This window comes from Methanosphaera cuniculi (genome assembly GCF_003149675.1).
In the GTDB taxonomy this organism is placed as follows: Archaea; Methanobacteriota; Methanobacteria; order Methanobacteriales; family Methanobacteriaceae; genus Methanosphaera; species Methanosphaera cuniculi.
The window spans coordinates 1-57,671 of sequence record NZ_LWMS01000042.1 but is presented as its reverse complement, the minus strand read 5'-3'; the positions used below and the strand labels follow the sequence as shown (position 1 = coordinate 57,671).

Annotated in this window: 50 protein-coding genes and 2 tRNA genes (1 of these 52 running past the window's edge); 31 read left to right on the top strand and 21 right to left on the bottom strand. The window is 28.2% G+C overall.

Annotation, left to right across the window (positions count from 1 at the left end; all coding sequences use genetic code 11):
• From MSCUN_RS05835 to MSCUN_RS05745, 19 genes are all read left to right on the top strand, one after another.
• A protein-coding gene (locus MSCUN_RS05835; RefSeq protein WP_170104088.1) for a heavy metal translocating P-type ATPase crosses the window boundary here: on the top strand, positions 1-1,036 show its end. It extends 1,376 nt beyond the left edge of the window; 1,036 of the gene's 2,412 nt are visible here — the last part of the coding sequence; the start codon falls outside the window, past its left edge; the stop codon is at positions 1,034-1,036.
• 236 nt (positions 1,037-1,272) lie between these two features.
• Entirely contained in the window at positions 1,273-1,479 is a 207-nt protein-coding gene (locus MSCUN_RS05830; RefSeq protein WP_095608714.1) for a histone family protein, read from the top strand.
• 324 nt (positions 1,480-1,803) lie between these two features.
• Positions 1,804-1,874: transfer RNA gene (locus tag MSCUN_RS05825), tRNA-Cys, on the top strand.
• Between the two features lie 236 nt (positions 1,875-2,110).
• On the top strand, positions 2,111-3,481 hold the full coding sequence (cysS, locus tag MSCUN_RS05820) for a cysteine--tRNA ligase (RefSeq protein WP_180738348.1): 1,371 nt from the start codon (positions 2,111-2,113) through the stop codon (positions 3,479-3,481).
• A 725-nt stretch (positions 3,482-4,206) separates the two neighbouring features.
• Positions 4,207-4,395, top strand: coding sequence for a hypothetical protein (locus tag MSCUN_RS05815; RefSeq protein ID WP_095608712.1), 189 nt, complete (start codon positions 4,207-4,209; stop codon positions 4,393-4,395).
• The gene (locus MSCUN_RS05810) at positions 4,396-4,680 is read left to right on the top strand and encodes a hypothetical protein (protein ID WP_095608711.1); all 285 of its coding nucleotides are present in this window, start codon (positions 4,396-4,398) and stop codon (positions 4,678-4,680) included.
• Positions 4,677-5,255, top strand: coding sequence for a hypothetical protein (locus MSCUN_RS05805; protein ID WP_095608710.1), 579 nt, complete (start codon positions 4,677-4,679; stop codon positions 5,253-5,255). Before MSCUN_RS05810 ends, MSCUN_RS05805 begins: the two co-directional genes overlap by 4 nt.
• 89 nt (positions 5,256-5,344) lie before the next feature.
• Positions 5,345-5,965, top strand: coding sequence for a hypothetical protein (locus tag MSCUN_RS05800; protein ID WP_095608709.1), 621 nt, complete (start codon positions 5,345-5,347; stop codon positions 5,963-5,965).
• A 276-nt stretch (positions 5,966-6,241) separates the two neighbouring features.
• The gene (locus MSCUN_RS05795) at positions 6,242-6,868 is read left to right on the top strand and encodes a 4Fe-4S dicluster domain-containing protein (protein WP_245837645.1); all 627 of its coding nucleotides are present in this window, start codon (positions 6,242-6,244) and stop codon (positions 6,866-6,868) included.
• A gap of 2 nt (positions 6,869-6,870) precedes the next feature.
• Positions 6,871-7,857: a ferredoxin:CoB-CoM heterodisulfide reductase subunit HdrB gene (gene hdrB / locus MSCUN_RS05790; RefSeq protein WP_095608708.1), complete on the top strand. Its 987-nt coding sequence runs from the start codon at positions 6,871-6,873 to the stop codon at positions 7,855-7,857.
• Positions 7,844-10,174, top strand: coding sequence for an FAD-dependent oxidoreductase (locus MSCUN_RS05785; RefSeq protein WP_095608707.1), 2,331 nt, complete (start codon positions 7,844-7,846; stop codon positions 10,172-10,174). The genes hdrB and MSCUN_RS05785 overlap by 14 nt, the downstream gene beginning before the upstream one ends.
• A 61-nt stretch (positions 10,175-10,235) precedes the next feature.
• The gene (locus MSCUN_RS05780; RefSeq protein WP_095608706.1) at positions 10,236-12,428 is read left to right on the top strand and encodes a DEAD/DEAH box helicase; all 2,193 of its coding nucleotides are present in this window, start codon (positions 10,236-10,238) and stop codon (positions 12,426-12,428) included.
• A 727-nt stretch (positions 12,429-13,155) separates the two neighbouring features.
• A complete protein-coding gene (locus MSCUN_RS05775) occupies positions 13,156-14,529 on the top strand; it encodes a P-loop NTPase family protein (protein ID WP_095608705.1) in 1,374 nt (457 codons plus the stop codon).
• Positions 14,530-15,053: 524 nt separating this feature from the next.
• Positions 15,054-16,661, top strand: a complete 1,608-nt coding sequence (thsA, locus tag MSCUN_RS05770) for a thermosome subunit alpha (protein WP_095608704.1) — start codon at positions 15,054-15,056, stop codon at positions 16,659-16,661.
• A gap of 324 nt (positions 16,662-16,985) precedes the next feature.
• Positions 16,986-18,272, top strand: a complete 1,287-nt coding sequence (gene hisD, locus MSCUN_RS05765; protein ID WP_170104086.1) for a histidinol dehydrogenase — start codon at positions 16,986-16,988, stop codon at positions 18,270-18,272.
• A 195-nt stretch (positions 18,273-18,467) separates the two neighbouring features.
• The gene (gene aspS, locus MSCUN_RS05760) at positions 18,468-19,787 is read left to right on the top strand and encodes an aspartate--tRNA(Asn) ligase (RefSeq protein WP_095608703.1); all 1,320 of its coding nucleotides are present in this window, start codon (positions 18,468-18,470) and stop codon (positions 19,785-19,787) included.
• 127 nt (positions 19,788-19,914) lie between these two features.
• Positions 19,915-20,919: a helix-turn-helix domain-containing protein gene (locus MSCUN_RS05755; protein ID WP_095608702.1), complete on the top strand. Its 1,005-nt coding sequence runs from the start codon at positions 19,915-19,917 to the stop codon at positions 20,917-20,919.
• 288 nt (positions 20,920-21,207) lie between these two features.
• Complete coding sequence (locus tag MSCUN_RS05750) at positions 21,208-22,287, top strand: hypothetical protein (protein ID WP_095608701.1); 1,080 nt, start codon at positions 21,208-21,210, stop codon at positions 22,285-22,287.
• A gap of 183 nt (positions 22,288-22,470) precedes the next feature.
• A complete protein-coding gene (locus tag MSCUN_RS05745; protein WP_095608700.1) occupies positions 22,471-22,644 on the top strand; it encodes a 4Fe-4S binding protein in 174 nt (57 codons plus the stop codon).
• A gap of 312 nt (positions 22,645-22,956) precedes the next feature.
• Here the strand turns inward: MSCUN_RS05745 and dmpI are convergent, their stop codons facing one another.
• The 9 genes from dmpI to cfbB form a co-directional block, all read right to left on the bottom strand.
• Positions 22,957-23,145, bottom strand: coding sequence for a 4-oxalocrotonate tautomerase DmpI (gene dmpI, locus MSCUN_RS05740; protein WP_095608699.1), 189 nt, complete (start codon positions 23,143-23,145; stop codon positions 22,957-22,959).
• A 125-nt stretch (positions 23,146-23,270) separates the two neighbouring features.
• Positions 23,271-23,384 carry a symporter small accessory protein gene (locus MSCUN_RS08465; protein ID WP_338041731.1) on the bottom strand — a complete coding sequence of 38 codons (114 nt, stop codon included), beginning with the start codon at positions 23,382-23,384 and terminating at the stop codon, positions 23,271-23,273.
• 2 nt (positions 23,385-23,386) lie between these two features.
• A complete protein-coding gene (locus MSCUN_RS05735) occupies positions 23,387-24,991 on the bottom strand; it encodes a sodium:solute symporter family protein (protein WP_095608698.1) in 1,605 nt (534 codons plus the stop codon).
• A 270-nt stretch (positions 24,992-25,261) separates the two neighbouring features.
• Positions 25,262-26,005: an SDR family NAD(P)-dependent oxidoreductase gene (locus MSCUN_RS05730; RefSeq protein WP_095608697.1), complete on the bottom strand. Its 744-nt coding sequence runs from the start codon at positions 26,003-26,005 to the stop codon at positions 25,262-25,264.
• A 220-nt stretch (positions 26,006-26,225) separates the two neighbouring features.
• Positions 26,226-27,635 (bottom strand): MATE family efflux transporter, encoded by a 1,410-nt coding sequence (locus MSCUN_RS05725; protein WP_095608696.1) that lies wholly within the window; start codon positions 27,633-27,635, stop codon positions 26,226-26,228.
• 1 nt (position 27,636) lies between these two features.
• The gene (locus MSCUN_RS05720) at positions 27,637-28,095 is read right to left on the bottom strand and encodes a MarR family winged helix-turn-helix transcriptional regulator (RefSeq protein ID WP_095608695.1); all 459 of its coding nucleotides are present in this window, start codon (positions 28,093-28,095) and stop codon (positions 27,637-27,639) included.
• A gap of 243 nt (positions 28,096-28,338) precedes the next feature.
• Positions 28,339-29,742, bottom strand: a complete 1,404-nt coding sequence (locus MSCUN_RS05715; RefSeq protein ID WP_095608694.1) for an MATE family efflux transporter — start codon at positions 29,740-29,742, stop codon at positions 28,339-28,341.
• 296 nt (positions 29,743-30,038) lie between these two features.
• Positions 30,039-30,860, bottom strand: a complete 822-nt coding sequence (locus MSCUN_RS05710) for a F420-dependent methylenetetrahydromethanopterin dehydrogenase (RefSeq protein WP_095608693.1) — start codon at positions 30,858-30,860, stop codon at positions 30,039-30,041.
• Positions 30,861-30,908: 48 nt separating this feature from the next.
• On the bottom strand, positions 30,909-32,270 hold the full coding sequence (gene cfbB / locus MSCUN_RS05705; protein WP_095608692.1) for a Ni-sirohydrochlorin a,c-diamide synthase: 1,362 nt from the start codon (positions 32,268-32,270) through the stop codon (positions 30,909-30,911).
• Between the two features lie 386 nt (positions 32,271-32,656).
• On the opposite strand from cfbB, the gene MSCUN_RS05700 reads away from it, so the two are divergent.
• On the top strand, positions 32,657-33,526 hold the full coding sequence (locus tag MSCUN_RS05700) for a HEAT repeat domain-containing protein (RefSeq protein ID WP_095608691.1): 870 nt from the start codon (positions 32,657-32,659) through the stop codon (positions 33,524-33,526).
• Positions 33,527-33,578: 52 nt separating this feature from the next.
• Here MSCUN_RS05700 and MSCUN_RS05695 read toward each other — a convergent pair whose 3' ends face one another.
• Positions 33,579-34,406, bottom strand: a complete 828-nt coding sequence (locus MSCUN_RS05695) for a carbon-nitrogen hydrolase family protein (RefSeq protein ID WP_095608690.1) — start codon at positions 34,404-34,406, stop codon at positions 33,579-33,581.
• 144 nt (positions 34,407-34,550) lie between these two features.
• Here MSCUN_RS05695 and MSCUN_RS05690 point away from each other — a divergent pair, with 144 nt between their 5' ends.
• Together MSCUN_RS05690 and MSCUN_RS05685 are read left to right on the top strand one after the other, a co-directional pair.
• Positions 34,551-34,805 (top strand): ferredoxin, encoded by a 255-nt coding sequence (locus MSCUN_RS05690; RefSeq protein WP_095608689.1) that lies wholly within the window; start codon positions 34,551-34,553, stop codon positions 34,803-34,805.
• Between the two features lie 96 nt (positions 34,806-34,901).
• Positions 34,902-35,312, top strand: a complete 411-nt coding sequence (locus MSCUN_RS05685; RefSeq protein WP_095608688.1) for a hypothetical protein — start codon at positions 34,902-34,904, stop codon at positions 35,310-35,312.
• A gap of 78 nt (positions 35,313-35,390) precedes the next feature.
• On the opposite strand, the gene nucS is transcribed toward MSCUN_RS05685, so the two are convergent.
• Positions 35,391-36,131, bottom strand: coding sequence for an endonuclease NucS (gene nucS, locus MSCUN_RS05680; protein ID WP_095608687.1), 741 nt, complete (start codon positions 36,129-36,131; stop codon positions 35,391-35,393).
• Positions 36,132-36,403: 272 nt separating this feature from the next.
• Between nucS and MSCUN_RS05675 the strand changes: the two genes are divergently transcribed.
• Positions 36,404-37,030, top strand: coding sequence for a hypothetical protein (locus MSCUN_RS05675; RefSeq protein ID WP_146192117.1), 627 nt, complete (start codon positions 36,404-36,406; stop codon positions 37,028-37,030).
• A gap of 3 nt (positions 37,031-37,033) precedes the next feature.
• Positions 37,034-38,248 (top strand): GMC family oxidoreductase N-terminal domain-containing protein, encoded by a 1,215-nt coding sequence (locus MSCUN_RS05670; RefSeq protein WP_095608685.1) that lies wholly within the window; start codon positions 37,034-37,036, stop codon positions 38,246-38,248.
• A 1,214-nt stretch (positions 38,249-39,462) separates the two neighbouring features.
• Here MSCUN_RS05670 and MSCUN_RS05665 read toward each other — a convergent pair.
• Together MSCUN_RS05665 and MSCUN_RS05660 are read right to left on the bottom strand one after the other, a co-directional pair.
• A complete protein-coding gene (locus tag MSCUN_RS05665) occupies positions 39,463-39,804 on the bottom strand; it encodes a hypothetical protein (RefSeq protein ID WP_095608684.1) in 342 nt (113 codons plus the stop codon).
• A 35-nt stretch (positions 39,805-39,839) separates the two neighbouring features.
• Positions 39,840-40,163: a hypothetical protein gene (locus tag MSCUN_RS05660; protein ID WP_143744863.1), complete on the bottom strand. Its 324-nt coding sequence runs from the start codon at positions 40,161-40,163 to the stop codon at positions 39,840-39,842.
• A 301-nt stretch (positions 40,164-40,464) separates the two neighbouring features.
• Between MSCUN_RS05660 and MSCUN_RS05655 the strand changes: the two genes are divergently transcribed.
• Entirely contained in the window at positions 40,465-40,770 is a 306-nt protein-coding gene (locus MSCUN_RS05655; RefSeq protein WP_095608682.1) for a hypothetical protein, read from the top strand.
• 141 nt (positions 40,771-40,911) lie between these two features.
• Here the strand turns inward: MSCUN_RS05655 and MSCUN_RS05650 are convergent, their stop codons facing one another.
• Complete coding sequence (locus MSCUN_RS05650; RefSeq protein ID WP_095608681.1) at positions 40,912-41,598, bottom strand: hypothetical protein; 687 nt, start codon at positions 41,596-41,598, stop codon at positions 40,912-40,914.
• A gap of 225 nt (positions 41,599-41,823) precedes the next feature.
• Between MSCUN_RS05650 and MSCUN_RS05645 the strand changes: the two genes are divergently transcribed.
• Both MSCUN_RS05645 and thiI read left to right on the top strand, forming a co-directional pair.
• A complete protein-coding gene (locus MSCUN_RS05645) occupies positions 41,824-42,972 on the top strand; it encodes a VWA domain-containing protein (RefSeq protein ID WP_095608680.1) in 1,149 nt (382 codons plus the stop codon).
• A gap of 47 nt (positions 42,973-43,019) precedes the next feature.
• Complete coding sequence (gene thiI / locus MSCUN_RS05640; RefSeq protein ID WP_095608679.1) at positions 43,020-44,171, top strand: tRNA uracil 4-sulfurtransferase ThiI; 1,152 nt, start codon at positions 43,020-43,022, stop codon at positions 44,169-44,171.
• A 62-nt stretch (positions 44,172-44,233) separates the two neighbouring features.
• Here thiI and MSCUN_RS05635 read toward each other — a convergent pair whose 3' ends face one another.
• Complete coding sequence (locus MSCUN_RS05635; RefSeq protein WP_245837644.1) at positions 44,234-45,313, bottom strand: glycosyltransferase family protein; 1,080 nt, start codon at positions 45,311-45,313, stop codon at positions 44,234-44,236.
• Positions 45,314-45,337: 24 nt separating this feature from the next.
• Positions 45,338-46,432: an oligosaccharide repeat unit polymerase family protein gene (locus MSCUN_RS05630; protein WP_095608677.1), complete on the bottom strand. Its 1,095-nt coding sequence runs from the start codon at positions 46,430-46,432 to the stop codon at positions 45,338-45,340.
• 265 nt (positions 46,433-46,697) lie between these two features.
• Here MSCUN_RS05630 and MSCUN_RS05625 point away from each other — a divergent pair, with 265 nt between their 5' ends.
• The gene (locus MSCUN_RS05625; protein ID WP_095608676.1) at positions 46,698-48,248 is read left to right on the top strand and encodes a flippase; all 1,551 of its coding nucleotides are present in this window, start codon (positions 46,698-46,700) and stop codon (positions 48,246-48,248) included.
• Between the two features lie 31 nt (positions 48,249-48,279).
• Positions 48,280-48,861, top strand: coding sequence for an imidazoleglycerol-phosphate dehydratase HisB (gene hisB, locus MSCUN_RS05620; RefSeq protein ID WP_095608675.1), 582 nt, complete (start codon positions 48,280-48,282; stop codon positions 48,859-48,861).
• 189 nt (positions 48,862-49,050) lie between these two features.
• On the opposite strand, the gene MSCUN_RS05615 is transcribed toward hisB, so the two are convergent.
• The 3 genes from MSCUN_RS05615 to MSCUN_RS05605 form a co-directional block, all read right to left on the bottom strand.
• Positions 49,051-49,122: transfer RNA gene (locus MSCUN_RS05615), tRNA-Arg, on the bottom strand.
• Between the two features lie 175 nt (positions 49,123-49,297).
• Positions 49,298-52,159, bottom strand: coding sequence for a leucine--tRNA ligase (leuS, locus tag MSCUN_RS05610; protein WP_095608674.1), 2,862 nt, complete (start codon positions 52,157-52,159; stop codon positions 49,298-49,300).
• Positions 52,160-52,423: 264 nt separating this feature from the next.
• Complete coding sequence (locus MSCUN_RS05605; RefSeq protein WP_095608673.1) at positions 52,424-53,236, bottom strand: NAD+ synthase; 813 nt, start codon at positions 53,234-53,236, stop codon at positions 52,424-52,426.
• A 232-nt stretch (positions 53,237-53,468) separates the two neighbouring features.
• On the opposite strand from MSCUN_RS05605, the gene MSCUN_RS05600 reads away from it, so the two are divergent.
• On the top strand, positions 53,469-54,455 hold the full coding sequence (locus tag MSCUN_RS05600) for an ArsA family ATPase (protein WP_095608672.1): 987 nt from the start codon (positions 53,469-53,471) through the stop codon (positions 54,453-54,455).
• A gap of 194 nt (positions 54,456-54,649) precedes the next feature.
• A complete protein-coding gene (locus tag MSCUN_RS05595) occupies positions 54,650-56,152 on the top strand; it encodes an AAA family ATPase (RefSeq protein ID WP_095608671.1) in 1,503 nt (500 codons plus the stop codon).
• A 295-nt stretch (positions 56,153-56,447) separates the two neighbouring features.
• Here the strand turns inward: MSCUN_RS05595 and MSCUN_RS08345 are convergent, their stop codons facing one another.
• Positions 56,448-56,864, bottom strand: coding sequence for a hypothetical protein (locus MSCUN_RS08345; protein ID WP_095608670.1), 417 nt, complete (start codon positions 56,862-56,864; stop codon positions 56,448-56,450).
• Positions 56,865-57,187: 323 nt separating this feature from the next.
• Positions 57,188-57,586, bottom strand: a complete 399-nt coding sequence (locus MSCUN_RS05590) for a DUF120 domain-containing protein (protein ID WP_095608669.1) — start codon at positions 57,584-57,586, stop codon at positions 57,188-57,190.
• Positions 57,587-57,671: the final 85 nt, after the last annotated feature.

Below are 57,671 nucleotides of genomic sequence, written 5' to 3'. Positions count from 1 at the left end.
ACCAATTGGAATGGTATCAGCAATTACATCAGCAACACGTAAAGGTGTACTAATAAAAGGAAGTAGTTATGTTGAAGAAATGAGACATATAAAAGCTATTATCTTTGATAAAACAGGAACACTAACAGAAGGAAAACTAGAAGTAGTGGATATAGATTTACTTTCTGATAAATACACACATGAAGATATGCTTAAAATAGCAGCATCTCTTGAAACTAAATCATCACATCCTATAGCAAATGCAATAATAAAAGAAGCAAAAAATAGAAATCTTGACATACTAGAAATTGAAAACTTTAAAAACGTAGCAGGAAAAGGAATAGTAGGATATATTGATGATATACAATACTACAGTGCAAATGAATCACTAATTGAAGGTGGAAATTTTAATATAACAGATAAAAATGTACTAAAACACACTAAAGAAGGAAAAACTGTAGTATATGTTGGAAATAAAGATGAAGTAATTGGAATAATCACAGTAATAGATAAAATCCGTGATGAAACACATGATGTAATAGCAAACCTTAAAAAACAAGGAATAGAAACTATTATGTTAACTGGTGATAATAAAATAGCAGCACAAAGTGTGGCAAATAAAATAGGAATAGACTATGTGTACTCACACTTATTACCTGAAGATAAAATTAACATACTTGATACAATAAGAAACAAGTTTGGTGATGTGGCAATGGTTGGTGATGGTGTGAATGATGCACCAGCATTAGCTCGTGCAAATGTGGGAATTGCAATGGGAGCTGTAGGTTCTGATGTTGCAATTGAAACAGCTGACGTTGCATTAATGCAGGATGATTTATCAAAACTTCCATATCTTTTCACATTATCAAATAAGACAATAAGTATTATTAAAGAAAATATTATAACAGCATTATCTGTAAAATTCCTATTTGTAATTCTTGCAATATTAGGACTTATTACTCTTATGATGGCTGTTGGATTTGGAGATCTTGGATTAACATTACTTGTAATATTTAATTCATTTAGAATTGGTATTGTTAAAGATCCAATATTTTAGATTATTCAATAATAATGTTTTAAACATTTTTTTTCTTTTTTATATCTTTTTTAAAACATTTTCATATAGTTTATTTCATGTGTATAATTGGCTGTATTTTAAGGTAGCCTTAAAATTTAACTTTAATTGTTTTTAAATTATATGTTTATTGTTATTTTAGCTTTTAATTTATGTAATTAATTACAATAGGTTTAAATACTATTATACTAAATTTATATATTATAGGAGGTGAAAGAATGGGTGAATTACCAATAGCACCAGTAGGAAGATTACTAAAAAATGTAGGTGCAAACAGAATCAGTGATGATGCTAAAATTGAATTAGCTGAAGTATTAGAAAGTATTGGGACAGAAATCTCTGAAGATGCTGTAAAACTTGCAAAACACGCTGGACGTAAAACTGTTAAAGCATCAGATATTATATTAGCTTGCAGAGATTTATAAATACAATAATTTTATTGTATTAGTCTTAACTTTTTATTTTTTTTTAATGAATTTCCTTTTTAAACTTATTTTTAACTATTTTTTTATATTTTTAAACATTGTGTAATTAAACGAATTTATATTAGAATAGTATTACTTTTTTATTAATGAATGATATATAAAAATAATATATTTTATTTAATTATAATGATAAGATGATGTCTTATATTTTTTTTAATAAAACTTCGTTTATACCAAAACCTTTATATATTAATAAATTAAAATATAATTAATAGTGTTAAAACACTTATTATTAAAAACTAATTTTTAATTAAATTATAAGATGCCAAGGTGACCGAGCGGCTAGGTGTGTGGCTGCAGACCATAATACTAGGGTTCAAATCCCTACCTTGGCTTTATTAAACTATATTAACTAATTTTTAAATAGAGAGTTAATTCTACTTTTTTTTACTAACATATTAATTTTAACTAAATTTTATAATTCTTAATAAATAAACATATATATTATAATAAAAAAACAATTTTATTTCAGGAAATATTATAAGATTAATAAATTTTTTTTCTAGTAATTTAAATTATTTTTATAACAAAAAAAAATCATTCAGTAAATGGGAGAATATAAGATATAATGATAAACGTATATAGTACAATGACTCGACAAAAAGAGCCACTAAAAGTAACAGATAATAAAATAAAACTATTTGTATGTGGACCTACAGTATATGACTACTCACACATAGGACATGCAAGAACTTACATATCATTTGATGTAATTGTAAGATATCTAAAACATGAAGGATACTCAGTATTCTACTTACAAAACATCACAGATATTGATGATAAAATAATAAAAAGAGCACAAGAAAAAGGTGTAGATCCACTAGAATTATCACACAAATTCGAAAAAGAATACTTAGATGATATGAAAACATTAAATGTTGAAAATGTAAACTTCTATGCAAGAGCAACAGAACATATGAGAGAAATCATCGCACAAATTGAAGATCTAATAGAAAAAGGATATGCATATGACACACCAACAGGCGTATACTTTGATGTCTCAAAATTTGAAGGATTTGGAAAACTATCAAACCGTAACTTAGATGATCTACAAAATACTCGTATTGAAGTAGATACAACTAAAAAAGACCCAAAAGACTTTGCATTATGGAAAAAACAAGATGAACAACCATACTGGGACTCACCATGGGGAAAAGGAAGACCTGGATGGCACATAGAAGATACAGCAATAACAGAATCATACTTTGGACCACAATATGACATACACGGTGGAGGACTAGATCTTATATTCCCACACCATGATGCAGAAATTGCACAAATGGAAGCTGCATCAGGAAAAGAACCACTAGTACAATACTGGATGCACACAGGATTTCTAAATGTACGGGGAGAAAAAATGAGTAAATCCCTTGGAAACTTCATAACAATAAAAGAATTATTAAAAGATTATGATCCTGATGTATACAGATTCTTTGTACTATCAACACACTATAGAAGTCCAATAGACTTTAGTGATGATATACTAAAACAAGCAGAAAACAGTCTTAAAAGATTACAAAACACAGTAAAACTAACACAAGAACAACAACAAAAACAAACACTACCAACAGAAGATGCATGTAAAATACAAGAAAACTTAGAAGTTTTCAAAACAGAATTCTTTGATGCAATGAATAATGATTTTAACACACCAATAGCACTCTCAAGTTTATTTGATTTTACACATGAATTAAATAAAGCACTTGCTGATAATCTTATATCACAACAAACACTTGATGATATTATGGATATGTTTGCTGAAGTTGAAAGTATATTTGGTTTTACACTAATTGCACAAGATTCAGATAATGCAGATACAGATGAGCTACTTAGTATAATAACAGAAGTACGCCAACAATTACGTGCTGATAAAAACTGGGATTTAGCTGATAAAATACGTGATGATCTTGCAGAACTTGATATAAATCTGGAAGATAAATAAAAAAAAGGATAAAGATTTATTTTTCACCTCCACCATTTTTCTTTTTTTTTAAAAATACTTTAAAATATTTTCCATATCTTATTAGATAATTTACGTAATTAAATTATTTTTTTATAAAATTTTTACTTAAAATTATATAATTTTATACAAACTTTTAAACTTCTCATAGACTAAAATGTGGAAATAGAAAAAAATAAGAAAATGGAAACATTTTTTTTTTATTTCATAAATAAAATTAAAAAAATAAAAAAAAGGAGTTATCTAAAATAAAAAAAAATTCCCAGGTTTTTAGCTCCTAAAAAAAAGGGGGATATATTATATTGTTGTTAATTTAAAAATAAAATTTTATGTTTTTTATTTTTATTTTTACCTAAATTTTGAGTTTATTTAGTTTAAGTTAAATTTAATACATTTTATTATCATTTCTAAAAAAGGGTAACTAACTTTTTTTTCATATTATTACTCAAAAAAAAACTTGTTTATGAAATTATAAAAAAAAGATGATGTTTTATTTTTTTATTATCTCTTTTTTCCAAAAATTTAAAAAAATTAAGAGTTAAAGGATGTGATTTGATATTCAGCTTTTTAAAAGAAACAAAAATACTTCTGAAGATGAAGAACAATGGCAAGACATTCAACCCAAATTCTGGCATCCAATAGAAGGTGACCAAATAGAGGGAACTCTTATTGCAATAGAAAAATGTGTTGGAAAATACCAGCAAAATATGTACATTCTTGAAAATAACAATGAAAAAATAATAGTATGGGGAAAATCTCAGCTTGATGATTTAATGATGCAAGTTAAACTTGATGATTATATTAGAATTACATATTTAGGGGTTGTAAAAACACAAAATAACAGACAAATGAAAATGTATAATTTACAAAAAAAATTACTAAAGGAGAATTTATAAATGAATGAAACACATGATAATTTCTGGAATCCACAAGAAGGAGAATACTTAAAAGGTGTATATGTAGATAAACTTGAAAATGTTGGAAAGTTTGAAAATACACTATATAAAATACAAGATAAAGACATAACTTATTGTATATGGGGAAAAGTACAACTAGATAGTATTATGGAAGTAGCAAAGATTGGAGATTTAATCCAGATACAATATGTTGGTTGTGAAACTATAAATGGTAGATTTCAAATGAAACGATATGAACTTGAAATATTAGATAATGAAGAATGAATGCGAAGATATTACAACAATTACCAAAAAATAATCATATTTTACTTTATCAACAAGATTTACAAGCTATATATAAAAATCATAAAACACAAACAGCTTCTGTATATCTTATATCACCTAAAGAGGGAAAAAGTGGACTTTTGAAGATTCTACAATCAATTGGGATGCAAGATAGTTATAAGAGTTTTACAATAAATCAAATTTTAAATGAAATACGTATACAAAATAAGGAAATTCACATCTTCATTGATAACTTTGAAGAGTTAACAAAGCGTGAATTAAGATATTATAAACAATTATTTGAAATAGGGCATGTTTCATTGATTGTAAATATAGTATCTGATAATGCTGTGTTTGTTGATAATGATTTTATAAGACAATTTGTTATTCTTAATGAGGATTTTTATGAAAATCGAACTGAAAGTATAAATGTTAAATATACTATTCTTATTGTTCTTTGTGTTTTTATTTTTCTCATATTTCTTAAGATGCAACTTGGAATATTAAATATTATAGTAAGTACTTTATGGTTTACATTTTTAATGTATAGATCATTTTATTATATTATGCATTAAAAGAAAAGTATAATTTCTTTGTTGTATTTAGGTGTTAATTATTTTAAAGGTAATACTTTTTTTTTATTAAAAAATAGGATTTTATATGTATGAGTAATTTAAATGAGTTACTTGCAGCTGTAGTGTTATATTCATTGTTTTCATATTTACTTAATCTTCCAGATTACTTTATAGGACTATTAACTGCTATTGTCGGATCACAAATTAGTACAATATTACCACATAACTTTAAAACATCATTTCTAGTTTATATTCCATTAATTATTCTAAGTTTTAGATGTCTTAATATTACAGTAGGTTTAATAATTGGATATAGTGCATCTATTTTTATTTGTTTATTATCAAAACGTGGATGTAAATTACTTTATCCAATAAAAAGTACAACATTTATAGGACCACGTAATTATCTTGAAAATGATACAAAAGGTGATTATGCTGCAACTACATTTCTTATTGTTATGGCGTTAGTTTCGGTTATATTTTCATTATTTGGAAATACAATAGTAGATACTTTAAATGAAACATCTGATCCTTCTTATTATGTTAATAAGATGTATGAAGATACTAATAATAACTATAGTGGTTATGATAATGGTTTTATTCAGTATATTAATATTGATGCATCTGATGATTTAAATCGTAATGTGACAACAACTAGGACTAATAATACTACAACTACAGTTGTATCTGAATATTCACCACCAAAATAAGATGTTGGATAAAAAGATTTTTTTAGCAAAATTATCCTTTCTTTTTTCTTATTCTTTTTTTAATTTTTTTAATCATAATTTTAATATATACGAAATTAATAATTATTTTTATATATATTTATAAAGAAAAATATAACATAGAATACTAACTTAACAATAGTTAATTTTTTTGATAAATCATGAAAAATAATATCATAATAATATCATAATAATCGAAAAATAAAATAAAGACATTTTGTATAATAAAACTAAAAAAAAATGAATAGGTGATTTAAAGTGACTAAAATAAGAAGACGAGAACTAGGAGAAAGCAGTCACAAAGACGACCTAGCCCACAGAATAAAAAATGACATAAAAGCCTCACCTGACCTTGGACTACTAAGATGTGTACAATGCGGAATGTGTGCATCAACATGTCCAGCATCAAGACACTCAAACTATGATTCTAGAGTTGTAATAAAAAGAGTACTAGATAATGATGAAACAATACTAGATGATGAAGACATATGGAACTGTTTCTACTGCTATAACTGTCAAAGCATATGTCCTGTTGGAAACAGTGTATGTGAAGTAAACCAAATCCTAAGACAAATGGCAATAGATAAAAAAGAAGGAAAAGAAAAAATCGAATCATTCATAAGCTTTGCAGATAGCTACATAGACCGAGGACTTGGAGTAATACCACAAGAATATAGAGGACAACTATCAATAGACTATGGAAAACACTGGGACAATCTACAAGAACACCTAGATGAAATAAGAGATGAACTAAAACTTGAGAGCATGTACCTATATCCTGAAGCTGAAGATGAAATAGATCAAACACTAAAAGCAATAGGATTTAAAAAACGAGTAGATGAAGTAAAAAAAGTACGAAAACAAAAACAACTAGGAGATGAATAATAATGGCTGAAAAACTAAAAAAATTCATACCAACAAAAGACATCACACTATTTAGAAGCTGTCTTGTATCAGCAGAATATCCAGGAATAGAATCATCAACTATGTATGTATTTGACAAACTAGGAATAGAATATGAAATAAACAGAAATCAATCATGCTGCACAGGACTAGGACACTACTATGACATATTCGATGAACTATCAACAACCGCACTAGGAGCAAGAAACTTCCACCATGCAATAGCATCAGGACACAAACACCACGTACCAATGTGTGCAACATGCTATGCAATATTAAAAAATGCAGCAAAAACACTAAATGAAAAAGACGAAGTACGCGAAGAAATAAACAAATCATTCAGAGAAAATGGACTAGAACACCTAGAATATCATAAAGGCGACATAGACCCAGTAGATGACATAACACACGTTGTAGACATACTATACTACTTTAAAGATAAACTACCAAAATACAAAAAAGTAGATCTATCAAACATCAAAATTGCAGCACACCATGGCTGTCACTACTGTAAAGTACACTACAACGATACAATAGGAGGCGTACGTGATCCTGAAATAATTGATGAAATATGTGAAGCTATGGGAATATCAACAATCGGATGGTACAACCACAAAACACTAACATGTGGATGTGGATTCAGACAAAGATATGCAAACCGAGACTTATCACTAGAAGTATCAGAAGATAAATTTGAAAGCCTATATGAAGAGGGAGTAGATGTACTTGTTGTAATGTGTCCAAATTGCCATCTTCAATTTGACAGATATGAAAATGTAATACAAAAACAAACAGGACACAAACATCATATGGCAGTACTAAACATAGCACAACTTGTAGCACTATACATGGGAGCAGATCCATATAAAATACTTGGAATACAAACACACACAACAAATGTAGAACCAATACTAGATAAACTAAAAATACCATACAATCCAGAGGAGGATTACCTACATGTCAAAGAATGAAAACTCAAGAATAGGAGTATTTCTCTGTCACTGCGGAGGAAACATATCAGACACAATAGATCTTGAAGAAGTTGAAAAAAGACTACTTGATAATCCTGATGTAATATCAGTAAAACACCATGAAAACCTATGCTCACAGGAAGGAAACCAGATAATAAAAGAAGAAATACTAAGAAGCCACCTAGATCGAGTAGTAATAGCAGCATGTTCTAGAGTAACACATGAAAACACATTCCAAAACTACATTAAACCATTAAACCCATACCTATTTGAAATGCCAAACATACGAGAACAATGCTCATGGGTATCAGAAAATCCAGATAAAGCAACAGATAAAGCAACATCACTCATAAACTCTGCAATAGAAACAGTAACATACAATGAACCACTTGCTAAAATACCAACACAAGTAAAAAACAAGGTACTTGTAATAGGAGCAGGAATATCAGGAATAACAGCAGCAGTATCCCTAGCAAACCAGGGAATGGAAGTAACACTAATTGAAGAAAAACCAGTAGTTGGAGGATCAATGGTAAAGGTAGGAAAAGTATTTTCACCTGAAAAATTAACTGAAGATTGTGCAGCTTGTTTACTTAATCCTGTAATAAATGAGATGATTCACCATAAAAACATAAAACTACTAACAAACACAACACTAGAACGTTCAGAACGCAGATCAGGAAACTTTGATGTAATATTATCTAAAAAGCCTGTCTATGTAAATCCTGATAAATGTACCAGTTGTGGAAGATGTACAGCAATATGTCCACAAATAGTACCTGATGAATGGAATGAAGAACTAATAAATAGAAAAGCAATATACAAACCATTCCCACAAGCAGTACCAAGCACATATACACTAGATGATGAAAACTGTATAAAATGTGGAGCATGTCTAAGAGTATGTCCAACTAATGCAATAAATCTCAATGCAATAGATGATATAATATCACTTACTGTAGGATCAATAGTAATAGCAACAGGACATCAACGATATGATACAAGTAAAAGACCTGAATATGGACATGAACAATATGAAGATGTAATACAACAAATGGAACTAGCAAGACTTATGGGAGTAAATGGACCAACTGAAGGACATCTTAAAGTTCCATCCACAGGAAAAGTACCAAGACGTGTTGTAATGATACAATGTGTAGGATCACGAGATCAAATGCCTGGAGGACATAAGTATTGTTCTAAAGTATGTTGTATGATAGCATTAAAAAATGCAAATCTAATACGCTCACATTATCCTGATACAGAAGTTATAATATGTTATACTGATATTAGAACAGTTGGAGTTTATGAGAAATACTATAAATATAGTCAGGAAAATGGTATACAACTAATACGAGGACGACCAGGTGAAATTGCAAAAGAAGATGATCATATGCTTGTAAGAATAGAAGATACTCTTACAGGATTTACTGAAGAAATACCAACAGATCTTGTAGTACTATCAGCTGCTCTTGAAGCATCAGAAGGAACAATAGAAACTGCTAAAAAACTTAATGTAGGATTAACAGAAGATAACTTTATTAAAGAAAAACATCCAAAAATGAAGCCTGTAACAACAGATATAGAAGGAATATTTGTATGTGGAACAGCACAAGGACCAAAAGATATTACAGATAGTATAATTCAGGCAAATGCGGCAGCAACTAAGATATCAGAACTTGTAAATGGTGGACTTGAAGTTGAACCATACATTGCACAAGTAAATGTTAAAAAATGTACTCTCTGTGGAAAATGTACTGAAGAATGTGTATATCAGGCAATAACTAAAGATAAACGTTCAATACATGTTGATCCAATAGCATGTACAGGATGTGGTGTATGTATCATGGCATGTGATAAGGAAGCAATAAGTATACAAGGACAAAGTGATGATCGTCTTGAAGGAAGTATACGAGGAATACTTAAAGATAAAAAACCAGATGAACAAATAATTATAGCATTCCTAGATGATATTGGAAATGTATCAGCAAATAATATGGGAATAAATCGTGTATCATGTCCTGATTCAATACGTATCATAAATGTACCATTTATTAATCGTGTAAAATACAGACACATCAAATATGCATTAACACATGGTGCAAGTGGAGTATTCCTTGGTGAATATCCTGACACACCAAAACATGCAGAAGTTAAAGAAAATGTAAAACTAATGAAACAGCACCTAAAAGATGATGGAATAAATCCAGATCGTTTAATAATACATGGTGTATTTATACCATACTTCCGTGGACTTTCAAAACAATTCACAGAATTTGACCAACAACTACGAAACTTAGAAGTTGAAGAAGAATAAAAAATTACTTTGACCTCCAATTACATCTTTTTTATTTTTTTTTATAAGGAAAAAAACCATTATGATATCACAAGAAGAGTTTGTTGAACTCATAAAAACAACTTTAAATAGAGATATTAAATCAAACTATGAACAAAATGAAGCAGTACTAGCACCTGTTAATGAAGATCAATTCATTGTTGCAGGTCCTGGAAGTGGTAAGACAACAACTCTTGTTCTTAAAATTCTTAAATTCTATTTTGTTGATGATATTAATATAGAAAACATTATGGTTACAACATTTACTAAAAAGGCTGCTCGTCAACTTAAAGATAAAACAATCATGTGGGCAAAACAAATATTTAAACAACTTGATAAACCATTTGATAAATCATTTAATAATATAATTACAGGAACACTTGATGGTATAGCTGAAGATTACGTTGCATTTGATGATATGAGTGTTATTGATAATTTTACATCATCTGCTCTTATGATGCAAACTCTACTTAAAGATGATCGTATTAATGATAAGAAACTTAAACAATTTGTTAAACGTATGAATGAAAATCAGGCAGGGGTTAGTAGTGCTCAGATAAATAGTATCATACTTACACTTAGAGAAGCAATGTATGAAAATATGGCAGATATTGATGAACTAGAATCTCGTTCAGAACGTGAATCACTTCTTTATGAAATTATACATGAATATAATCATCAGCTTGATGAAAAATTAATAGTTGATTATGCTCTTCTAGAAACACGTTTTTATGAGTTATTAAATGAAAATAAGATTCTAAAACTAGAAAATAATTTAAGAGTTCTTCTAGTAGATGAATATCAAGATACAAACTTTTTACAAGAACAAATATATTTCAAACTAGCAGAATATACAAAAAACAACAATGGATCAATAACAGTGGTAGGTGATGATGATCAATCATTATACAGATTCCGAGGATCAAATGTACACCTATTTACAAACTATGAACAAAGAATTAGTAAAAAACTAGACATACACCCTAAAATAATATATCTTCACACAAACTACAGATCAACAGATACAATAGTAGACTTCCTAAATGACTACATAAACATAGATCCAATATACAGACAAACAAGTTCACTAAATAAACCTGATATAATATCACAATCTACAAATACAAATACATATCCTGTTGTAGGATTATTTAGAAACAACATAGAAGAACTAACATATGATCTATCAAACCTTATATATGAACTTAAAAAAGGTGAAAAAGTAGAATTTAGAAATGAATATGGTGAAAACTTTAAAGTACAATTTGATAATCCAAGTATAGCAGTACTTCTAAATTCACCTAAAGAAATAAATGCATATAATAGAAAAAGATTACCATACTTCATACGAAACACACTAACAACACGTGATGAAAACATGGTAATATTTAATCCACGAGGACAAAATATAGAAGCAACAGATATAGTGTCATTAATATGTGGACTAATACTACAAGCTGTAGATAGTGACATGAAACTTGAAGATTCACTTAGAAATATTCCACCAAGAACACATGATATCTTAGATCATTGGAGAGAATTTACAAAAGAATACATGGATGATGAAAAACTAATAGTTGACAAAAATAACATAAACATACAAGAAGTACTTAGTGAAATTGAAAATGTATGTATGACACTAATAGATCAGACAGCAGAAAATAAAATATACTATGATCTAATAACAGAAACAATCATACAAACTAGTCGTGCAATAGCATATGATGATACCTTAACTGCAAATCAGGTATTCTGGCATATACTAATACCAATAGCACTAGGAGCTGTAGAACTTGATGATGACCTATTTGATATTGATCTTGATGAAAATATTAATATAATGTCAATACATCAAGCAAAAGGACTTGAATTTGATGTTGTAATTGTTGATGTAGGCTCTGATATTTTAAATAATAAGAAATCATCAGCATTTAAGAGATTTCCAGAAAAGGGTGGTAAAACATATAATATAGAACATTACGTACAAAGATGTTCAGATGTAGGTATTATAAATGATGAAAATCCAACAGATGCAGCATTTGATGAACTTATCCGCAGATATTTTGTTGCATATAGTCGTTCAAAAACATTACTAATACTTTGTGGATTAAATAGTATGAGACATGGATATCAGGGAAATTTCCAGGATTCTATAAAAATTCCAAACATAGCAACAGGCTGGAATCGTAACAAAATATGGGTATGGGAAAATCTAGATAACCTATTTAATATCTAAAAAAAAATGATGTTTGGATAAAATATAATATTATAAAAATAGAAGTTTTTCATGTAAAAATAGATTTAGTGGTGTTTATGAATTTCAATAAAAAAAAGGATAAGTAATTAGAAAATATACTTATCGTTTGTATCTTTTTTCTCTTACTCCTCTTCCTTTTTTATTTCCTTGTTTTCTGTATCCAGATCGTGGTCTGGTTCTTCTGTTTGTTCCTTTAACTTTTGCCATAACATTTCCCTCCTTTTATGTTCAATTTTTTATATTGGTAAAAAAAATTTTTCTGATGTTTAATAAAAAAATTGCAATTTTTCTTTTTTATTTGTAAAAAAATAAAGTTATAACTTCATTGATAAAAATCCTTTCTTAATACTTTAACGTTTTTTTGTGATGAATGTAGTTTAAAAAATTACTTTATATTTAAGAAAAAAATTTGTTAGTAAGATTTTTTTCATTCATCTTCAAGTATTTTATCATGAAATAGTATAATATAATATATCTTAAATCTTTAATATATATTTTATCTTTTTTCTATACTACAATTGAATTCATTATGATTATCTAGACCTATATTTCAACTGTATTGGAACTTTTAAGCATGTATAAATTTATTTTTTCCAAATTTTTTTAATTAATATTATAATAATTTATATAGATACACTTTTTATATACAATAACATAAAAACAAAAAAAAATATAATCAAATCAAATAAGAAAGGAGAATAATAAAATGTCTGAAAAAACAAAAGTAATGTGTTTAATTGATGGTGAACACTACTTTCCAGTAACAAAATCAGCAGTAGATCAATTAACTCATGATGGGTATGATATACAAGTACTACTATTAATTGGTGGTACAGAAAAGGTACGTACAAGTAATGTTGATGTAATATCAGAATTCTTCAATAAAAAAGTAGTAATGTGTCATGACCACTTTGATATTCCATATGATGAAATTGAAAAATTAATTGATGAATATGATATTGAAATGGTAATAGACTTATCAGATGAACCTGTGGTAAACTATGTTAAAAGATTTAAAATAGCATCTGTAGTACTATCAAAAGGTGCAATATATAAAGGACCTGACTTCCAATTTGATCCATTAGTTGAATATGATGTACTAAAAAATCCATCATATAAGATAATAGGAACAGGTAAAAGAATTGGAAAAACAGCAATATCAGCATATACAGCACGACTTATAAATGAAGAAGATGAATTTAACCCATGTATAGTAGCAATGGGACGGGGAGGTCCTGAAATACCTGAGATTGTAAAAGGAAATAAAATTAAACTAACACCAGAATATCTTATGGAACAATCAGATAAAGGACTTCATGCTGCTTCAGATCACTGGGAAGATGCACTAATGAGCCGTGTATTAACAGTTGGATGTCGTCGATGTGCAGGTGGAATGGCAGGACGTGTATTTAAAACTAACATGGTAAGTGGAGCTAGAATGACAAATGCACTAGATACAAACTTAGTTGCAATAGAAGGAAGTGGATCTGCAATACCACCTATTAAAACAAACAAACAAATAGTACTAGTTGGTGCAAATCAGCCAATTGAAACACTTATAAGTTACTTTGGACCATATCGTATAAAACTAGGTGATCTTATAATTGTAACAATGTGTGATGAACAAACATGTCCAAAAGCAAAACTTGACATACTACTTGATGAAATACGTAGTATAAATCCTGATGTTGAAGTAATACCAACAATATTTAGACCTGCACCAGTAGAATCAATAAGTGGACGAAATGTATTATTTGCAACTACAGCACCTGAATCTGTACAACCAATATTAAAAGAGTATCTTGAGGATAATTATGATTGTAATGTTGTTGCAATATCATCACATCTATCAAACAGACCATTACTACAAAAAGATATTGAAGATAATATCGATAAGGTAGATGTAATGTTAACAGAACTAAAAGCAGCAGCTGTAGATGTTGCAACAAAAGATGCATTATCACATAACTTGGAAGTTGTATACTGTGATAATATACCAATACCACTTGATGATAGCCAAGATCTTAAAAAATCAATTATGAAACTAGTATATGAAGCAGTCGAAGATTATGAAAACTAGTTTAACCACCCTTTATTTTTTTAACTTTTTTTTTATTTTTTAATTTTAAACCATAAAGTATTTATATAATATCAAACACCTTTAATATAGATAAGTATATAAATATATGAAAAATAGAATTATAAAACAGATAGAAAAAAATCAATTAAACATATAAGAATATCTTAGTTAATTATTTTCATCAAATAAAAAAAGTTTTATTATTTTTAAAAAGAAAAATATTTTTTTTATTTTTTTATTATTCAATCTACAAATATAACCAAATTTAAAGATAAAAGAAAATTATTTTTTAATCCATAAAAAAAAATATAAAACAAAATGAAAAAAAAGGGTTTTTTTACTTTTATATTATAAGAAAAATCTTTAATATGTGTAAAAAAAAGTATTTTATTTAAAAAAAATTTAATATTGTTCAAACAGTCTACTAAATATTTGAAATAAAGAAATAATTTTTTTATAAATAGAAAAAACACAAAATTTTTCTTAAAATAAAAAAAAGGAAAATAACCTGGAGGATAATTAAGATGGCACAAAACTCACAACAACCATTAATAATTCTAGCAGATGGTTCATCAAGAACAATTGGAAGCCAAGCAACTAGAAACAACATAATGGCAGCAAAACTATTATCCAACGTACTAAGAACAACACTTGGTCCAAGAGGAATGGACAAAATGCTTATAAACTCAATTGGTGATGTAAAAATAACCAATGATGGATACACCATACTCAAAGAAACAGAACCTGATCATCCAGCAGCACAAATGATCGTAGATCTTGCTAAAAAACAGGAAAGTGAATATGGAGATGGAACAACAACAGCAGTAGTACTAGTTGGAGAATTACTAAAACAAGCAGAAAAACTTTTTGAAGATGGACTTGACACACCACTAATAGCAAAAGGATATGAAGCAGCACGTGATAAAGCAATAGACGTACTTGATGAAATTGCAATACCAGCAACACGTGAAGCACTAATAAAAGTTGCAAGAACCTCAATGTCCGGAAAAGGATCATTCTCAAACCTTGATACAATGGCAGAACAACTCGTAGATGCACTTCTTGATGTTGCAGAAGATAATAAAGTTGACTCTGACATGATCAAAATAAGAAAAATCCACGGTGAAGGAACAGAAAGTACAGAAATCACACAAAGTGTAACAGTAGATAAAAGCGTAGTAGAATCAGAAATGCCAAAAGATGTTAAAAACGCTAAAATTGCACTACTACAATATCCACTAGATGCACGTGAACTACAAAATGATGCAAAAATCAAAATTACAACACCAGGAGAATACCAAGACTACCTTGATGCAGAAGAAGAAATGCTCAAAGAAGAAGTACAAAAAATAGTAGACTCTGGTGCAAATGTATTATTTAACAACAAAAAAATTAGTGATCTTGGACAACACTTCCTAAATCAAGCTGGAATCATGACAGCAAAACGTGTAAAAGCAGGAGATCTTGAAAGATTAGCAAAAGCAACAGGAGCAAAAATAGTAAACAATGTACGTGAACTAACCTCTGATGATATTGGAGAAGCAGAACATGTATATGAACGTGAAGTATATGAAGATCGTGAATATATCTTCATTGAAGGATGTAAAAATCCTGGAGTACTAAATATTATTGTTAGAGGAAGTACCAAATACGTTACAGATTCACTTGAACAAGCAATAAATAATGCAATAGGAGCAGTATCACGTGCAATGGCAGAAGATAAAGTTCTTCCTGGAGGAGGAGCAGCAGATATAGCTGTATCTAAAGCACTTAGAAAATACGCAAATAAATTTGATGATAAAGAACAACTAGCAATAGTTGCATATGCACAAGCACTAGAAGAACTCCCAGTAGCATTAGCAGAAAATGCTGGAATGGACACAATTGATGTAATAGTAGATCTTCTATCAGCAAATGAAACTTCACCAAACATGGGAGTAAATGTAATAAAACGTGAAGTAGCAGACATGCAAGAAGAAGGAATACTAGAATCACAAGCAACAAAAGTAGCAATCATTGATGCAGCAACATCAGTATCAGTAGAAATACTAAGAATTGATGATGTAATAGCAGCAAAAGCAATGACTCCAGTAGGCGGAGACATGCCAGGAACACCAAATCCATGGATGTAAAGCTAATAATAGAAGTATAGTTAAATTTCGAAAATAACAACTACCAAACTTCCCATCACCACCCTATTATCTTATTTTTTTTTAACAAATTATAAAGACAATACTTAAAATAAAAATTTTTCTATATACTTTTAAATTTAAATAAGATTATCTTTTTCTAGAAGCTATTATTTGACTACTCTATTTTTTTTTATAAATATTGTTAATAATTATTAAATTAATAATATAATATTATAAAAGATACAATCAAAAAAAAGTATATGGAATTGATAATTTATATTAATAAAAATAATAATCAAATAAAATAGGAGGATTTGGAATATAATGTTAGAAATAGTAGAACTTAAACGGGAAGATTTTCCAAAATATACTCAGAGAATTCAGATGGATTCATCTGATGTGATTATGCCAGTACAAGAAATTATTGAAAATGTACGAAAAAATAAGGATCAAGCACTTCATGATTATACTTTAAAATTTGATAAAGCAGATATTAAAGACTTTAAAGTAGCACAAGAAGATATTCAAAAAAGTATTGAAAATATTGATCCTAAATTACGTGTAGCATTAGAAAATGCAGCAGAAAATATTGCAAAATTCCATGAAGCACAAATACCAGAAGAATGGACTATGGAAATACAAAAAGGTGTAAAAGCAGGACAAATCATAAGACCACTTGAAAAAGTAGGATGTTATATCCCTGGAGGACGTGCTGCATATCCATCATCAATATTAATGACTGTAATACCAGCAAAAATTGTGGGAGTTAAAGAAATTATATGTTGTACACCACCAGATCAAGATGGAAATATAAGTGATGAAATACTTGCAGCAGCAAAAATAGCAGGAGCAACACAAATATACAAAGTAGGTGGAGCACAGGCAATTGCTGCAATGGCATATTCAACAGAAACTATACCATCAGTTGATAAAATTGTAGGACCTGGAAACATCTTTGTAGCAACAGCAAAAAAACTTGTATATGGAGATGTAGATATAGAATTCTTTGCAGGACCATCTGAGATGCTAGCATTAGCTGATGAAACAGCAAATCCTGAATATATGGCAGCAGAACTATTAGCACAAGCAGAACACGATCCAAATGCAGCAACAATAATGGTAACTACATCAAGAAAACTTGCAGAAGATACACTAAAAAGCTTAGATGAACAACTACAAGATGCACCAAGACGTGAAATAATTGAGGAATCTCTTACAAACTATGCACACATACTAGTTGCAGATTCAATGGAGGATGCAATAACATTCACAAACCTTTATGCACCAGAACACCTTGTAATTGTAACAAAAGACCATTATAAAACACTTGAAGAAATTGATAATGCAGGATCAATATTCCTAGGAAATCTAACACCAGTAGCAGGTGGAGATTATGGATCTGGAACAAACCACGTACTACCAACAAGTGGGGGAGCACGAATGTATTCTGGATTATCAGCAGATTCATATCTTAAAAAACCAACAATACAAGAATTAACAGAAGAAGGAGTACTAAACATAGAGGCAATGGTACGAAATCTTGCTGAAGCTGAAGGACTATATGCACACGCTGAATCTATCAAAAAACGAGCAGATGATGTAAGAAAATAGAGTAATAGATAATTTTAAATTAACCACCTTTACTTATTTTTTTTATATATTCTATATTAAATAAAACTAATTTTTATTAGTGATAAGAAAGATATATAATTATTATTACTAAAAATTTAATAGAATTTTTATTTTTTTTAACATTAAAAATCAAATTAATATAAATTATATTAACAATTATTTAGGTGAAAGACATTGACAGACATATTTGAAAAATCAAAAAGAACACACTATTCAAACGAAGTAACACCTGAAATGGCTGGTGAAACAGTACAAATTACAGGATGGGTACATGAAATTCGTGACCTTGGTGGAATTGTTTTTGTACTTATACGTGATAAAAATGGTATAACACAACTTACAGCACCAAGTAAAAAATTATCAGAAGAAATGATGGAAGATGTAAGAGCAGCACGTAAAGAAACAATAGTTTCTGTAACAGGTAAAGTTCAAGAATCTCCAAAAGCACCTAATGGTGTTGAAATTATACCTGATAATATTGATATTATTAATGTATCACAACTTCCATTACCTCTTGATACAACAGAAAAAGTAGATGCAGAAATGGATACAAGACTTGATTCTCGTTTCATGGATCTTAGAAAACATGATGTTAGTGCTATATTTAAAATTAAAAGTCAAATGTTACACACAACACGTAACTACTTCTATGATCATGATTTCACAGAAATTACAACACCAAAACTTGTAGCATCAGCAACAGAAGGTGGAACAGAACTTTTCCCTATCACATACTTTGAAAAAGAAGCATTCCTAGGACAAAGTCCACAACTTTATAAACAAATGATGATGGGTACAGGACTTGACCGTGTATTTGAAATTGGTCAAATATTCCGTGCAGAAGAACATGATACACTAAGACACTTAAATGAAGCATTATCTATTGATGCTGAAATGTCATTTAAAAGTCAACAAGATGCTATGGATTTACTAGAAGATCTTATTCGAAATATTCTAGCTGATATTTCAGATAAATGTAGAGGAGAACTTGAAGATCTTGAACATCCTCTTGATGTACCATCTGAACCTTTCCCTGTAGTTCCATATGAACGTGTTATTGATATTGTAAATAGTCATGATGTTGAAATGAACTATGGTGAAGATTTAAACCGTGCTGCTGAAAAAGTATTAGGAGAAGAAATGGGTAGTTACTACTTTATTACAGAATGGCCTTCTGCTATTAAACCTTTCTATGTAATGCCTAATGTTGCAGAACCAGAAAAAAGTACAGCATTTGATTTAATGTATCGTGATCTTGAATTATCTAGTGGTTCACAACGTGTACATGATTATGAAACACTTTATAATCAACTAGAAGCTAAGGATTTAAATCCTGATTCATTTGAAAAATACTTAGAAGCATTCAAATATGGTATGCCACCACACTCAGGATGGGGAATGGGAGCAGACAGACTTACAATGGTTTTAACTGGTGTTAAAAATATTCGTGAAACTGTTTTATTCCCAAGAGATAGAAGACGACTTACACCATAGATGTGTAATTTATTCTTTAATCTCCAACTTTTTTTTTCTAATTTTTTTTTTAACAATAACTTTATTTAATAATAATTAAATACAATAGTATTAACTATAATTTTTTTTTGTGGGGTTCTAATTTTAAATGAAAAGAGTATCTAATGAAAAAGTATTTGATGATATAAAAATTAAAGATGAATTCCTACCTTTCCTTGAAGTTGAGGATATGGTAGGGGGTAAGAAGCTTATTATTGATCATCCATTTAATGGGCGTGTTGAAGTAGATTTTTATGATGTTTTACCAGAAATTAGGTTTATTGAAACTAAATCACATCATGAATCTAGTGATTCAAATTATCAAGACTTATTTTTCTTTAATAATCCAAATCTTGTTATAATGAATTGTATTATCAAAGGAACATGTCAAGTGCCTGTGGGTGATGATAAGTATGTATTTTTAAAAGATGGTGATATGAATATCTTCCACATCCAGGAAAGTTATAAAACACTAAATTATGGGGAAGATACCCATATATTATTCATAATTCTTAGACGAAGTTATGGAAGTAGCCTTAAATTAAAAGATCCATTAAATATTTCAAGAACAATTAATGATCTCTTTGGAATAGTTTATCGTCATAGTAATTTAATATATTATAACAACAGACAAATAAAAGAAATACTTGAACAAATAGTAAATTTCCAACCTGCAGTATCAAATACAAAAACAACATACCAACTGATAAAATTCCTAGAACTCATGATACACGTATATAACTTTGATATACCTGAAGAAAATCTAAAACAACACACATATACAGATTCACAAATACGAGTAGTAAGAAAAATTAAAAACATGATATCACGTAACATATCAAGCTATGACTCTGTAGAAAGCTTATCTCAACAATATGGAATAAATTCAACAACACTAAAAGCATGCTTTAAAGAAATGTATGGAAAACCAATATACTCATGGTATCGCTCATATAAATTCCAAAGAGCAAAAGAACTAATTAAAAATACAGACTATACAATCTCAAAAGTAGCAAACATGATAGGATATAAAAATAGTAGTAAATTTTCCAAGGCATTCAAAGAACAATTTGGAGTACTACCCTCAGCATATCGTAAAAAAAAGAAAAAATAACACCATCTACCATTAATTTCCTAATTTCTAATCTTTTTTTATTATACATTTACCACATAAGATCTTAAAAATAGTTAAATAATTATATAAGATGAAACTATCAAAATAATATAATATAATAAAAATTTTATGAAAAAAATTCAACAAAACACTAAAAGCAAATTAGAAGAGTTGAAAAAAATTTTTCTCAAATTTTTTACAATAAAAAAAAATTAAATAAGTACAAAAAAAATTCTAAAAAATATATGTGAATTATCCAAAAAAAATAGTATGGGAGGAGAATTTTTCATGTCAGATGAAAAGAACACACAACAACCAATAGAAGATGAAGAAGTAGTGGAAGTAGAAGAAAACAACCAACCAGAGCTTGATAACACACCAAAAGATGAAGATGAAACAAACATCTTTCAAGAAGAAAAACAACTATTTGAATTAACAGAAGATATAACATTCCAAGATTTAAATGAAGAACAACAAGATGAACTAATAGAACAATTAAATCCAAACTTATATGATCTATACATATATGATGCTGATATAGATCCACAAATACTTGAAAAATATGAAGTAGGACAATATTTATACCAACCAAGTGATATATACACAACTCGACTACTTACAGATCCAATACGAAACACAAGATATGCAATACTATCAAAAGAATTTCAACAAATACCAGATGATGAATTAGTTGAAGAATACCAAGACATAGATCTATCAGTATCAGGAGTGCTAAATTGCTTTAAAATTGTAAGCATAGAATCAGATGAAGAATTAATGCTAATAACATTACTACATTATAACAGCTTTGAAGAATTAGTACTAAAAGATCACATGACTGAAATTGAAGAAAAAGCATCTAAAATGGCAGATGACATGATACAAACACATGAATACATAGAAACAGACATAAATCTTGAACCAATAAATTATAAAATACCAACAGCAATAGGAATAAATAACAGAGAATCAGGACTAAAACCATACACTAAAGGACAACTTATATTTTATCTTAGTGTACTTTCAGCAATATATGAGAAAAAAGGACTTGAAGATGTATTTGCATTTACAGATGAGTATGATATAGCAAATATCATAAATATTTATCAAAACTCAGTAGATGAACTAAAAAATATAGATATTGTAGATGATGATGAATATGACCTAGAAAAATTAAAAATATCACAAGCATACGTAAATACAATAATAAATAGTCTAGAATTATCAGAACAACTTGAACCTGAAGAATTAAAAGGTAGAATCTCAAAAAACTTCGAGAAAAAGGATGCAAAAGAACAAATAGCAGAAATAAGTAATATACTAGATATATCAGAAGATAAATTACGTGAACTGATAAATTTAAAGTAGAAAAAAATTTTTTTAGTTAAATAAACTTAATTTAACCCTCCTTTCTTTTTTTAACAATTTTCAAATTATGTTGATAAATTAGTTTAGGTTTATTAAAAATTAGTAAAATATATATTAAAACTTACATAAAAATAATTATGTTAGTTAATTTAAAACTAATAATATAATAATAAGGTGATAAATATGGCAGTTTACAAAATAGGAGATAATTGTGTAGCATGTGGATTATGTATGGAAGCATGCCCAGTTAATTGTATTTCAGAAGGAACTCCTTACGTAATCGATGATTCAACTTGTGTAGGATGCGGATTATGTGCAGATGCATGTCCTGTACAAGCAATTGAAGAAGTAGCATAAGTGCTATTTCTTTCTTTTTTAACTTTTTTAATAATAAGAAAATTATAATTATTATATTATTAGGACTTTTTAGGTGAAATTACGATATTTTACTTTTAAAACTTTTTTTCAAAAAATAATTTAAAAAAATTTAATTCTATTTTTTTCTCTAAAATAAGAAATAATTCATACTTTTTATAAAAATAAAAAACTTACTATAAAATCTATTTTTTTCATAATTAAATAAAATATATGAATCTACTAAAAAAAATTAATAAAAAAATAAGTAGGTGGTTATGTGTATATTTTTATATAAAAAATCTATTTTAGCTATTATTTAATTTCAGAAAGTTGTTTTCCACCAACTCCAACATTATCTGCCTCATTTTCTATTATAAGAACATTTATTGTGTTTATTGGCATATTATATATGTCTGCTGCAGTTTGTGATACTTTTTCAATTAGTTCTTTTTTTACTTCTTTACTTATTCCTGCTGGACCTTCTATTGTTATTACTGGCATTTTTTGATTTCTCCTATACTTTTTGTATTATCTATTTGTATATGAAGAATAATATTTAAAAGTTTATTCTATAAAAAAAAGTTTTTTATTATAAAAAAAAGAGAGGTTAAGAAGGGAATATATGATTATTTATCACTATTCCAGTATATTGCACCATAAATTACACAGATTATGGTTACTATGATACATGAAAGATATGCTGCTATGATCATTGGGTCTGTTAGTCCTAGAAATTCCATTTTTAATCCACATCTCCTTTTGTATCATCATATTTAAACATTTGATCAATTTCTTTTTCTTCATCTTTTGTATTGTGTGTTAGTAGTGATACTACAACTGTAAATACAAATGCAAGTGGTAATGCTATAACCATTGGATCTACATATGGCCATGGCATACTTGTAAATAGCACACTTGATCCTGTTAGTGCTTTTGCTATTCCTAATCCTGCTGCTTCTTTTTGGTGAGTGAAGATTAGACAAAATAGACTTATGAGTGTTCCACTAATAATTCCTGCAATTGCACCTTCTTTTGTTGTACGTTTCCAGAATAATGCACAAATATATACAGGTAAAAATGCTGCTGCACATATTCCAAAGAATATACTTGTACCTTGTGCTACAATATTACCAGGTAGTAGGTATGCAAGTATTACAGCTATTATGATTGCAATTAGTATTCCTATCCTATTTATTGATAGATTGTGTTTTTTTGAATCTTTAAGTCCACCATATACATCATAAGCAATGGAAGATCCTTGTACGTGGAATTGTGTACTAATTGTACTCATAGCAGCAGATAATAGTGTTAGCATGAAGACGTATGTAAACCATTTTGGCATTGATGAGTTAATAAATGTTGGAATGATTTTATCCACATTTCCTCCTGCTGCCTGTATTGCTATTTGTCCACTTGTCTGGAAGAAGTATACATTTGATAATGTTCCAACAATATATGCTGTGAATGTTGTTACAAATATAAATATTCCACCAACAAGTACTGCACGATTTAATTCTTTATTTGATTTTACTGTCATAAAACGTACTGCAAGTTGTGGTTGTGCTATTGCTCCAACACCTACACCTAGAATAATTGATGAAACAAGATTCCACCAGAATGGTGATCCCATTGCAGGGAAAGTTGTCCAACCTGTAGCACCTGTTGCTTTTGAAGCTTCTGGAAATAGTGGTGCCATTTGTGTAAGAGCTTGATGAGCTTCTGTAACTCCACCTAGCATCCAATATATACTTACAAGTAGTATAAGCATTCCAACAAACATGATAGTACCTTGTAGTGCATCTGTATACATTACACCTTTAAGTCCTCCGAATATTACATAGAATCCAATTATAATTGCAAGTACAATGATACAGATTGTAAAATCAACATTTATTGTTGTTTCAAGAAATCTGGCAGCTCCAATAAGAACACTAGCCGCATATATCGGCATAGCACAAAATATTAAAGCTCCACTAAAATATTGTATAAATCGACTGTTAAATCTTTTTGATAAGAATTCTGGAAATGTTAAAGCATCTAAGTATTGTCCCATTTTACGTGTTTTCTTACCAAATACAACAAATGCTAGGAATATACCAACAGCAATGTTTAAACAAACAAGCCATAATATACCCATACCATTAGTACCGGCAAGACCACCAAAACCAACAATAGCGGCTGTACTTATAAAAGTAGCACCATAACTTAGAGCCATTATATATGAGTTTGTTTCTCGTCCTGCAACAAGATAGTCTTCTGATGTTACTGTACGTTTATAAGCAACATATCCGACGAGAATCATTAAAGCTACATATATAAAAATAAGTAGTAATAATAAATTATCCATATTGTTTTTCCGCCTTTTTTTTGTAGTGTTTATTTAAAAAAAATAGTTAAAAAAAGATATTATTCTTTTTTCCTTTGGTTATAATAATAGTATATGTAAAAACTAGAATTTATTATTTTAGCAAAAAAAAGTCTAATTTTATAAAATATGTCTAATTTAAAAATAGAAAGTTTAAGTGGAATATAATATATTTTTTTTTATAAAAAAAATTAAAATGGTGAGGAGAAAATATTTTGTATTTAATAGGAAAATTTATTTTTTCATGCTACTTTATGTCATTGTAGCTCCATCTACTGATAGTATTGCTCCTGTTATGTATGATGCTTTGTCACTTGCTAAAAATACAAATGCATTTGCTATATCTTCAGGTTGTCCCATGCGTTGAAGAGGTATTGTTGCACATATTTTTTCAACTAAATCATCAGGTAAGTTTGCTACCATGTCTGTTGCTATTACTCCAGGTGCTACTGCATTTACACGTATTTGGTATTTTCCTAGTTCTCGTGCTAGGGATTTGGTAAGTCCATTTACTGCAAATTTTGATGCTGGATAACTACATCCACTTGATTGTCCATAGAGTGATACCATTGAACTTGTGTTAAGAATTACTCCTTTTTCTTGGTTTTTCATTACTTCTACTGCTGCTTTTGAGCATATGTATACAGCATTAACATTTAAGTCTATTGTTTTTTCAAATTCTTCAACACTTAACTCTTCGATTGGTTCTTTTTCTGATACTCCTGCATTATTTACGAGTATGTCTATTTTTCCGTATTTGTCAACTATTTCGGTGAATGCTTTTTCTACTTCATCATATTCTGTGATTTTAGGATACATTCCTTCTACTGGGTAGTCTGGGTTTATATCATTAAGTTTTGCTAGTGCTTTGTCTACTGATTCTTGTCTTGATCCAAAGAGTACTACTTTACATCCATTTTCTAGGAATTCTTTTACTGTTGCAAATCCTATTCCTCTTGTTCCACCTGTTACTACTGCTACTTTATCTTTTAACATGATATTTCAAAGTCTCCTTTTATAGTTTGATATTTATACTTATTAATAATTACATATATAAATCTAATGATAATTAATGATAAATTAATAAAAATAATAAAAAAAGTAATAATTATGTATGGATGTTATTATAAAAAAAATAAACTTTAATAAAAAAATAGATTATAAAAGAAGGTTAGATTTTATAGGAAGAATATATTATTCTTTCCTACTTTTTTTTTTATTCTGTTTTATCGATATTTTCGATTTCAGGATCTGCATCATAGTTTTTAATCAAGCGTCTTATGTATAATGATGCCCATCCGAAGCTTATGAATCCTCCAATGAGACCACCAATAGTTACACCGAAGTATACACCATATGCTCCCCAGCCAAATACTATTCCAAATAGGTATGATAGAATTACTTCACATAAAAGTGATCTTATAATTGTTAGACATAATGATGTTGTTCCTTTTCCTACACCTTGGAATATCATTGCTGATATCATTCCTAGACATATACTGTATATGAATATAATCATTATTCTAATAATTTCAGCAATCATTGGTGCTAGTGATGCACTTGAGCTATATGCAAATACCATACTTATTTGTGGTGCAAATATGAAGAATAATATTGCCATTATAGTTGCTGATATTAATCCTAGTTTTAATGTGTATGTAAATGAATTTTTAACTTTAATGTAGTTTCGTGCTCCATATGCTGCTCCAGCTACTGTTAGAAGTGCTGTTCCAAATCCCATAAGTGGAATATTTGCAAGTTGTATGAGTCTTAATGCTGCTGTATATGCTGCTACTGCAACTGTCCCTGCTGTAGTTACTAATATCCAGTTTTCTACTATTCCTAGAATACTAAATATTAAGTTTTCTGCTGTTGATGGTATTGCTATGTTTAATATTCCAGTTACAAGTTTTGTTTCATAGTGGAAGTTTTTAAATGATATATCAAGATATGTATCTTTTTTATAATGCATCCAATATATTAGTACAAAACAACTTACTGTTGCTGAAAGTACTGTAGCCCATGCTGCACCTGATATTCCCATTCCCATTACGTAGATAAATATTGGGTCAAGTATTATGTTTAGTATTGCTGTTACAGCCATTGCATACATTGCACGTTTAACATCTCCTTCTGATCTTAGAAGTGCTGTTCCTACGTTACTGTAGATAAATACTATCATTAATCCAAATATTATGTATCCATATTCTAGTGCTGTTTGTGTTGATGATCCTGCTCCCATTACTTCAAGTATTTGAGGTAGAATTAGACACATTATAATTGCACCTAATATTGATATTATAAGTGTTAATACTAAACTATGTGCTGCTGTGTTATTTGCTTCTTCATAGTTCTTAGATCCTATAAATCGTGCTATTACACTGTTTGCTCCTGCTCCTATTCCATTTCCTAGTCCTACTAGTATCATAAATAATGGTGTTATAAATCCTATTGCTGCTAGTGCATCGGCTCCAAGTCCTGCTACCCATATACCATCTGCTAGGTTATATGCCATTATGAGGAACATACTAACCATCATTGGCCATGCGAGTTGTTTTATTGCTTTTTTATGGTCTCCAAGAACTAATTCTATATTACTATTTTTTCCTTTAGTTGGTTCTGGCAATTTATTCCTCCTGTTTTTCATTTATTTCTTCTGAATTTTTTATAATTTTAAATAATATTTCTATGAATTCATCTTTTTGAATGACATCTTTTATGATTTGATTTTCATATCGGATTTTCTCTCTATAGATATTTTTTGCTAGTTTGCGTCCTTTGGTAGTGAGTTTAATTTTATTTTGACGTCTGTTTTCATTATCTTCTTGTCTTTCTATTAGTCCTTCTTCTTCTAGTTTCCTTAGATATCTTGTTGCTAATGCGTTGTCTATGTATAGTTTTTTTACAAGATCTTTTTGATATATGAAGTCATCATATCCTAGTAGCATTATTAGTAGTGGTGCGTGTGCTATTGTTATATTGTTTTGTTTTAGTGATTTGTTGAAGTATATTTTCTGATTTTTTAGAAATAGTGAGAAGAGAAATCCTATTGATATGTTTTCGGGGTTTTTACAAGAATTTTTCATATTTTTTCTCCAAAAAAATAAAAGAAAATTATTTCTCCTTTTTTCTGTCAGTTTTTTGATTTCATTTTATATATATGTTAAATTTGATATATAAAACTTTTGACAAAGTAAATAATTAACTTTTTAAAATATTTAAAAAAACAAAAATTAAAAAAAACAAAATTTAACTTTTTTATATTAATTCAATAAATTTTCTATTAAAAAAAGAAAATGGTGGTGAGTAAAAAAAAATTATTTTTTTTCTTATTTGATTTCATCAACTATCATAGGATCTGGTCTATAATCACGAATTAATCGTCTGATACTTACCATAACCCAAGTAACACTTATGAATCCTCCAATTATACCACCAATTACAAGTCCTAAATATACTCCAAATTCTCCCATATGCATAACAATAGCAAATAAATATGCTAGAATAATTTCACATATTAAAGCTCGAATAATGGTTAGAGTAAGTGATGTTGTTCCACGTCCAAGTCCTTGATAAAGCATAGCTGAAATATTACCAAGAGCTACACTATAGATTAAAAATACAAGTATTCTTATTGCTGATGCTATTTGTGGTGCAATATTACTACTTTCACCATATGCAAATATCATACTTATATCAGGTGCAAATATTAAAAATACTACAACCATAATTGTTGTTGTAATAAGACCAAGTTTTATTGTATATCTATATGCATCCTTAATTTTCTGAACATTACATGCTCCATATGCTGCTCCTATAATTGTAAGAAGTGCAGTTGAAAATCCTATAAGTGGAATACCACCTAATTGAATAAGACGCATTGTTGCTGTATATGTTGCTACAGCAGTAGTTCCTGCTGAAATTGTAAGTATAAGATTTATACTTATCATTAAAATACTTGATATTAAGTTTTCTGTTGAAGCTGGAATTGTTACATTTAGTATTCTTTTAATAATACTACGTTTATACTTAAAATTTCTTAGTGTTACATTAAGATATGTGTCTTTTTTATAAAGTATCCAATAGCTTAGTATGATACAACTAAGTGAAGCTGATATAACTGTTGCATATGCAGCTCCACGAATACCAAATCCAAGTACATATATCATAATAGGATCAAGTATAATGTTAATTATTGCAGTTGTAGCTGTTGCATACATTGCACGTTTAACATCACCTTCAGATCTTAAAATAGCAGTACACACATGATTAAATAAAAATACAATCATAAATGTAAAGATAATATATCCATATTCAAGTGAAAATTCTAAGTCATGAGCTGCACCCATCCATATAAGAATCGATGGAAGTGCAATATACATGAAAATAGCACCCACTACTGATATTACTACTGTTAAAAACAAACCATGAAGAGCTGTGTTATTTGCCTGATCATAACATTTAGATCCAATATAACGAGCAATAAGACTATTTGTCCCAGCTCCAATACCATTTCCAAGACCTATAATTATCATAAATAATGGTGTTATAAATCCTATTGCTGCTAGTGCATCAGAACCAAGTCCTGAAACCCATATACTATCAGCCAGGTTATATGCCATCATAAGAAACATACTCATCATAAGAGGTAATGCTAGTTTCTTCACTGCTGTTTTATAATCTCCCAGTACTAATTCAACATTACTATTTAGTTCTTTTTTCACATCTGCCATATTTTAACCCCCTATATTTTTTTTACATGTTGTATTTTTTTGTTTTAATTATTATATAAAAAAAACAGTGTTAATGATGTTAAAATATTTAATTAAAAAAAAAAGATTCTAGAAAAAATAGTTGACTAATCACTAAAAAAAGAAAGGGGGAGCTTAGACATATATTACAAGTGTAAAAAAAAGAAAGATTGAATGGATAATATTTATAAGAATTTAAAATTCATATAAACATTTTGAATTTATTATTTCACATGTTAATTTACTGTAAAATATATACTACAATACTAAATTTCTAATTAATCTATTAATTTATTTCTTATTTCATAGCTTCCATTACGTTTGTGTGGTGTACGTAAAACTGAGTTATATGATTTTTCAAGTTCACGAGCTTCTCGTGCTAGTTTTGCTGCGGTTGTTATCATTTCATGTGCTGAACTTACAAGTGGTACATAACGATTTGGATCTTTTATTTTAAAACATGCTGTTGCATCTATTTCTGATACATCACATGCTATTTTGTATGCTGCTATTGCTTTGCTTTTTGCATATGGATTATTAAATCCTGCCATATCTACAGCATCTTCTGCTTCTATTATAATTTCAGGTAGTGTGATTGTTTTTTCATTTTTGATTTGTTCAATTATTTCATCAATCTTTGTGTGTATTAGTCTAAATACGCCTGTTATTGCTAGTACTTGTATGATGTCAGCATTAAATATTGCCATTTCTGTTGGATCTAGGAATTCGCGTCTTGCTCCTATCATTGGATCTCCTTTAATTAGAATGTATCCAAGGTTCTGTTGTTTCATCTCATCAATACATCTGATTCCTGGTGAATCTCCTATTATTATTGATGGTGTTTTTATTTCTGATAGTACTTCACGAGCTAGTTTTGGTCCTCCTACACTTGGATTTGGGCTTATAAATATGATTAGGTCAAATTCATTTTCTATTATGTAGGGCATTATGTTGTGAACTTCATTTTTTCCCATCTTAGCTCCGCTACTAAATGTTTTTACATCTATATCTTCTCGATCTGCTCGTTCATCTAGTATTAAGTCTACTACTGGTGATGTTCCTATATTTCCTATTTTTAGTATTCCGATTTTTATAACCATTATTATTCACATCTATAAAAATAATTTTTTTTATTCTATTTTTTTTTCTTATTCTAATGCTTTTTGTGTAAAGTTATATGCAAATTCTGGGATGCATGCTGTATGTGTGTGTATGTAGCTTGCAACTGTATTATTTTTAAGCAGTCCATCATACATGCCATTTATTCCTACTCCACGTTTCATTTTAAATGCAAAATCATTAGGATTATTTCCTGTATATTCAACTTTTGAATAATGGAATTCATGACCATGATATTCTGTATTTACAGGTAGTATTGGATTTTCTTGTGTTACTTGTGCTATTGTATAGCTTAAGCCTTGTACTTTTTTGGTAAGATTTGATTCATAGTTAAATACATCTACCATTGGCATGTTATCTATTGATTTTGTAAGATACATTAATCCTCCACATTCTGCATATATTGGATGATTGTCTTCTGAGAATTGTTTTACTGATTTAAGCATTGGTTTGTTTTCTGATAGTTCTTTTTTAAATATTTCAGGATATCCTCCACCCATGTATAGTGCATCTGCATCTGGTAGTTGTTCATCATGTATTGGACTAAAGTATATTATTTTAGCATTATTTGCTTCTAGTGCTTCTATATTTTCACGGTAGTAGAAGTTAAATGCTTCATCAAAAGGTACTGCTATTTTAGTCTTAGTTTTTGTTGTATTAGGTGACCATATTGGTGTAGTATCTTCTGAATTTATATTATTATCTGAATTTTCCATAATTTCACGTATCATATCTAAATCTAGGTTTTCAGATATTAATTCTCCCCATTTTTCTACCATATCTTTTATTGTTTCACGTTCTACTGCTGGTATTAATCCAAGATGTCTTTGTTGCATTGTAATATCAGGATTTCGTGTAATTCCACCTATTACTGGCGTATTTGTAAGTTCTTCTACTGCAGTTTTTGTTTTAAGGTAGTGTTTTTGGCTTTTAACATTATTTAATATTACACCATCTATTTGTATTTCAGGATCAAGTGCTTTAAATCCCAGTATCATAGCAGCAGCACTACGAACTAAACTTCGACTGTTAATAATAAGTACTACTGGTGCATTTAATGATTTTGCAATAGATGCTGTACTTCCAATATCATTAACTGGACTTATTCCTTCATAAAGTCCTCGTACACCTTCAATAACTCCATATTTTGCATTTGATTGTTTCATTCCATTTATGAATGATTCACGTATTTGTCCATCTGACATGAAAAATGAGTCTAAGTTACGTGATGGTATGTTTGTTGCACAGTTATGGTATGATGGATCAATATAGTCAGGTCCTACTTTAAATGATTGAATTTTAAATTCATCAGATAATGCTTTCATAATACCTGTTGATATTGTTGTTTTACCAACTCCACTGCCTGTTCCTGATAATACTATTCGTTTCATAAGAAAAATATCCCTTTGTATTTGCTTTTATTAAATTTATAAAAAAAAATTTATTTTATTATCATATTATTTTTTATAAGAAAAAGTAAAAAAAAATTAAAAATTCTAATTTTTCCAATTTTTTTTATTAAATATACTATTATATTTTAAATTTCTAAGATATAACTTTTTAAGTAATATAGATAAGAACAAAAAAAAGCAAGTGTGTAAAATTTCTTTCTTAAAAATTAATATAAGTATTATTAAAAATAAATATAAAATCTAGAATTATAATACCTAATTTAATATTAAAGTTAAAAGAAAAATTAAGGGAAAAATAAACATATAACCACCTTACCCATTTTTTTCTACTAAAAAATAAAATTATTTAAGATGTGTTAATGAAAATGACAATAGAACAAATAAAAGAAAAACTAAATTCTGAAGATCATAACTTGAGAATTGAAGCATGTGAAGAACTAATAGAATATCCAGATGATGCAATAGATATATTAATTGAAACATTCCATGATAAAAATCCATTAGTAAGATTTCAAGCAGCAAAATCATTATCTGAAATTGGTGATGATTCAATAAAACCATTAATTAATACACTAAAAGACAATGATGATACAATAACACAAAAATATGTAATACTTGCACTAAAAGATATAGCAAACACAACAGTAGCAGAAGAACTAATTAATGCACTAGATTCAACAGACTTTGCAATACGAAAATTTGCAGCAAAAGCACTAGGTGAAATGGAAGTTGAAGAAGCTACAGATAAAATAATGGAACTACTAACAGATGATGATTGGGGAGTAAGAACATCAGCAACAAAAGCACTAGGAGATATTCGTGCAACAAAAGCAATAGATGCAATTAAAAAAGCAAGACGAGCAGCAACAGGAGATAAAGAATTTAAAAAAGTAGCAAACAAAGCACTTAAAAAAATAGATCCAAAACCAAAAAAAGGCAAAAAAACAACCAAAAAAACAACTAAAAAATCAGAAACTAAGAAAACAACAAAGAAAACAGAAAATAAAACAACTTCTAAAAAATCAACAAAGAAAACAGAAAATAAAACAAAAACTAAAAAAAGTGAAACAAAACCAAAAGCTAAAAAAGAAACAAAACCAAAAGCTAAAAAAACAACCAAGAAATCATCTACAAAAACAACAAGTCCAAAAAAAATAGCAAAAATAGATATTAAAAAAAGAAGAATACTTGGACGTAAAAAAAGATTATCAACACTAAAAAATAGAAGAAAATAAAGAAATCTAACCTCTATTTTTTTTAATCTCCTTATCTTTTTTTATTAAATACTTATTTTTCTATTGTTTCATAAATATCTGTTCGTCTATGTTTTAAAACTGGTATTTGCATACGTACAGAATCTATTTTATCTTTAGTAATATCTGCATATATTATTTCTTCTTTTTTATTAGCTCCTGCTAATATACTGCCCCATGGATCTACTATCATTGAATGTCCCCAAGCTATGTAGTATGGATTTTCAATTTGACTTGGTGATGTTGCAATAACATAAGCTTGTGTATCAATTGCACGTGTTCGTATTAGTGTTTCCCAGTGAAGTGGTCCTGTTGTAAGATTAAATGCAGCAGGAAGTAGTATTATGTCTGATTTATTCTGACTCATTAAACTCCATAGTTCTGGAAATCTTACATCATAACATATAGCAAGTGATATTACTCCAAGATCAGTTTTTATAGTTGTGATATTATTACCAGCTGATAGAGTATCTGATTCTGTGAATTTCATTGTTGGTGTATTAATATCAAACATGTGCATTTTACGATGTTTTGCTATTATTTCACCACTTGGATTTATAAGATATGCTGTATTATATATTTTATCATCTGATAGTTCTGGTATACTTCCTGGTTGAAGATATATCTCTAATTCTGATGCTAGTTGACACATTGTATTTACTGTTATACTTTCATCTTGTTTTTCTGCATTTTGAATAAATTTATCATGTGTATATGGTGTATTAAACATTTCAGGTAGAGTTATAAGTTTTACATCTCTATTTTCTGCTGCTTTTCGTATTAGTTGTGTTGCATGTTGTATGTTTTCATTTTTATTATCAACTACATTCATCTGACATGTTCCTATTTTAAAATCTTGCATTCTACTTTAATTCTCCTTATAATTTAGGTTTAATATTTATTAACAACGAAAATATAAATTAGTTAATATAATATATAATATTTAATAAAATAAGACTTTTTATAATAAAAATTTAGTATAATAAAAAAAAAGGTAGTGATAAAAATGTTTGATGTAGAAATAAATCGGAATACCTGCAAAGGATGTGGAGCATGTACAAAGACATCACAAATATTATATCTTGATGATGAAAACCTAATATGTATGAAGGGTGCTATTATTGAAGATAATATCGTGGAAGGAGTAGTGGATAGTTTATATGAAATTAAAACATCAGCAAGTATATGTCCAACAGACTGTTTTACAGTATTTAATGATGATGGTGATGAAGTACCTATAGAGCGTCATGCAAATATATAAACATTATAGAAGAAAATATTTTTATTAAAAAAAAGTTTTGTTAATTGAAATCAAAAAGAAATATAAAAAAAATATAGAATTTGGAGGCTATTTATAATGATTGACCTATTTCCAGAAGAAGACCTAGCAACATACAAATTATTCATATCATATCCTAAAGATTGTAAAGACTATAACATATTTATCGAACGATTAAACACAGCAACAGAGGCATTTAACTGGAAAGATGTTACAGATATCGAAAACTTTGCTGTTGGAATTGATGATTGTGATGTAGTTGTAGTACTTTCAGGATTATGGGATGATAAACCTGATATGATACGTGAACATATTAAGTATGCTAAAAGCTTTAATAAACCAATTATTGTTGTAAGACCATATGGCTTAGAAGAAGTACCTGAGGAACTTCAAGAGGATGCTACAAAAATTATTGGATGGAATACAGCATGTATTGTTGAAGCAATACTTCAAAGTCTTGATATAGACTTATATGATTGTCCATTATAAGAGTTATTGTAGATAAATCTTTTTTTTATAATTTAACATAACCACCCCTTTTTTTTATTTTTTATTATTCCTTTTTTTTTAGAAGAATGAATCTAATGTTGAAGTTTTCTGTTTTAATAGATCAAGTGGGGGATCCATAGAAATAAATTCCATTTCATATTCTTCAAGTAATTCCATTGCATTATCTGTTATATCAGGTGCAACTATTGCAGCACGTAAATCTTCTTGACTTTCATTAAAACAATCAACATATCCTTTAAGTTGTTTTACAGCATTTGTACCTGCTTTACGACTTTTAAATTCAAGAATCATCAATGTATTATTTTTATCTTTTCCCATAAGATCAATAAATCCATTATCAGTTTGATATTCACGACGTGTTGGTGTGAATCCTTTTTCAAGTAAATCTGGTTTTTCCCATGCTAGATCTACCATGTGTTTTTCATATCCTCGTATTTCAAGATTTTTTGTATCTATACAATTATAGTAGGTTGCTGTGTATACTTCATCAAGATATACTCGTATTTCTTCTTTTGGCTTTGTTTTTTTACTGTTTAATATGAGTTCACCTTTGTCTGTTAGTTCTACGTAGTTTTTACATCCAGGTGCTTGCCAGTTTACAGGATCAAGGTTTAGTTCTTGGTGGATTGTAAATGTTCCATCTTTTTTAATTAGTATTAGTCTATCTCCAGGTTCAAGTTTACTACGTGCTCGTCCTTCATATTCTACGTGGCATTCTGCTAGAATTATTATCATACTTTTTTTGTTAAATCCTTCATTTATTAGTTCGTATGCTTCTTGTATTTCAGGATATTCTATTGTTTTATATTTACTAATAGTTAAACCTCCTAATTTAATTTTTAGTTTATATGATTAGTTTTAAGTGTTTTTAAAAAAAATTTATTAGTATGATTGGTGGTTTAGAATTTTTTTATTCATAAAGTTTTAAAAGTTTGTTTTATTATATATTATTATATTGTATAAAATAATTATAAAATTTTTTTAATTTTAATTAGATCATATTATAATACTAATATTAGCCATAACTAAGAAAAAAAATGGAATTTATTTAATAGAAAAAATTTATTGAGGTGTTGATAATATCTTCAAAAGTTCTTAGATTACTTACAATTATAATAGGAGCACTCATAGCACTTGTAATTACACGTCTTGGTATTTATTTTATCTATGTTTTAATGCTTTTAGGTGTTATTGTAACACTTATTACAAGATATAAGAAAGATGCAATAATATCATCCATAATTTATATTATAATTGGACATCTAATATCATATCCTAATGGAGTATTACTAAACATATATATTCCTGATGTTGAAATACCAATAACAACATCAATTATGACAAACATAACAGATCAACTAATTGGACTTGCAATACCAATACTTATTGCTATAATTGTAGTGGGCGTGACATCTTATATTGTAAGTTTAATACTAAATTACATAAGACCACAATCTAAAAATAATGGTGTGATAAAAACTGTATTTAACAATGATACTCCACAAAAAGAGCATAAATCAGATGAATACACATCTAAAACACCTAATATGAAACAACCAACAGAAAATACATCTGAAAAGACAGATAAAACAAGTCTATTTAAAAAATATAGAAAGAATAATCATAAACGTGAGGTAAATAAGAAGATAAAATCAGATCCAATTTCTATTTATAAAAAATCAAAAGGAGAAAAATAAGTTATGAAAGTAATAATAATAGGTGCAGGAACAGGCGGATTAAGTGTAGCACGAAAACTATCAGAAAATCCAGATGCTGAAATAACAATAATAGAAAAAGGACCATTAGCAAATATAAAAGATTCATATATGTATTATGATCCATGGGATAAAAATGAAATGGAACTCATAAAAACAACAATGGTTGGAGGATCATCTACTGTAATTGCAGGAAATTTTATACCATCACTTGTAGATGAACTTAAAAAATATGATATTGACATAACAAAACAAATTGATGAATTAACAGAAGAACTTAATATTATGCCAATGCCACCATCACATGTGGGAAGTGCTGATAAAATACTAATAAAAGCAGCAGAAAAACTAGGCTTTGATATAAAACCAATGCCAAAAGCTATAGATCCAAGTAAATGTCATCAATGTGGAAAATGTGCATGGGGATGTCCATATAATGCAAAATGGAGTAGTCTTAAAGATCTTGAAATAGCACTTGAAAATGGAGTAAATCTAATTACAGATGAAGAAGTAATAAAAATAAATCGTAAAGCTGATCGTATAACAAGTGTAACAACAAATAAGGCAAATACATATGATGCAGATATTGTTGTTGTTGCAGCAGGTGGAATGGTAACACCAAAACTTCTAAGAATAGCAGGAATAGATGCTGGTGAAACATTTAGTGTTGATCCATTTATAACAATAGGGGGATATTATAAGGGAGCTAATCAAACACATCAAATTGAGATGAATCAATATATTAAACTTCCTAATGCTATAATTTCACCACATACAAGTCAATATGTACTACCTGAGGTACAAAAGAAATATCCTGATGCTACTGTTGATGATATTCTTAGTTTTATGATTAAAATACCTGATAATCTTAATGGTAAAGTATATCTTAATAAAGTTGAAAAATCAATAGATTTTGATGATGTGGCATATATTGCAGAAGCTGCAGCTGTTGTTGGATCAATACTTAAGGAAGCTGGTGTTGATATGTCAACAATGTCATCAACACATACACGTGGTGCTCATCTTATTGCTTCAGCAAGAATTGGTGATGTTGTAGATGAAAATCTTTGTGTATATGGTTTTGAAAATCTTTATGTTGCTGATGGATCTGTTCTTCCAAAAGCTGAGGGTTTACCTCCAATTCTCACAATACTTGCTATTACAAGACGTCTTGGTGAATTTTTATATGATTTAATTTAGTTTAGGATTATATGTAATTTTTTGAATATATATTAAAAATTTCATATAAATCTTTATTCTTATTTTTTACTTTTTTTTAATGGCTTATATTTGAAAATAAGTCCATTTAGTGATTTTCACATATGAAAATATTAAGAACCTTTATATACTATAATATAATAATTTATTATTAGTGATTATTGATCATGATTAATAATTACTATTATTAGAAAAATACTTATTTGTATTATCTAAAAAATCAAAATGTACTTATGTAATACTATTAATAAAAAATGTAGACTATTTAATAAATAAATTTTATTAAAAAAAGTAAAAAAAATTAAAAAAATTACTTTAAATATTTTTTTTACTAGTTTATAATCAAATATCGTAAATGGAGATAAATATCCAAGAATAATTATATTCAAAAACACAAAATAAATAGAAAAAAAAGAAGACATTAGGAAATTAAGATACATGAAAATGTAATATATTTATAAAAAAAGTTTAACAAATTCTAGGTAATTTTCAAAAAAATAAATAATTAATTATAGCTGAAAGTGGGACGTCAACTATGGTTAAAATAGAAATACTAAAAATTAACATAGTATTTTTAAACTATAAAACATTAGAAAATAAAACTAAACTTGTGCTTCTTATAGCTTAATCTATAAAAACTTACTAATAAGGTAAAAAAAAATAATTTATACTCATTAAAAAACTACAACCAAAAAAAAGAAAGAAATATTTTTGAACTATTTCATTAAAAAAGATTAACTATATTATTTTTTTCTATTTTTAAAAAAAATAAAAAAATAGATAATTTATTAAAAAAAATGAATTAGAATAATAAAAATCTTTAACAACTAAATTTTTATATAATCACCCAAAAAAAATCAACTAATAAAAAAATTAAAAAAGGTAAAAAAAAGAATTAGTGTTTTACTTTTTGAAATTTTATTTTTATACAAAAAAAAAAATAAAAACTCTTTTTTTTAACTATGGCATTTTTTTTCTAAGATTAATCCTTAAATGTGGATAAAAAAAAGCTATTTTTTTCAAATAAAAGTATTATTTTAAAAAATAAAGATAAAAAAATTAGAATCTAAATATGATTTTTTGAAGGAGAGCTTATTTCTAATTTAAAAAGTGGGATATTTTTTGAGAGTATTAATTGTTGTAGTGATTAGTGTAATTTAATATAATTTCATGTTTTAATACTCACAATGTTTTTTTTATCCTTCTACTGTTGGATAAATATTTCGTCTTTCTTCAATGTATAAATATATTCTTTCATTGTCAAAGAAGTAACTTTGATCTTCTTCTAGTTCATTTGCTATTTCATAGATAATTTTGCTTTCTATTATTTTATTAATTCTTTCTAGAAATTCATTATAGTCATATTGTTTGTTACGGTTTTCATATTCTCTGTAGAATCCATCTTTATTCCATTCAATTCCGTCCCATGCAAATATATTTTTTTGTTTATGATCTAGTACTATTTTTGAGTATATGTCAAAGTCATCATCTTCGTATATGTCATCTAGTATTCTGCAGCGTATTTCGTGTACTACCATTGTTAATATCCCCTTTTTTATTTAAAGGTTAAGTTTTATTGTGTATCATTTACGATTATTACTTGATATTTATCGTTTTTAGTTTCTGTGTTTGGTTTTATTTCACTAAGATCTTCCCATAGATTGCCATGTACCATGTAGTCATGAATGTGTGTTATGAAGGTGTCAAATTCTTCTCTTTGTTGTTTGTCTGTTGGTGCTAGTTTTGTTATGTCTATGAAATCTTTAATCCAGTTATCTGTGTCATGGAAGTAGTATGTTGTATCATATGTATTTTCTGGATCTGTTTCTACACAACATCGTATGAAATAATTTTCATTATTTTGATCTTTTATAGTGTATTGATTTTTTTGCTTCATTTTTGGTCTTTTTTCTATAAATTTTATATTTTTTTTTTTTATTTGCATTTATATTATTTAATTTTTTTATATTAAATACCTATATTTCTTTTGAAGTTATACTAACTAAATTAACTTTTTATTACATTTCATCATATTTTGTAATAAATTTACATATAGTTTATATATAGACGTTGATAAATTATAGTATTGTATTTAAAATTTTCAGAGTAAATTATTTTATTTAAACAAATATTAAATAAAATCAGAAATTTTTAATAATTTAAACAAATTTTATTTATATTAATAAGAAGGAGATTTCATGAAGTCAGCAATAAAACGTATTATTATGGGTAACTTTAATAATGCAGAAAATAGTACTTCAAATATCTCTAGTATTACTCAAGGTGAAAATATGACATCAAATAATAGAATTTATCAAAATGAGGAAGCTGGGGATTATATCGAAACTACTTATAAAGGTATTAATGTTTGTGTAAGAGAAAATTATCTTTATTATAATCCTCAGAATGATAAGATATATTATTCTAAAGAAGAAGAAGCTGAAGATCTTTATCAGCTTTCTAAGGAAATGACAAAATCTTCTTTACCAAATCTAGATATCTAAAGAAAATTAAGATTTGATTTTTTTTTCATATTTACTTTTACATATTATGAGAAAAAATAGTGCATTTTAGTTTTTTTTTTATAAAACTTTATTTTTTTTTACTTTTTTTAAATAATTACTAATTTTATATATTACATCATTTTACATGTATTCATAGCATAATTTAAATAGGTCATATGCTCTTTTTGTTGAATCATTATCTGTTATGTTTTCTGGTATTTCATATACTAATGTTGGATGTCCACTTATTGCTATTGGTTTTGATACAAGAGTTGCTGATGTACTTTTATATGTTTCGTTTCCTGTTGTTGGATAATAGTTAAAGTCCATATTGCTATTTTTTATTTTATTTGCAAGTGTTGTTGATTTATCATCCATTTGTGGAGTTGCTACATAATATCCTTCACCATAGCTTGGAATATGTGAATGGCTTATAATGACAGGTGCTTCATCTTGCATTTGGGCAATATCTGGAACAACATAGTCTGCTACTAGGTGTTCTCCATTATATCTGCTTTGCTTATAATCTGTTGCATCTTTTAATACAACCACATGATATACTATCATATTTACATGATTTTGTAGAGCAAATTCTTGGGCTGCTTTTATTTCAGGATCTATTGATAGTTTTTCTCGTGGATGAATTCCTGCAATAAGAATTATTGATGTGTTAGAATTGTAGTAGTTATATGTTTGTTTTGTTACATATCCTGTATCTGTTTTTCCAAGTTGAATTTCGCTATGTGCTATGAAAATCATATATATTCCAGTAAATAGTAGTAATGCTATGATTATAAGTATTATAATTTTCTTTTTCTGTTTTTGCATAATTTATTCCTTTTTGTATCCTGAAGATTTTAAATTTTTTTATATTTCACGTTATTTTTTCTTATATATTTTAATTTATGTATTTGTTTTATTTTATGGTTATTTTTTTATAATAAGAAGAATATAACAATTGTTAATAGTGAATTACAAAAACAAATAACAATAAACATAAACAACAACCACACAATAATATTGAAAAAACAAAAAAAGAGGATAATTTCCAAAATGGTACATGAGAAAATAACACAATTATCAAACAACCTACGTGATGCAGGAATAAATGTAAGCATAAGAAGCACAAAAAGAGCATGTGAAGTAGTAGACATACTAATAGAAAATAAAGCAACACAAAACCTAAAAAATGCACTAATGAGTGTATACATAAAAGATCATTATGACACAGAAAAATTCCAGGAAATATATGATGAGCTATTTACAGATGAACCATTAGAACAACTAAAACCAAAACAACAAAAAGGACACCATAAAACATCAAACTTAACACGACAACAAAAATCAACACAAACAGAAGTTGTTAAATCAGAAATTAAAAAACCATTCTCAATGAAAGATTTGCTTGAAGAAAAACTAAGCAGTGCAATGAGAAAACAAAACAATCTAAAAGAAAAAGACATAGAAAACGAGGATATAAGTGAACTTAACAAATTTGACAAAAGAACACTTAATATATGTCGAAAACTTGGAATGAAAATAGCAAACAAAAGAATCAAAAGACAAAAAAAATCACAAAAAAACAAGATAAATATACAAAAAACAATACGAAAAAACCTTAAATATGGTGGAAAACTAGTAGAACTACAAAAAACAGAACCACAAAAAGACAAATCTAAACATATATTCCTTGAAGATATTAGTGGCTCATGTGACTGGATAAGCACATGGTTTTTCTCAATACTATATGGCTGTCAGAAAACATTTAACAAAACAACAGTATATGAATTTGATAACAAAATAATTAACATAACAGATGATCTTAAAACTGAATCCTACTATAAAACATATGAAAACATAATGCGCAAAAGAGCACAACATGGAATGCTACACAATGAATCTAATATGAAAGAATCATTTGATGAATTTCTAAAAACAGCACCATTAAATCATCGAACATATGTTATAATATTATCAGATTGTCGTGACTGGAAAGGAAAAATGCAAGATGGAAGGCTTGAAAGTGCAGAAATACTAAGAAAAATAGTAAATAAATCAAAAGGTGTAATAATACTAAATCCTGAAGATAAAGAAAAATGGACAAGTAAAACAAGCTGTGTAAAAGAATATGAAGATGTGGGTGCAAAGGTATATGAAGTAAAAAACCTAAAAAACATGGCTAAAATAATAGAACAACTATAATAAAAAAAAGAAATAATAATTTTAAACATTTAAGAGTGATCATTAAAATGAAATATATTGTAAGATATGGAGAAATAGGAATAAAAAGCCCAAAAATAAGAAGAAAATTTGAAAATAAATTAATTCAAAACATACAAACAGACTTAAGTTGTGAATTTCAAAATGATCAAGGACGACTAATACTTATAACAGATGAAGAGGATGATAAAGTAAATGAAGTATTACAACATGTCTTTGGAATAGTATCATATAGTAAAATTGTAGAAACTATCACAGATAAAGAAAAAATAGCACAACTAATAGATAAACTTATACCAAAACTCATAGAAAATGGTAAGTTTGATCCAGAAAAACAAACCTTTGCAGTAAAATGCAGACGTGTAGGAAATCATGATTTTACAAGCCAAGAAATGGCAGGATACTGTGGATCAGTAGTAATAAAACTAACAAATGCAAAAGTAAATCTATCAAACCCTGACTTCACATTATATGTAGAAGTACGAGAAAACAAAACATACATCTACTATGAAAAAATACAAGCACTTGGAGGCTTACCTGTAGGATCACAAGGACGTGTAATTTGTCTAATATCATCAGGAATAGATTCACCAGTAGCAGCATATGAAATGCTAAAACGTGGATGTTCAATAACACTTCTTCATTGTAACAACACACCATATACAAAAGATACATTAGATAAAGTAAAACAACAAGCATCAAATCTACAAAAATACTCATTAGGATCAAAAGTAAAACTTTATAGTGTGGAATTTGGAAAATATCTAAAAGCAGTAATTGAAAATGCACCACCAAGAATGACATGTGTACTATGTAAAAGTGGAATGTATCAAATAGCAGAATACCTAGCACACAAACAAAAAGCAAATGCAATAGTAGATGGAAGCAGTATAGGACAAGTAGCATCACAAACATTATCAAATCTTGAAGCAACCAGATATCACTGTCGCATGCCAATATTTAGTCCATTAATAAGTCGTGACAAAATAGAAATAGAAGAGATTGCTAAAAAAATAGGTACATATGATGTATCAATAATACCTGATGGTGGATGTAGTGCTGTTCCAAAACATCCTGAAACACATGCTAATTTACAACTTGTAAATGAAATAGTTGAAAAAATAGATCAAAAAGAGTTATTAAAAGAAGTGGAAGAAACTATTGTGAAAATAGATTTCTAAAAAAAATATGGAATATAAATAGTTAGTAATATAAAAACTAACTAATTTCTACCATTTTTTTCTTATCTGTACTTTTTTCTTTGATTCCATATATTTTTAAGGCTTGAATAACCACCTTTCTCTTTTTTAAATACTTTGAAATTATTAATTAGATCAACAACACGCCAACTTGCATTAATACCATTTCGTACAAGAAGTCGTCCATTTGGTTTTTTCATACGACTAACAGCAAGTGGTATATCTTCTATTGCTGCAATTTCAATTCCTAGTGATTCTGCCAGATGGTTACTTTGGTGTTCATCATGAAATCCTTGTATTTTGACAGCTGGTGTTTCAAGTACTCCTACTTCTATTGTTATTCCCATACCAGCAATGTATATTACTCCACATGATGCATTCATTAAACTTAGCAGGTCTACAAATCCATCTACAACTAGTATGTTATCATCTTTTATAAATTGGCTTACATATTGTGCATTAAATCTGTATGGTATAACAATTATATCACGTGCTAGTTTTCCAACTTGATGCATTATCTTTGGTATATCAGCAGCCTGTGCATCTCCACCAAGAACTAAGACATAAAAGTTATTTGTTCCATAATGTTGGTATATTTCATGTTTATTAATTAGTTGTACTTCATTTACATATGCTGCTTGTGGATATCCTTTAATATTTACTGTATTTGTTATGTTGTATAGTTTTTTAAGTTTCTTTTGTGCATAATGTGTTGGTGTGGTTATAATATCAGCATATGAAATTACTTCAATTGGGTTATAGATATCTTGTTCTATATGTATATTTGGTATTTTAAGTTTTTTTGCTGCTATTATTCCTTTTCGTACATCACCTGAGTTTCCACATGTTAATACAAAGTCTATGTCTCGTTTTTTAAGTTCTCTGTATGTTTTATATGTGTCTTTCATTACAAGTGTTGCAATAAGAGCATTACTTCTTTTTTTGTTTGTATTACGTCGTGATTTCCCTATTTGTATTACTTCATCACTATATAATGAAAGAATATCACTAGCTCCTTCTCCATGAGTTAGTGAAGTTATATTTGCATCATCAAGTCTTTCAATTATTGGAATTAATGTTCTTGCAGGTGCTGTTTCTGCAATTATTGCAATATTCAATTGCATATCCTCCCTTTTTTTTCATTTTTATTATGTTTTTCTTATTTTTATTGTATATATCGTGGTTACTATTGCAATTAGGAAAAATAATAGTATCACTAAATCTGTTGGTCCTGTTTCAATCCATATAATTACATGTGCAAGAAGTACTGCATATAATGCTATGATGAGTGATTTATGTGTTTTTCTAGAAATTAGATACATATATTCTAGTATTACACCTAGTATTAGCATTTGTATTATCATTGCCCATATTCCAAAGTCGAGTATTGCAGGTCCAAATATCATTGATGTTGTAGAATGTGCATATCCTAAAACAGTGGATCCTACAATTACACGTGGATCTGTTGATTTTAAAAACCCTGTAAGGGTATTGTATATGAGAAGTCCATGAGTACTTCCAGGAAGAAGAATTGCCTTATCTAGTACTTGTAGAGTGTATCCTGCTCTATAAAATAGTAATTCTATTGGATTTAATGTCCATGTTTGCCATTCAATTGACTTAACAGCAATATATCCTACAATTAGTAGTAAAAGAAAAATTCCAACAATACTTAGTATCATATGTTTCCATGGAAGATTTCTTGTATAATATAATGTTATAAGTACACTTATTACTATTGCCATTGCTGTTGTTCTATATCCTGTACATACAAATAGTATAAGACCAATTATGAAGAGTATGTAATAGGATTTCTTATGATATTTTGCAAGTAATATGTTAATTGATGGTAGAAATAGCAGATATGAAACTAGCCATATGCGTGTTGCAGCATGTGCTTTAAGATATCCACTAAATAATGGAATTCCACCAAGATATACTAAGTTAACAATTTGAAGTAGTATTCCAAGAAGTACAATGGTTAATATAAATCTTTCTGATGTTAATTTTGATATTCTTTCATTATTTACAATTATCTGACGATTCTTAAATAGGTATTTTATGCTCTTAACACCTATCATATAAAAGATAACACCTAGTATAATAACACCAACTGTTATAAGATTTATACCAGTTAATTCTTTTAAGTGAAATGTGAAACCGACATATGCAAAAATAAGATATAAAAATACAAGTACTACAAGTATTACTGGTGAGAATATGTCAATTTTCTTAAAATCCATAAAAAATCGTCCTTTATAATTAATATTATTATTATTTTTTTTTCTTTATATTCTAGTATTATATACTTATATTTTTTTAAACTGATATAAACATTTTATTTTAATATCTGTTAGTTTAACCTCTTTGGAGGTTCTTATAGAATATTTATTTTTAATAGTTGACTAAAAAAATTTTTTTAAGATAAAAGGTTATAATATGAATAATTTTTATAAATATAATATATAACATAAAATTTTTTAACACAATTTTTGGAAAAGGAAAGTTATGTCAAATAAGGTCATGAAAAACAGTTTTATCTTAGTAATAGGAAATCTACTTTTTAGACTTGGAGGATATATTAACAGACTTTTTATGAGTCGACTTTTAGGACCTGAAGGATATGGACTTTATGGTTTAACACTACCTTTTCAGGGAATTTTTCAAATACTTTCAGCAGGAGGTCTTCCACCTGCAATTGCAAAATATGTTGCTGAATATAATGCTCAGGATAAAAAGGCTATAATTCGTGAAATTATGAATATAGCTACAAAGTATATGATATTAATGGCACTACTTTTAAGCATTATACTTCTTTTTTCATCAGATTTTATTGCAAATAATATATTTAACAAACCTCTTGTTGTATGGCCACTTAGGGCAGTGTGTCTTATAACACCATTTAGTGTAGTTGTAGGAGCAATGAGAGGTGCATATCAAGGTGTATATAAAAATGAATATACTGTGTATAATAGACTTGCTGAACAAGTAGGAACTATAGTATTTGCATGTTTATTTGTAATATGTGGACTTTATGCAATGGGAGCTGTACTTGGAAGTGCTGCAGGATTTATAATATCAGCAATTACAGCAGTATATTTATATAAAAAACATATAAGTCCAATGTTTATTTCTGATGAATCATTAAATCTAACTAAGCATGAGGAATTAAAACTACTTGGTATGCTTATTAAATTTGCAATTCCTGTAACAATAACAGCACTATCTGAAATGGCAATATATGATGTTGGAACACTTATTATAGGAATTTATATGCTATCAACTGATGTTGGATTTTATAATTCAGCAGATCCCATAGCACGTATACCACTTGTAATATCACTATCAATATCAACAGTACTTCTTCCTGCTACAGCTGAAGCATATACTCTTCATAATCAGAAACTACTTGAAGAATATGTATCAGATTGTCTTAGGTATTGTATAATAACAGTACTACCATTATGTATTATTATAAGCATATTTAGCACACCAGTTTTAGGACTTCTTTTTGGTTTTGAATACCTACCTGCATGTGGTGTTCTTAGTATTCTTGTTATTGGAATGTCATTTTATAGTATTTACATGGTATGTAGTAGTATACTTCAAGGTACAGGTAACCCAAAAACACCAATGTATATTCTTATACTTGGAACAATACTAAACATAATACTAAATGCTCTATTTGTACAGTATATGGGAATTAATGGAGCAGCTTTTGCAACAACAATAACTACTGCAATTTTAATGATTATAATTCTTTATATTGTAAAGCTTAAAACAAATGTATCAATGCCATATAAGAATGTTGGATTAATCATATTATGTAATATAATACTTCTCATGGTATGTCTTATAATACCAAAAACAATTCCTGGATTAATTATTGGTTGTATCGTTGGATTTATAATATATTCTCTTGCTCTTATAACACTTCGAGTACTTTCAATGCAAGATATTAAATTTTTTATAGATTATATGAATAAAATACCAAAAATGAATAAGTTTTCAGATAAAATAGTAAAGTTTATTGAAAAACATAACCTATATAGTAAATAATTAAATAATAAATTAAGGAGGATCAGGGATTATGGATGATAGAATAGTAAAACTTGAACGTAAAACAAAAGAAACAGATATTAAAATAGAACTAAACTTAGATGGTAATGGTAATTCCTCAATTGACACTGGTCTTAAATTCTTTGATCATATGCTTGAATCATTTACAAGACATGGATTTTTTGATCTTAAAGTACATGTAGATGGTGATATTGAAGTTGATGATCATCATACAGTTGAAGATACAGGACTTTTACTTGGTGAATGTTTCCGTAAAGCATTAGGTGATAAGGTTGGTATTAATCGTATGGGATATGCAATAGTTCCTATGGATGAATCTCTTGCAACTGTTGCTGTTGATATTAGTGGACGTAATTACACTGTATTTAAAGCTCCATTTAAATTCCAGTATATTGGTGATATTAATTCACAAAATGTAAAGCATTTTATTGAATCATTTGCAAATACATCTCTTATGAATATTAATATTAATGCTGAAGGTGAAAATGATCATCATATTTGTGAGGCAATCTTTAAAAGTTTAGCTCGTGCATTAAATACTGCAACACGAATTACTCATGATCAAATTTTAAGTACTAAAGGAACTTTATAAAATTTTTAGAAGATATTCTTCAACTTTTTTTTTACTCTTTTTTGATTTTTTTTTTAGAATTATATAAAATACTTTTTTTTGATTTTTTTTTATAAGAATTAGTGATTTATCATATAAATAGAATATTTAATCTTAATTTTTAAAGAAAATAGAATAAAAATTAGTTAAAAAAAATGTAAAATATAGTAGTGCCCTGACCGGGATTTGAACCCGGGTAAAGGGATCCGCAGTCCCTCGTGATATCCGCTACACTATCAAGGCATCTGTTTTAAAATTAGATAGTTATTTATGTGTTTTTGTAAAAAAATATTATTTTTTATTACACACTATTATAATATATGTGATAGGTTATATTAAAGATTTTGGTTTTTCTCATAAAATTAATAAAAAAAAGAATAAAAAGAGAAGGGGAAAGTTAGTGTTAGTTGATTATTTTTTATTCAAGATATATTGCAGGTTTATATGGTGTTGCATTTGGTGCTTTGTTTTGTGGATCATATGAATTATCATTATGTACTACTATTTTTGCTCCTATTTCATCTTCAAGATATTCGAGTGCATCGTTGATTACTTGATATTCATCTATTTTTCCTACGTAGTTGATTTTGTTAAATGATTTTCCTGTTTTTGTTGCAAATTTAGATAGTTCTTTTTTATTATCATATAGGTTTGCTTTCATTGATCTTTGAATTATTTCGCCCACATTTGGTTTTCCTACTTCTTCTGCTATGTCATATACTTTGTATTTCCAGTCTTCTGTTGTGTATAAGTGTATAGTTTCAGGGTTTGATTTTGTGATTTTGATGATTTCTTTTACATCTTTTGTTAGATCTTGGATTATTTCCTCACTTTTTTCAACTTTTTCATCAATTAATGATAGGTTTGCTTCTGGCCATTGATTTAGTGACATGAATGTATCATCATCATTGTATTTATCCCATATTTCTTCAGCTGTATATGGTATGAATGGGGAAAGTAATCTTATCCATGTGTTTATGATGTAAATTAGTGTTTGTTTTTCTTCATCTGTTATTTCTGTGATACGTTTTAGGTAGTAGTCTATGTCTTTTCTCATTAAAAAGAGACTTGCTTGTAGTGCTTTTCTTGTCTGGAATCCTTCTAGTGCTTCTGTTGCTTCTACTATTTTACGGTTTATTTGACTTATTATCCATTTGTTGATTGGTTTTTCAACTTTTGGTATGTTATTTTCTTGGGTTAGTTTTATGTCTTCACCTATTAGTTTTTCGATTTTTTCTGGGAATTCCTCGATTGCTTCAAGTCTTCTTTGTATTCCATTTACCTCTGTTGCTCTCCAGTCGAAGTCTTGCCATGGTTCTGCTGATGACATTAAAAAGAGTCTTACTGTGTCAGCTCCATATTTGTCTATTGCTTCACTAAGAAGTATTACATTTCCTTTGGATGATGACATTTTTTGACCTTCAAGTAGTCCCATTCCAAATACTGTTATTCCTTGTGGCCATTTTTCACGTGGGAATATTGCTGCATGGTGGAACATGTGGAATGATAGGTGGTTTCCTACAAGGTCTTTTGCTGATAATCTCCAGTTTAGTGGATACCAGTAGTTGAATTCATCTTGTATTTGTTGTGTGAGTTCTTCTGGTATTTTGTTTTCTGATTTATCGTTTGCTCCTGTTTGATTTAGGAATACTTTGTTGAAGAATGCATCATTAAGATCATCTGCATTGATTTGTTTCATGAATTTTGCTATTGTGTAGTATGCCATGTATATTGTTGAATCTGTTAGTGGTTCTATGAGCCATTTTTCATCCCATGGCATGTGTGTTCCTAGTCCTAGTCTTCTTGAGCATGCCCAGTCTTCAAGCCATCCTAAGTAGTATTCAAAGTTTGATCTTACTTCTTTTGGTACTACATCTAGTTGTTCTAGGCATTCATAGGTTTCTTCTGTCCATTTTTCATCTGAGTATTTTACAAACCATTGATCATGTAGTTCTTTTACTACACATTTTGATCCACAACGACAGATTACTGGTTTTTCTGCAAATTCATATAATGTATCTGCTATGTTTTCATCAATTAGCATTTTACGTACATCATCACGTACATCTGCTACACGTCTTCCTTCAAATTCACCAGTATTCTTGTTCATTATTCCTTTTGCATGTTCTTTTTTGTAGATTTCATTTGTTGCTTCTTTTAAGTTTTCATCATCTTGGCTTGTTACATTAAATTGATCTAGGAAGTCTTTTGCTGGGAATTCTGAATATCCTTTAAGATCTACTAGACTTATCATGTTTATGTTATCTATGTGATCTTGTAGGTTGAATTCTTCAATTGAGGTTGTATCTGCTTTTATGTCTTCTAATGCGATGTAATCTGCTGGTGCGTGTGCTGGTACTGAAAATACTACTCCTGTTGCATAGTCTGGATCTACAAATGATGCTGGGAATATTGGTAGTGTATCATCTGTTATTGGATTTTTCACTGTTTTTCCAATGAATTCTCTTGGGTTAACATCTTCAATTATTTCCATTGATTCTTTTTGGTATATGATATTATCATATGCTTTACGACTTATTATCCATGTTTCATCGTTGTATTTTACTTTAACATATTCAGCTTCTGGATTTAACCATACATTAGTTGCTCCATATAGTGTTTCAGGTCTAAATGTTGCAGCTACTAGATATGAATCTTCATATGGGAATTTAATTAATGTTAAGTCATTGATTGCTACGCCTTCTCCTTCAAGTAGGTCATGATCTCCTACTGGGTTATCATCATCTGGGCAGTATTTTACTGGGTGTGATCCTTTATGTATTAGATTTTTATCTTTTAGTTGTCTTATTTGCCATCTTACAAATTGTTTGTAGTGTGGATCTATTGTTCTAAATTCTCGTCTCCAGTCTATTGAAAATCCCATGTTTGTCATGTCGTTGTGATATTCATTACTGAAGTATTTTACGATGTATTCAGGGTCTGTGAATTTTTTAAGTTCATCTTCTGGAACTTGGTGTATATTTTGGTATATGTCTATTGTCCATGGATCTTTTCTTTCAATTCTTTTTGCTATTCCTACAACTGGTGCTCCTGTTACGTGCCATGCCATTGGAAATAGGACATTGTATCCTTGCATTCTTTTAAATCTTGCATATACATCTGGTACTGTGTATGTTCTTCCGTGTCCTACGTGCATTGCTCCACTTGGGTATGGGAATGCTACGGTTAGATACATTTTTTCGCGTTCATCTGGGTTTGATTCAAATATTTTTGCATCTTGCCATTTTTTCTGCCATTTTTTTTCTAGTTCTGTTACCATTATAATTAAACTCCAAAAATATTTAGATAAAAAAGTTAAGTTTTATATTATATTTTTTTCTAATCTAATTTTTATTAATCTGATTTATATTTATGTTATTTTACATACTTTAATTTTTAGTATTTATAGAAAATATATGATAATAAAAAGAAGTTATTTTTTTTCAGATAGAGATAATATAACTTATAATAATTTAAATAAAAACTGAAAAAAAAGTTGGAAGAAAGGGGAGTAATATAGTTAAAATATAAAATTTTAGAGATCTTAAAGTGCTTGTGATTTTTTAACTATTGGTATTTTTTTTCTTTTATGTTCTGAATTTTTATGTAATTGTATAATCCTTTTAACGTCAGATAATGGTATTTCTAGTAGATCTGCTATGTCTTCTGGATTATTTCCTTCATCAAGATAAAGATATAATATACGATCTATTTTATGATATGTAAGTCCTAGTTCTTTTTCATCTGTTTGATCTGGCCATAGTCCTGCTGTTGGTACTTTATTAATTATTGTTTCAGGAACTCCTAGTGTTATTGCTACTTTTTTTACATCTTCTTTAAATAAATCTCCTATTGGAAGAAGATCAGATCCTCCATCACCAAATTTTGTGAAGTATCCTATTTCAAGTTCTGTTCGATTTCCAGTTCCTAATACTAGGTAGTTATGTTTTGATGCAAAGTAGTATAGTATTGCCATTCGTATTCTTGGCTTGAGATTTGCTACTGAAATATCATCATTTTCACATGTTGCATTATCATCTGATGCATCACATGTTTTTAGTATTATATCATGTATTTCATCAATTCCTATGTATGGTGATCTGATATCTAGTTCATCTTTTAGTAATTTTGCATCAAATAAATCTTCATCTGATGTGGTTTTTGATGGAAGTCTGTATGCTATTACATTTTCAGCACCTAATGCTCGTACTGCAAGACATGCTACTACTGCTGAATCTATTCCTCCACTTAGTCCTAGTACTACTCCTTCTGTTTTTGATTCACTTACTTTCTTTTGTATCATACTGCATGCTCGTTCGATGAATTCTCGTTCATCAAAGTTTGGTAATTGTATCATTATCATACCCTCTTTTTTGGTTGAATTTGATTTTACAAAGTATTTTTTTGAATACTTTTTTCTGCTAATAAGTTATATTATAAGTTTTTTATGTACTAAGATATATTTATAAAAACAATATATAATTATTGATATTATATATAATATAAGAAAAATAAACACTATAATTTAATATTAATAACATTTTTTTTTATAACATTCATTTTTCTATTTAATAGGAGAAAGCAATACAATGGCATTTAAAGATTTAGTAACATTTAATAAAAAGAAATCCACTTTCATATTTATTGGAGGAAAAGGTGGAGTAGGAAAAACAACAGTATCAGCAGCAACAGCACTATGGTGTGCACGAATGGGTAAAAAAACATTAGTAATATCAACAGATCCTGCACATTCACTGGGAGATTCATTTGAACGTACAATAAAACATATTCCAACACCAATAACAACAAATCTTGAAGCAATAGAAATTGATCCTGACCGGGCAATGGAAGAATATCAGTCAAAAATGCAAATGCAACAAAAATATAATGATGCATTAGGACTTGTGTCTGATCAAATGGATATGATGAGTTCATCACCTGGTATTGATGAGGTAGCATCATTTGATAAATTCATGCAATATATGAATAGTGATGAATATGATGTAATAGTATTTGATACAGCACCAACAGGACACACATTACGACTACTTTCCTTCCCTGAAATGATGGATTCCTGGATGGGAAAACTAATTAAAACCAAAAAAACACTAGGAAAAGCAGCACAGAAACTTAAAAATATAATACCATTTATGGGATCAGATGAAGCTGAAGAAGAACAAAGTATGGAAGAACTTGAAGAAGCTAAAAAACAAATACTTGCAGCACGAGAAGTACTTACAGATCCAACACGTACAACATTTAAAACAGTACTTATACCTGAGGAAATGTCAATTATTGAATCATCACGTGCAATGGATGCATTACATAAGGCAAATATTTCAACTGATGGTGTAATTGTAAATAAAATACAACCTGATAATGACCACTGTGACTTTTGTCGTGCTAGATTTGAAACACAACAAAAACGTCTTGATACAATAAAAGCAACATTTGAAGGACAAATCATAGCAGAAGTACCACTACAAGCACATGAAGTACGTGGAATAAACCAATTATATGATATCTGTGATATATTATATGGTTCAGATCCAACAAATGGACCTATAGCATTATAACCACCAAATTTCACCTTCATTTACTCTTTTTTTAGATTTACTAATATGAGACAAAAATGCATGGAAAATCATAATACATACAATCTAATTTTTTTTTATCATTTATAACTCTACTATTGTTTTTATACTATCTTATCTAAATGTAATAACTAACTAAATAATATTAACCAAAGTAGTGGAGGATTAAGAAAGTTATGACAAAAATAGGAATACTAGAAGTTGAAGGAATACTAACATTATATGAAAACTTCGGACATCTACCAACAGACATAGTACGATCAGATGGAACAATAGAAAATGGAAAAAAAGCATCAGAAGAACTAGATGGGCTAATAATACCAGGTGGAACACTTCTTGAATCTGAAACCATGACCCAGGAAGTTGCTGATGAAATAAACAAGATAAATGATAATGATGGCTTTATTTTTGGAATGTGTGCAGGTTTTCAAATATTAGCAAAACATACAAATGTAGGACGAAACTCACCAGTTCCAATAATACGTGAAGGACTAGGACTACTTGATGTAACATTTGAACCAAAAATAAATACAAACCAAGTAGAAGCTGAGGTTGTAGATGACACCACACTTTTTACAAAAGGACTAAAAGGAACAACACTACGAGGTTTTCACTGCCATACATATGGTGAAATACAATCAAATGATAAAAACGTAATATGCTCAGAAATTAAAAGATCAAACTATAAATACAAACCAGAACGGGTATTATCAGGTGTAGCAAATAAAAAAGGAAATATACTTGGAACAACACTACATTCAATGTTAGATAACAACCCTCAGGTAGTAGAAAACATTCTTAAATACATTGATGCAACAGATGAATATGAAGATATTAAAAGACGAAATAAAATACTACATGATAAAGTCTTTAAAGAAATAGCAGTAAATACAGGAAAAATAGCACCATTAAAACCAACACATCCAGTAGATCCACCAATGATCATGCTCATGGCAACTGGATCTGAATCTGGTAAAACATTCTTATCTAGTGGAATTGTTGGAGCACTACGTGAGCGTGGAATACATACTTATGTAATAAAAGTAGGACCTGATATACGAGATTTATCACCATCATTATATGTAAATAAAGAAAAACTTGAAGATTATGCATCAATACAAATAAGTACCATTGGATGGATGCCAATAGAAGAAATAATACAAAAAGTTAAAAATAAAGGATATGATCTTATATTAATTGAAGGTGTAATGAGTGCACTTACAGGACTTCTTAATGAAAAAACACCATATTCAGCAGCAGAAATAGCACATGCAGCAGATATACCTGTTGTTATGGTTTCAAGTGTAAGTAAAGGTGGAATAGAAACAGCAGCAGTAGATATAGAAGCACATATACAACTATTAAATAAGATGGATATAAAAACAAGGGGAATAATTCTTAACCGTACATATGATCCAAAAATAGTAGAACAAGCAAAAGAATTTTTATCAAATAAAACAGGAATAGATCAAGATTATATATGGAGTATAAGCAAAGCAAAAGTAGAAAATAAAGGACAACTTCCAGAGGATTACTTACAACTTGAAAAATTCACAAAAGCAGCAATAGATGTTGTAAATAAAGATCTTGATGTTGATAAATTTTATAATCTAGCACAAAGACCTAAATTCCGAGGATATCTAACATATGATGAAATATGTGATATTTATAAAAGCTAGATAAAAAAAATAGTATAATAAATTTATTAAGAATAAATAGTTTAACTTACTTAACTATTAATTCTTCCTTTTTTTTGGATTCACCATTTTTTCATGATTTTACACTTACTTTTTTTTTATTAACTTATTTTTCAGTGTAAAATATTAATTAAAAAGTATATATTTGAAAATTTAGTTATTTTATAAAAAAATAATAGTATAAAAAAAAGTGGTGGTGAATTATTTTTTTTTGGGATTTAAAAGAAAAAAAAGAATATCCCATTATTTTTTTTTAATTCCTTTGTAATTTTTTTATTTAGATATCTTTTATGTTGTTTATTTTTCTTTTTAAAGTATCTTGTTTTATAATCATACTTAGTATATTAGATAAGTTAAGTTTTTTATCATATACAAATAAGTCTTTTTCATCTAATGTTGTAAATATAGTTTTTAGATCTGATATTGGAATTTCTATTTTTTCATCATCAAGTGTAATCCATGTAGTTTCATATTTAAAGTCGTTTGACTCATTTTTATATAGATTTACTTCTACAGGACATGCTTTTACTATTATTTTGTCTACTTGTTCTATTGGTTTTGTTATTTTTTCTTGTTTTATTGTTGATATTTCTATTTTATGTTCTGATGGTATGATTTTTAGAAATTGGTTGTTTCCAATTTTTCTTATTAGTGATTCATCTACTTTAACACTTGTTATTAATTCATTACTCATTTTATATGATCCTCCAATATTCTAATGGTAAAAAAAGGATAAATACTTTAAAGTTCTTTTTTTAGATAGTCTGTTTTTTTCTCTCTTTTGTTTGAATTGTTGTATAAATTGATGTTTTTGATAAATTAATTCTTTTTCTTTTATTTATTATAAAAAAAATGTAAATTACAAAAAAAAATTTAATTATTATATATTTATCTGAATTTTATAATTAATATGTTTTTTCATAAAATTTTAATGGTTGTTAAAAAAAACTTAATTTATATTAATTTATTTAAAGTTTCTATAATTTCACATAAAAAAAAATATATTAATCTAAATTTTTATTCCCTAAATTTTAGTACTACAACATCCCCATTTTTAAGATTCATTGTTTTACGTAAATTATCCTCACATACAAATTCAAGAGTATCTGTTGTATAAACACTACGTACAGGAAAAAGTATAGCACCTTTCTTGGTTTTTGTATTATCCTTAGTTGAAAGTGATGCAAATAAGAAAAATACATCTCCATATTTTCCTTCTCCACTAATTTTTTGTAGTTTATTTGCATATTCATCTTCAACATCAACTTCTATATCATTTTGAAGTTTTATATTAAGTGTTCCAGGATATGGTGTGAATCCAAGCTTATGTTCATACTGCTTTTTATAAACTGGTAATTCTATAAATTCAGATGCTTTTTGCATACCAGATGATACAACCCCTTCAAGATATATCATAGATCATCAAATCCTCCCAATAAATTTTTTTCTTCTATTATTATATAAAATTTAATTAATCTTAAATAATATATATTATAATTAT

What these genes read in the sequence shown, in the direction of transcription:
- MSCUN_RS05830 (WP_095608714.1), top strand. Translation starts at nt 1,273, where the DNA reads ATGGGTGAATTACCAATAGCACCAGTAGGAAGATTACTAAAAAATGTA.
- MSCUN_RS05815 (WP_095608712.1), top strand. Translation starts at nt 4,207, where the DNA reads ATGTACATTCTTGAAAATAACAATGAAAAAATAATAGTATGGGGAAAA.
- MSCUN_RS05810 (WP_095608711.1), top strand. Translation starts at nt 4,396, where the DNA reads ATGAATGAAACACATGATAATTTCTGGAATCCACAAGAAGGAGAATAC.
- MSCUN_RS05805 (WP_095608710.1), top strand. Translation starts at nt 4,677, where the DNA reads ATGAATGCGAAGATATTACAACAATTACCAAAAAATAATCATATTTTA.
- MSCUN_RS05800 (WP_095608709.1), top strand. Translation starts at nt 5,345, where the DNA reads ATGAGTAATTTAAATGAGTTACTTGCAGCTGTAGTGTTATATTCATTG.
- hdrB (WP_095608708.1), top strand. Translation starts at nt 6,871, where the DNA reads ATGGCTGAAAAACTAAAAAAATTCATACCAACAAAAGACATCACACTA.
- MSCUN_RS05785 (WP_095608707.1), top strand. Translation starts at nt 7,844, where the DNA reads ATGTCAAAGAATGAAAACTCAAGAATAGGAGTATTTCTCTGTCACTGC.
- MSCUN_RS05780 (WP_095608706.1), top strand. Translation starts at nt 10,236, where the DNA reads ATGATATCACAAGAAGAGTTTGTTGAACTCATAAAAACAACTTTAAAT.
- MSCUN_RS05775 (WP_095608705.1), top strand. Translation starts at nt 13,156, where the DNA reads ATGTCTGAAAAAACAAAAGTAATGTGTTTAATTGATGGTGAACACTAC.
- thsA (WP_095608704.1), top strand. Translation starts at nt 15,054, where the DNA reads ATGGCACAAAACTCACAACAACCATTAATAATTCTAGCAGATGGTTCA.
- hisD (WP_170104086.1), top strand. Translation starts at nt 16,986, where the DNA reads ATGTTAGAAATAGTAGAACTTAAACGGGAAGATTTTCCAAAATATACT.
- MSCUN_RS05755 (WP_095608702.1), top strand. Translation starts at nt 19,915, where the DNA reads ATGAAAAGAGTATCTAATGAAAAAGTATTTGATGATATAAAAATTAAA.
- MSCUN_RS05750 (WP_095608701.1), top strand. Translation starts at nt 21,208, where the DNA reads ATGTCAGATGAAAAGAACACACAACAACCAATAGAAGATGAAGAAGTA.
- MSCUN_RS05745 (WP_095608700.1), top strand. Translation starts at nt 22,471, where the DNA reads ATGGCAGTTTACAAAATAGGAGATAATTGTGTAGCATGTGGATTATGT.
- dmpI (WP_095608699.1), bottom strand. Translation starts at nt 23,145, where the DNA reads ATGCCAGTAATAACAATAGAAGGTCCAGCAGGAATAAGTAAAGAAGTA.
- MSCUN_RS08465 (WP_338041731.1), bottom strand. Translation starts at nt 23,384, where the DNA reads ATGGAATTTCTAGGACTAACAGACCCAATGATCATAGCAGCATATCTT.
- MSCUN_RS05735 (WP_095608698.1), bottom strand. Translation starts at nt 24,991, where the DNA reads ATGGATAATTTATTATTACTACTTATTTTTATATATGTAGCTTTAATG.
- MSCUN_RS05730 (WP_095608697.1), bottom strand. Translation starts at nt 26,005, where the DNA reads ATGTTAAAAGATAAAGTAGCAGTAGTAACAGGTGGAACAAGAGGAATA.
- MSCUN_RS05720 (WP_095608695.1), bottom strand. Translation starts at nt 28,095, where the DNA reads ATGAAAAATTCTTGTAAAAACCCCGAAAACATATCAATAGGATTTCTC.
- MSCUN_RS05715 (WP_095608694.1), bottom strand. Translation starts at nt 29,742, where the DNA reads ATGGCAGATGTGAAAAAAGAACTAAATAGTAATGTTGAATTAGTACTG.
- MSCUN_RS05710 (WP_095608693.1), bottom strand. Translation starts at nt 30,860, where the DNA reads ATGGTTATAAAAATCGGAATACTAAAAATAGGAAATATAGGAACATCA.
- cfbB (WP_095608692.1), bottom strand. Translation starts at nt 32,270, where the DNA reads ATGAAACGAATAGTATTATCAGGAACAGGCAGTGGAGTTGGTAAAACA.
- MSCUN_RS05700 (WP_095608691.1), top strand. Translation starts at nt 32,657, where the DNA reads ATGACAATAGAACAAATAAAAGAAAAACTAAATTCTGAAGATCATAAC.
- MSCUN_RS05695 (WP_095608690.1), bottom strand. Translation starts at nt 34,406, where the DNA reads ATGCAAGATTTTAAAATAGGAACATGTCAGATGAATGTAGTTGATAAT.
- MSCUN_RS05690 (WP_095608689.1), top strand. Translation starts at nt 34,551, where the DNA reads ATGTTTGATGTAGAAATAAATCGGAATACCTGCAAAGGATGTGGAGCA.
- MSCUN_RS05685 (WP_095608688.1), top strand. Translation starts at nt 34,902, where the DNA reads ATGATTGACCTATTTCCAGAAGAAGACCTAGCAACATACAAATTATTC.
- MSCUN_RS05670 (WP_095608685.1), top strand. Translation starts at nt 37,034, where the DNA reads ATGAAAGTAATAATAATAGGTGCAGGAACAGGCGGATTAAGTGTAGCA.
- MSCUN_RS05665 (WP_095608684.1), bottom strand. Translation starts at nt 39,804, where the DNA reads ATGGTAGTACACGAAATACGCTGCAGAATACTAGATGACATATACGAA.
- MSCUN_RS05660 (WP_143744863.1), bottom strand. Translation starts at nt 40,163, where the DNA reads ATGAAGCAAAAAAATCAATACACTATAAAAGATCAAAATAATGAAAAT.
- MSCUN_RS05655 (WP_095608682.1), top strand. Translation starts at nt 40,465, where the DNA reads ATGAAGTCAGCAATAAAACGTATTATTATGGGTAACTTTAATAATGCA.
- MSCUN_RS05650 (WP_095608681.1), bottom strand. Translation starts at nt 41,598, where the DNA reads ATGCAAAAACAGAAAAAGAAAATTATAATACTTATAATCATAGCATTA.
- MSCUN_RS05645 (WP_095608680.1), top strand. Translation starts at nt 41,824, where the DNA reads ATGGTACATGAGAAAATAACACAATTATCAAACAACCTACGTGATGCA.
- thiI (WP_095608679.1), top strand. Translation starts at nt 43,020, where the DNA reads ATGAAATATATTGTAAGATATGGAGAAATAGGAATAAAAAGCCCAAAA.
- MSCUN_RS05635 (WP_245837644.1), bottom strand. Translation starts at nt 45,313, where the DNA reads ATGCAATTGAATATTGCAATAATTGCAGAAACAGCACCTGCAAGAACA.
- MSCUN_RS05630 (WP_095608677.1), bottom strand. Translation starts at nt 46,432, where the DNA reads ATGGATTTTAAGAAAATTGACATATTCTCACCAGTAATACTTGTAGTA.
- MSCUN_RS05625 (WP_095608676.1), top strand. Translation starts at nt 46,698, where the DNA reads ATGTCAAATAAGGTCATGAAAAACAGTTTTATCTTAGTAATAGGAAAT.
- hisB (WP_095608675.1), top strand. Translation starts at nt 48,280, where the DNA reads ATGGATGATAGAATAGTAAAACTTGAACGTAAAACAAAAGAAACAGAT.
- leuS (WP_095608674.1), bottom strand. Translation starts at nt 52,159, where the DNA reads ATGGTAACAGAACTAGAAAAAAAATGGCAGAAAAAATGGCAAGATGCA.
- MSCUN_RS05605 (WP_095608673.1), bottom strand. Translation starts at nt 53,236, where the DNA reads ATGATACAATTACCAAACTTTGATGAACGAGAATTCATCGAACGAGCA.
- MSCUN_RS05600 (WP_095608672.1), top strand. Translation starts at nt 53,469, where the DNA reads ATGGCATTTAAAGATTTAGTAACATTTAATAAAAAGAAATCCACTTTC.
- MSCUN_RS05595 (WP_095608671.1), top strand. Translation starts at nt 54,650, where the DNA reads ATGACAAAAATAGGAATACTAGAAGTTGAAGGAATACTAACATTATAT.
- MSCUN_RS08345 (WP_095608670.1), bottom strand. Translation starts at nt 56,864, where the DNA reads ATGAGTAATGAATTAATAACAAGTGTTAAAGTAGATGAATCACTAATA.
- MSCUN_RS05590 (WP_095608669.1), bottom strand. Translation starts at nt 57,586, where the DNA reads ATGATATATCTTGAAGGGGTTGTATCATCTGGTATGCAAAAAGCATCT.